The 55539-nt window shown below is 56.3% G+C and carries 62 protein-coding genes and 1 riboswitch (1 of these 63 only partly in view); of the genes, 36 read left to right on the top strand and 26 right to left on the bottom strand.

Translation table 11 applies throughout. From position 1 onward, the window contains the following. The 3 genes in view from rfbA to rfbD are tightly spaced (each overlapping or abutting the next) and all read left to right on the top strand, a layout consistent with a single transcriptional unit that may run on beyond the window. Positions 1-249, top strand: partial view of a glucose-1-phosphate thymidylyltransferase RfbA gene (gene rfbA / locus QOY30_RS00310; RefSeq protein ID WP_283742650.1) — the end only. 627 nt of this gene lie to the left of the window's left edge; 249 of the gene's 876 nt are visible here — the last part of the coding sequence; its start codon lies beyond the left edge, outside the window; its stop codon occupies positions 247-249. After that, on the top strand, positions 249-797 hold the full coding sequence (rfbC, locus tag QOY30_RS00305) for a dTDP-4-dehydrorhamnose 3,5-epimerase (RefSeq protein ID WP_283742649.1): 549 nt from the start codon (positions 249-251) through the stop codon (positions 795-797). Before rfbA ends, rfbC begins: the two co-directional genes overlap by 1 nt. Beyond that, the gene (gene rfbD / locus QOY30_RS00300) at positions 794-1714 is read left to right on the top strand and encodes a dTDP-4-dehydrorhamnose reductase (RefSeq protein WP_283742648.1); all 921 of its coding nucleotides are present in this window, start codon (positions 794-796) and stop codon (positions 1712-1714) included. The genes rfbC and rfbD overlap by 4 nt, the downstream gene beginning before the upstream one ends. Before the next feature lie 14 nt (positions 1715-1728). Here the strand turns inward: rfbD and QOY30_RS00295 are convergent, their stop codons facing one another. Next, entirely contained in the window at positions 1729-3069 is a 1341-nt protein-coding gene (locus QOY30_RS00295; protein ID WP_283742647.1) for a TolC family outer membrane protein, read from the bottom strand. Between the two features lie 92 nt (positions 3070-3161). Further along, the gene (locus QOY30_RS00290) at positions 3162-3815 is read right to left on the bottom strand and encodes a protein-L-isoaspartate O-methyltransferase family protein (RefSeq protein ID WP_283742646.1); all 654 of its coding nucleotides are present in this window, start codon (positions 3813-3815) and stop codon (positions 3162-3164) included. A 110-nt stretch (positions 3816-3925) separates the two neighbouring features. Next, a riboswitch (TPP riboswitch) is annotated at positions 3926-4016 on the top strand. A 22-nt stretch (positions 4017-4038) separates the two neighbouring features. Between QOY30_RS00290 and thiC the strand changes: the two genes are divergently transcribed. Genes thiC through QOY30_RS00270 form a run of 4 tightly spaced genes read left to right on the top strand, consistent with a single transcriptional unit; the run spans position 4039 to position 7244 of the window. Next, positions 4039-5910, top strand: a complete 1872-nt coding sequence (gene thiC / locus QOY30_RS00285; protein WP_283742645.1) for a phosphomethylpyrimidine synthase ThiC — start codon at positions 4039-4041, stop codon at positions 5908-5910. After that, positions 5907-6170, top strand: coding sequence for a YkgJ family cysteine cluster protein (locus QOY30_RS00280; RefSeq protein WP_283742644.1), 264 nt, complete (start codon positions 5907-5909; stop codon positions 6168-6170). The genes thiC and QOY30_RS00280 overlap by 4 nt, the downstream gene beginning before the upstream one ends. Before the next feature lie 7 nt (positions 6171-6177). Then, a complete protein-coding gene (locus QOY30_RS00275; protein WP_283742643.1) occupies positions 6178-6378 on the top strand; it encodes a DUF1289 domain-containing protein in 201 nt (66 codons plus the stop codon). A 41-nt stretch (positions 6379-6419) separates the two neighbouring features. Continuing rightward, complete coding sequence (locus QOY30_RS00270; protein WP_283742642.1) at positions 6420-7244, top strand: undecaprenyl-diphosphate phosphatase; 825 nt, start codon at positions 6420-6422, stop codon at positions 7242-7244. A 48-nt stretch (positions 7245-7292) separates the two neighbouring features. Here the strand turns inward: QOY30_RS00270 and QOY30_RS00265 are convergent, their stop codons facing one another. Continuing rightward, complete coding sequence (locus QOY30_RS00265) at positions 7293-7745, bottom strand: rhodanese-like domain-containing protein (protein ID WP_283742641.1); 453 nt, start codon at positions 7743-7745, stop codon at positions 7293-7295. Positions 7746-7820: 75 nt separating this feature from the next. On the opposite strand from QOY30_RS00265, the gene QOY30_RS00260 reads away from it, so the two are divergent. The 5 genes from QOY30_RS00260 to ntrC all read left to right on the top strand — a co-directional run bounded on the left by QOY30_RS00260 (position 7821) and on the right by ntrC (position 13684). Then, complete coding sequence (locus QOY30_RS00260; RefSeq protein WP_283742640.1) at positions 7821-8996, top strand: cation diffusion facilitator family transporter; 1176 nt, start codon at positions 7821-7823, stop codon at positions 8994-8996. A 184-nt stretch (positions 8997-9180) separates the two neighbouring features. Further along, positions 9181-10596 carry a type I glutamate--ammonia ligase gene (gene glnA, locus QOY30_RS00255; protein ID WP_283742639.1) on the top strand — a complete coding sequence of 472 codons (1416 nt, stop codon included), beginning with the start codon at positions 9181-9183 and terminating at the stop codon, positions 10594-10596. A 115-nt stretch (positions 10597-10711) separates the two neighbouring features. After that, positions 10712-11188 carry a DUF4124 domain-containing protein gene (locus tag QOY30_RS00250; protein WP_283742638.1) on the top strand — a complete coding sequence of 159 codons (477 nt, stop codon included), beginning with the start codon at positions 10712-10714 and terminating at the stop codon, positions 11186-11188. A gap of 37 nt (positions 11189-11225) precedes the next feature. Continuing rightward, on the top strand, positions 11226-12287 hold the full coding sequence (gene glnL / locus QOY30_RS00245) for a nitrogen regulation protein NR(II) (RefSeq protein ID WP_283742637.1): 1062 nt from the start codon (positions 11226-11228) through the stop codon (positions 12285-12287). Then, entirely contained in the window at positions 12284-13684 is a 1401-nt protein-coding gene (gene ntrC, locus QOY30_RS00240; protein ID WP_283742636.1) for a nitrogen regulation protein NR(I), read from the top strand. Before glnL ends, ntrC begins: the two co-directional genes overlap by 4 nt. A gap of 16 nt (positions 13685-13700) precedes the next feature. Here ntrC and QOY30_RS00235 read toward each other — a convergent pair whose 3' ends face one another. From QOY30_RS00235 to QOY30_RS00170, 14 genes are all read right to left on the bottom strand, one after another. Beyond that, positions 13701-14507 (bottom strand): alkaline phosphatase family protein, encoded by an 807-nt coding sequence (locus tag QOY30_RS00235; RefSeq protein WP_283742635.1) that lies wholly within the window; start codon positions 14505-14507, stop codon positions 13701-13703. Then, the gene (xth, locus tag QOY30_RS00230; RefSeq protein ID WP_283742634.1) at positions 14504-15262 is read right to left on the bottom strand and encodes an exodeoxyribonuclease III; all 759 of its coding nucleotides are present in this window, start codon (positions 15260-15262) and stop codon (positions 14504-14506) included. Before xth ends, QOY30_RS00235 begins: the two co-directional genes overlap by 4 nt. Then, entirely contained in the window at positions 15259-15768 is a 510-nt protein-coding gene (locus QOY30_RS00225; RefSeq protein WP_283742633.1) for a glutaredoxin family protein, read from the bottom strand. The genes xth and QOY30_RS00225 overlap by 4 nt, the downstream gene beginning before the upstream one ends. 15 nt (positions 15769-15783) lie before the next feature. Next, the gene (locus QOY30_RS00220) at positions 15784-17826 is read right to left on the bottom strand and encodes a M3 family metallopeptidase (protein WP_283742632.1); all 2043 of its coding nucleotides are present in this window, start codon (positions 17824-17826) and stop codon (positions 15784-15786) included. 10 nt (positions 17827-17836) lie between these two features. Continuing rightward, positions 17837-19111, bottom strand: a complete 1275-nt coding sequence (locus tag QOY30_RS00215) for a dihydroorotase (RefSeq protein ID WP_283742631.1) — start codon at positions 19109-19111, stop codon at positions 17837-17839. Next, complete coding sequence (locus QOY30_RS00210; protein WP_283742630.1) at positions 19108-20061, bottom strand: aspartate carbamoyltransferase catalytic subunit; 954 nt, start codon at positions 20059-20061, stop codon at positions 19108-19110. Before QOY30_RS00210 ends, QOY30_RS00215 begins: the two co-directional genes overlap by 4 nt. Then, a complete protein-coding gene (gene ruvX, locus QOY30_RS00205) occupies positions 20058-20621 on the bottom strand; it encodes a Holliday junction resolvase RuvX (RefSeq protein ID WP_349496667.1) in 564 nt (187 codons plus the stop codon). The genes QOY30_RS00210 and ruvX overlap by 4 nt, the downstream gene beginning before the upstream one ends. After that, the gene (locus QOY30_RS00200; protein ID WP_283742629.1) at positions 20614-21174 is read right to left on the bottom strand and encodes a YqgE/AlgH family protein; all 561 of its coding nucleotides are present in this window, start codon (positions 21172-21174) and stop codon (positions 20614-20616) included. The genes ruvX and QOY30_RS00200 overlap by 8 nt, the downstream gene beginning before the upstream one ends. A gap of 31 nt (positions 21175-21205) precedes the next feature. After that, on the bottom strand, positions 21206-26407 hold the full coding sequence (locus QOY30_RS00195) for an Hpt domain-containing protein (protein WP_283742628.1): 5202 nt from the start codon (positions 26405-26407) through the stop codon (positions 21206-21208). A 9-nt stretch (positions 26408-26416) separates the two neighbouring features. After that, complete coding sequence (locus QOY30_RS00190; protein WP_283742627.1) at positions 26417-28444, bottom strand: methyl-accepting chemotaxis protein; 2028 nt, start codon at positions 28442-28444, stop codon at positions 26417-26419. A 23-nt stretch (positions 28445-28467) separates the two neighbouring features. Continuing rightward, positions 28468-28965, bottom strand: coding sequence for a chemotaxis protein CheW (locus QOY30_RS00185; RefSeq protein ID WP_283742626.1), 498 nt, complete (start codon positions 28963-28965; stop codon positions 28468-28470). Between the two features lie 13 nt (positions 28966-28978). After that, complete coding sequence (locus QOY30_RS00180) at positions 28979-29344, bottom strand: response regulator (protein ID WP_283742625.1); 366 nt, start codon at positions 29342-29344, stop codon at positions 28979-28981. Then, positions 29334-29792 (bottom strand): response regulator, encoded by a 459-nt coding sequence (locus QOY30_RS00175; protein WP_502958674.1) that lies wholly within the window; start codon positions 29790-29792, stop codon positions 29334-29336. Before QOY30_RS00175 ends, QOY30_RS00180 begins: the two co-directional genes overlap by 11 nt. A gap of 98 nt (positions 29793-29890) precedes the next feature. Beyond that, a complete protein-coding gene (locus QOY30_RS00170; protein WP_283742624.1) occupies positions 29891-30448 on the bottom strand; it encodes a thioredoxin family protein in 558 nt (185 codons plus the stop codon). 77 nt (positions 30449-30525) lie between these two features. Between QOY30_RS00170 and QOY30_RS00165 the strand changes: the two genes are divergently transcribed. The 5 genes from QOY30_RS00165 (at position 30526) to ppk1 (ending at position 35494) form a co-directional block, all read left to right on the top strand. Beyond that, complete coding sequence (locus QOY30_RS00165; protein WP_283742623.1) at positions 30526-31263, top strand: 16S rRNA (uracil(1498)-N(3))-methyltransferase; 738 nt, start codon at positions 30526-30528, stop codon at positions 31261-31263. A 16-nt stretch (positions 31264-31279) separates the two neighbouring features. Continuing rightward, positions 31280-31465, top strand: a complete 186-nt coding sequence (locus tag QOY30_RS00160; protein WP_283742622.1) for a tautomerase family protein — start codon at positions 31280-31282, stop codon at positions 31463-31465. A gap of 156 nt (positions 31466-31621) precedes the next feature. Next, a complete protein-coding gene (gene argA, locus QOY30_RS00155) occupies positions 31622-32953 on the top strand; it encodes an amino-acid N-acetyltransferase (protein WP_283742621.1) in 1332 nt (443 codons plus the stop codon). Between the two features lie 141 nt (positions 32954-33094). Next, positions 33095-33367 carry an oxidative damage protection protein gene (locus QOY30_RS00150; protein ID WP_283742620.1) on the top strand — a complete coding sequence of 91 codons (273 nt, stop codon included), beginning with the start codon at positions 33095-33097 and terminating at the stop codon, positions 33365-33367. Positions 33368-33403: 36 nt separating this feature from the next. Then, positions 33404-35494 (top strand): polyphosphate kinase 1, encoded by a 2091-nt coding sequence (gene ppk1, locus QOY30_RS00145; protein WP_283742619.1) that lies wholly within the window; start codon positions 33404-33406, stop codon positions 35492-35494. On the opposite strand, the gene QOY30_RS00140 is transcribed toward ppk1, so the two are convergent. Beyond that, positions 35491-35826 carry a hypothetical protein gene (locus QOY30_RS00140; protein ID WP_283742618.1) on the bottom strand — a complete coding sequence of 112 codons (336 nt, stop codon included), beginning with the start codon at positions 35824-35826 and terminating at the stop codon, positions 35491-35493. The two genes, ppk1 and QOY30_RS00140, sit on opposite strands and share 4 nt — an antisense overlap. A gap of 83 nt (positions 35827-35909) precedes the next feature. Between QOY30_RS00140 and QOY30_RS00135 the strand changes: the two genes are divergently transcribed. From QOY30_RS00135 to QOY30_RS00125, 3 genes are all read left to right on the top strand, one after another. Beyond that, complete coding sequence (locus QOY30_RS00135) at positions 35910-36362, top strand: SixA phosphatase family protein (protein WP_283742617.1); 453 nt, start codon at positions 35910-35912, stop codon at positions 36360-36362. A 17-nt stretch (positions 36363-36379) separates the two neighbouring features. Beyond that, positions 36380-37870 (top strand): polyphosphate:AMP phosphotransferase, encoded by a 1491-nt coding sequence (gene pap / locus QOY30_RS00130; RefSeq protein WP_283742616.1) that lies wholly within the window; start codon positions 36380-36382, stop codon positions 37868-37870. 64 nt (positions 37871-37934) lie between these two features. Next, positions 37935-39302 (top strand): leucine-rich repeat-containing protein kinase family protein, encoded by a 1368-nt coding sequence (locus QOY30_RS00125; protein WP_283742615.1) that lies wholly within the window; start codon positions 37935-37937, stop codon positions 39300-39302. Here the strand turns inward: QOY30_RS00125 and QOY30_RS00120 are convergent. The 6 genes from QOY30_RS00120 to rsmI form a co-directional block, all read right to left on the bottom strand. Then, complete coding sequence (locus tag QOY30_RS00120) at positions 39269-39580, bottom strand: DUF2288 domain-containing protein (protein WP_283742614.1); 312 nt, start codon at positions 39578-39580, stop codon at positions 39269-39271. The genes QOY30_RS00125 and QOY30_RS00120 overlap by 34 nt on opposite strands. 17 nt (positions 39581-39597) lie before the next feature. Beyond that, the gene (locus QOY30_RS00115) at positions 39598-40137 is read right to left on the bottom strand and encodes a gamma carbonic anhydrase family protein (protein WP_283742613.1); all 540 of its coding nucleotides are present in this window, start codon (positions 40135-40137) and stop codon (positions 39598-39600) included. 33 nt (positions 40138-40170) lie between these two features. Further along, a complete protein-coding gene (locus QOY30_RS00110) occupies positions 40171-40527 on the bottom strand; it encodes a hypothetical protein (RefSeq protein ID WP_283742612.1) in 357 nt (118 codons plus the stop codon). A 6-nt stretch (positions 40528-40533) separates the two neighbouring features. After that, positions 40534-41565, bottom strand: coding sequence for a dihydroorotase (gene pyrC, locus QOY30_RS00105; protein ID WP_283742611.1), 1032 nt, complete (start codon positions 41563-41565; stop codon positions 40534-40536). 49 nt (positions 41566-41614) lie between these two features. Further along, the gene (locus QOY30_RS00100; protein WP_283742610.1) at positions 41615-42178 is read right to left on the bottom strand and encodes a flavodoxin family protein; all 564 of its coding nucleotides are present in this window, start codon (positions 42176-42178) and stop codon (positions 41615-41617) included. Between the two features lie 79 nt (positions 42179-42257). Further along, positions 42258-43127 carry a 16S rRNA (cytidine(1402)-2'-O)-methyltransferase gene (rsmI, locus tag QOY30_RS00095; RefSeq protein ID WP_283742609.1) on the bottom strand — a complete coding sequence of 290 codons (870 nt, stop codon included), beginning with the start codon at positions 43125-43127 and terminating at the stop codon, positions 42258-42260. A gap of 12 nt (positions 43128-43139) precedes the next feature. Here rsmI and QOY30_RS00090 point away from each other — a divergent pair, with 12 nt between their 5' ends. The 16 genes from QOY30_RS00090 to ubiB all read left to right on the top strand — a co-directional run bounded on the left by QOY30_RS00090 (position 43140) and on the right by ubiB (position 53355). Continuing rightward, positions 43140-44351, top strand: coding sequence for a penicillin-binding protein activator (locus tag QOY30_RS00090; protein WP_283742608.1), 1212 nt, complete (start codon positions 43140-43142; stop codon positions 44349-44351). Further along, positions 44348-44683, top strand: a complete 336-nt coding sequence (locus QOY30_RS00085) for a YraN family protein (protein ID WP_283742607.1) — start codon at positions 44348-44350, stop codon at positions 44681-44683. Before QOY30_RS00090 ends, QOY30_RS00085 begins: the two co-directional genes overlap by 4 nt. A gap of 40 nt (positions 44684-44723) precedes the next feature. Further along, the gene (locus QOY30_RS00080) at positions 44724-45314 is read left to right on the top strand and encodes a phosphoheptose isomerase (protein ID WP_283742606.1); all 591 of its coding nucleotides are present in this window, start codon (positions 44724-44726) and stop codon (positions 45312-45314) included. After that, complete coding sequence (locus tag QOY30_RS00075) at positions 45311-45886, top strand: BON domain-containing protein (RefSeq protein ID WP_283742605.1); 576 nt, start codon at positions 45311-45313, stop codon at positions 45884-45886. Before QOY30_RS00080 ends, QOY30_RS00075 begins: the two co-directional genes overlap by 4 nt. Next, positions 45886-46374, top strand: coding sequence for a D-glycero-beta-D-manno-heptose 1-phosphate adenylyltransferase (gene rfaE2, locus QOY30_RS00070; protein WP_283742604.1), 489 nt, complete (start codon positions 45886-45888; stop codon positions 46372-46374). The genes QOY30_RS00075 and rfaE2 overlap by 1 nt, the downstream gene beginning before the upstream one ends. Beyond that, positions 46371-46724, top strand: a complete 354-nt coding sequence (locus QOY30_RS00065; protein WP_283742603.1) for a gamma-butyrobetaine hydroxylase family protein — start codon at positions 46371-46373, stop codon at positions 46722-46724. The genes rfaE2 and QOY30_RS00065 overlap by 4 nt, the downstream gene beginning before the upstream one ends. A 184-nt stretch (positions 46725-46908) precedes the next feature. Beyond that, entirely contained in the window at positions 46909-47640 is a 732-nt protein-coding gene (gene ubiE, locus QOY30_RS00060) for a bifunctional demethylmenaquinone methyltransferase/2-methoxy-6-polyprenyl-1,4-benzoquinol methylase UbiE (protein ID WP_283742602.1), read from the top strand. An 18-nt stretch (positions 47641-47658) separates the two neighbouring features. Beyond that, positions 47659-48333, top strand: a complete 675-nt coding sequence (locus tag QOY30_RS00055) for a hypothetical protein (protein WP_283742601.1) — start codon at positions 47659-47661, stop codon at positions 48331-48333. 165 nt (positions 48334-48498) lie between these two features. After that, on the top strand, positions 48499-48774 hold the full coding sequence (locus tag QOY30_RS00050) for a YlcI/YnfO family protein (protein ID WP_283742600.1): 276 nt from the start codon (positions 48499-48501) through the stop codon (positions 48772-48774). Beyond that, entirely contained in the window at positions 48771-49076 is a 306-nt protein-coding gene (locus QOY30_RS00045) for a type II toxin-antitoxin system RelE/ParE family toxin (RefSeq protein ID WP_283742599.1), read from the top strand. Before QOY30_RS00050 ends, QOY30_RS00045 begins: the two co-directional genes overlap by 4 nt. A 32-nt stretch (positions 49077-49108) precedes the next feature. Then, complete coding sequence (locus QOY30_RS00040; RefSeq protein ID WP_283742598.1) at positions 49109-49450, top strand: zinc ribbon domain-containing protein YjdM; 342 nt, start codon at positions 49109-49111, stop codon at positions 49448-49450. Positions 49451-49524: 74 nt separating this feature from the next. Further along, positions 49525-49719: a hypothetical protein gene (locus QOY30_RS00035; RefSeq protein ID WP_283742597.1), complete on the top strand. Its 195-nt coding sequence runs from the start codon at positions 49525-49527 to the stop codon at positions 49717-49719. Next, positions 49706-50386: an RluA family pseudouridine synthase gene (locus tag QOY30_RS00030; RefSeq protein WP_283742596.1), complete on the top strand. Its 681-nt coding sequence runs from the start codon at positions 49706-49708 to the stop codon at positions 50384-50386. Before QOY30_RS00035 ends, QOY30_RS00030 begins: the two co-directional genes overlap by 14 nt. A 63-nt stretch (positions 50387-50449) precedes the next feature. Next, positions 50450-50836 (top strand): DUF8785 domain-containing protein, encoded by a 387-nt coding sequence (locus tag QOY30_RS00025; protein ID WP_502958673.1) that lies wholly within the window; start codon positions 50450-50452, stop codon positions 50834-50836. A gap of 88 nt (positions 50837-50924) precedes the next feature. Then, positions 50925-51761 carry a Tim44 domain-containing protein gene (locus QOY30_RS00020; protein ID WP_283742595.1) on the top strand — a complete coding sequence of 279 codons (837 nt, stop codon included), beginning with the start codon at positions 50925-50927 and terminating at the stop codon, positions 51759-51761. 70 nt (positions 51762-51831) lie between these two features. Beyond that, a complete protein-coding gene (ubiB, locus tag QOY30_RS00015) occupies positions 51832-53355 on the top strand; it encodes a ubiquinone biosynthesis regulatory protein kinase UbiB (protein ID WP_283742594.1) in 1524 nt (507 codons plus the stop codon). Here the strand turns inward: ubiB and QOY30_RS00010 are convergent. Both QOY30_RS00010 and glmS read right to left on the bottom strand, forming a co-directional pair. Next, positions 53352-54116 (bottom strand): ParA family protein, encoded by a 765-nt coding sequence (locus QOY30_RS00010; RefSeq protein ID WP_283742593.1) that lies wholly within the window; start codon positions 54114-54116, stop codon positions 53352-53354. The two genes, ubiB and QOY30_RS00010, sit on opposite strands and share 4 nt — an antisense overlap. Positions 54117-54293: 177 nt before the next feature. Further along, a partial coding sequence (gene glmS, locus QOY30_RS00005) for a glutamine--fructose-6-phosphate transaminase (isomerizing) (protein ID WP_283742592.1) occupies positions 54294-55539 on the bottom strand: 1246 nt, incomplete at its 5' end.

The raw sequence follows: 55539 nt of genomic DNA, 5'->3' as shown, positions 1-55539 counted from the left end.
CTTGACGTCCAGGTGATGGGGCGCGGCTATGCATGGCTGGACACCGGCACGCACGAATCCCTGCTGGAAGCCTCCATGTTCATCCAGACGCTGGAAAAGCGCCAAGGCCTGAAGATTGCCTGCCCTGAAGAGATCGCCTATCGCAGGGGCTATATCGATACTGCCCAATTGCAAAAATTGATTGCTCCGCTCGCAAAGAATGGCTATGGGCAATATCTGCAGCGCCTGTTGCTTGAAGAGTCGCGCTGATGCAAGTCGTCCCTACCGCTATTCCCGATTTGCTCGTCATCGAACCCAAGGTTTTCGGCGATGACCGCGGTTTTTTCTATGAGAGCTTCAATCAGCGCCGTTTCACTGAATTGACCGGTGTGGCAGACGCCTTTGTTCAGGACAACCATTCCAAATCCGCCCGCAATGTATTGCGCGGCCTGCATTACCAGATACGCCAGCCACAAGGTAAGCTGGTGCGTGTCATTGCAGGCGAGGTTTTGGATATCGCTGTCGACATTCGTAAGAGTTCGCCCTCCTTCGGAAAATCGGTAGGCGTAACTCTGTCTGCCGAAAACAAGAAGATGCTGTGGATACCAAAGGGATTTGCCCATGGATTTGTGGTGTTAAGCGAATCTGCCGAGTTCTTGTATAAGACTACCGATTATTGGGCACCCGAGCATGAGCGCTGCATCGTCTGGAACGATGCCGATTTGGCTATCGACTGGCATTTGGCCGGGGCCAGCCCCTTGCTTTCCGCCAAGGACCAGGCCGGCAAACGCTTGCGCGAAGCAGAGACTTTTGCATGACAAAAATTCTGCTCACCGGTAAAAACGGGCAGCTTGGTTGGGAATTGCAACGTTCACTGGCTACTTTCGGTCAGGTCGTTGCAACGGATTCGAAGGAATTGGATCTGGCCGATCCTGATGCAATCAGGCGCACCATTCGTCGCATTGCTCCCGACATCATCATCAATCCCGCTGCCTATACCGCCGTCGATAAGGCTGAAAGCGATACCGAGCTGGCAATGGCTGTAAATGGCTTTGCGCCCGGAGTGCTTGCTGAAGAATCACTGCGTCTCGGCGCGTTACTGGTACATTACTCCACTGACTATGTATTCGACGGAAGCAAGGCTGCGCCTTATATCGAGGCCGATGCGCCCAACCCGCAAAGTGTCTATGGGCGAACAAAATTGGCTGGAGAACAGGCGATCCGTGCCTCCGGTTGCAAGCACCTCATACTGCGCACCAGCTGGGTGTATGGAGTACACGGCGGGAATTTTGTGAAGACGATATTGCGACTGGCGAAAGAGCGCAACGAGCTCCGCATCGTCGCCGATCAGTTCGGTGCGCCAACTTGGGCGAGGAATCTTGCGCAAGCCACGGCTTCGGCGCTGTCCTGCTGGCAGAGTAAAAATTGGGATGGTGATTTGAGCGGGCTTTATCATCTCACTGCGGCAGGGCGCACTAACTGGCATGAATATGCCGAAGAGATTGTTCGCTTGGCCCGCAAATGCGATCCTGCAATCGCAGCTAAACTACTCGATATCCGGCCCATCGCTACTCAGGAATATCCCGTCCTCGCAAAGCGGCCAGCCAATTCGGTCCTGTCCAACGGCAAGATTCACGCTGCCTTCGGGATCGTATTGCCGGAATGGCGCGACAGCCTTGCGGAGTGTGTGCGGGAGATATATGAGCCGACTGACATGGCAGCCCTGCGGCAATAGTCAGTTGACTAATTCTAGTGCAACGCCTGGTTGACCTTGCTCAAATCTTCTTCGCTTAACTCGCCAACTGCTGCTTTCAGATTTAGCTGACTGACCAGATAGTTGTATTCTGCCTGATACAGATCGCGGCGCGTCGAGAAGAGTTGCTGCTGGGCATTCAGGACATCCAGATTGGTGCGCACTCCGACATCGTGTCCCAGTTTGCTTGCATCCAGCAGACTTTCGCTCGACTTCAAGGCCTGCTGCAACGCCTGCACCTGTGCTATGCCGCTGACCACGCCCAGGTACGCCTGCCGGGTTTGCAGCTCGACAGCACGGCGGGTGTATTCCAGATCCTGCTTTGCGCGTTCGCGGTTGGCCTCAGCCTCGCGCCACTTAGACTGGATTGCGCCGCCTTGGAAGAGCGGCATATTCATTTGCACGCCCACTGTGGTTGCGGTGGTATCACTGCCGATGCCGTAGATACTGCCGTTTGCCGAGTTCTTTGAATAGTTCGCCACCAGATCTACCGTCGGCATATGCCCGCCCCGGTTGCGATCCACTTCCTTTTCGGCTATTTCCGCTGCCGCTTGCGCGCTGGCGATCTGGTAATTGTGTTGCTGGGCGCCCTCCACCCATTTGTCCAGATTGGCAGGCTGCGGCTGTTCCATCTGGAACGATTTGCCCAAGGGCGCCAACTCTTGGGGAGCCGCATTGATCAGCTGCTGCAGGGTACGCCTCTTCACTTCCAGGTCGCTTTGCGCTGCGATCTCTTGCGCAACGATCAGGTCATAGCGTGCCTGTGCCTCATGCGTATCCGTGATGGTGGCCGTGCCGACCTCGAAATTCCGTTTGGCCTGCTCAAGCTGTTCGGAAATGGCGGTCTTTTGCGCTGCAGCCAGCTGCACGGTGTCCTGCGCGATCAGCACGTCAAAATACGTCTGCGCCACACGCAGTATCAGGCTCTGTTCGGCAAGTTTGTATTGCGCCTCTGTCTGTAGCACCTGCAATTCGGATTCGGAATAAGACGCCCAGTTCTGTTCGCGAAACAAGGGCTGCACCAGCGTTACGCCGTAGCCGTGGTTGTTGAAGCGCTGATCACCGGAAGGGAATGGAAACAGTGCTGCCGAGGCGCCCGTGTATTGGGTATTGACGTTGTTGTACGTGCTGTTCGCGTTGAGATTGACGCTGGGCAACAATTGCGAGCGGCCTTGAGTCAGTTTCTCCTGCCCGGCTTGCCTTGTCGCGCGTGCCGACGCAAACACCGCATCCTGACTCTGCGCCTGATGATAGAAATCCAGCAGATCCGCCGCGCCAGCCATTGGACTCACGGCCATGGCCAGCGCAACGCTTAATGCAATTTTCGAGAATTTCATTGCCCGATCCAAATATTAGAATCTGCTAATATTACCTGCTGCGCCTGCACAATTCAAGTTGGCATGATTCTTTCCACCATGCCGGAAAGCGATCAGAACGAGAAACGTTGCGGTTGCGGAGCATTGGTCAGCAGCGCTACGCTGGTTTCAAACAGTACTGTTGTCTCGAAAACTCCGGGAGCCACACAGCTTACCAGCGTTGCATGCATCGCCGGCGCGTCGCCCACTATTGCAAACAGGCGTCCGCCTGTATTCAGCATCTGGTAGAACGATTCCGGCGGCAGCGGCACGGAACCCGTCAATACAATGGCATCGTACTTCTCGTTGCCCCAGCCCCTGGAGGCATCCCCGACTTCCAGCGTCACGTTATCGTAATGATGTGCGGCCAAGGTGCGTGCCGCACGGGCGCTCAGCTCCTGAACCAGCTCCACGCTGGTGACATGTTGAGCCATGCGCGACATCAGTGCGGTCAGGTAACCACTGCCCGTGCCTATTTCCAGTACGCGATCACTCGCTTTGAGTTTCAGCGCCTGCAATACCCGCGCCTCCACTTTGGGAAACCACATCTTCACACCATGCCCGAGCGGAATTTCCACATCCATAAAGGCCATCGACTGCTTATCAACCGGCACAAAATGTTCGCGTTTGACTTTCCTGAGCAGGTCGAGCACGTTCCCATCCAATACGTCCCAGGGACGTATCTGCTGTTCCACCATATTGAAGCGAGCGAGTTCCATATTGTTCATCTCCCTGTCCCCTTGCTGCGTAGTTATATGTCACGGCGCAGTATAGCAAGCACACCCCACCTGCTCAACGCTTTATAAACTTGCCTTTAGCTTGGCTTTCCAGTACCTTGCTGGCTCGCTAGGGGTCTTCATTTTGAAGTGAGAAACACCCTTTGAACCTGTACGGGTAATGCCGTCGTAGGGAAGCATCCACAGATGCTTTCCAGTTAATCCGGAGCATCGCATGAACGCCAATCCCCAATTCTTAGCCACCACAGCCCATGTCGATGAGGCCGCGGTCAAACCGCTGCCGAATTCGCGCAAGATCTATGTCGAGGGCAGCAGACCCGATATCCGTGTGCCGATGCGCGAGATCACGCTGACCGATACCCACCTGAATAACGGCGTCGAGAAGAATCCGCCCATGCACGTCTATGACTGCTCCGGCCCCTACACTGACCCCGCCGTCAAGATCGACATCCGCTCCGGTCTGGCAGAAATGCGCGCGCCATGGATTATCGAGCGCAACGACACCGAGGCGCTGCCGCAACTCACTTCCGAATATGGCCAGCAGCGCCTGCACGACCCTGCTTTGTCCGACATGCGTTTCAACCTCACACATACGCCGCGCAAAGCCAAACCAGGCAAGAACGTGACGCAGATGCACTACGCTCGTCAGGGCATCATCACGCCGGAGATGGAATACATCGCCATCCGCGAGAACCAGAAGATCGATGGGCTTTCCGAGATGCTGCTGAAGCAACACCCGGGCGAAAACTTCGGCAAGGCCATGCCCAAGAAAATCACACCCGAGTTCGTGCGCGCCGAAGTCGCCGCCGGGCGCGCCGTGATCACCACCAACATCAACCATCCCGAAGTCGAGCCAATGATCATCGGCCGCAACTTCCTCGTGAAGATCAACGCCAACATCGGCAACTCCGCGCTCGGTTCGAGCATCCAGGAAGAAGTCGAAAAAATGACTTGGGCCATCCGCTGGGGCGGCGACACTGTGATGGACCTCTCCACCGGCAAGAACATCCACGAGACGCGCGAATGGATCATCCGCAACTCGCCCGTGCCCATCGGCACCGTGCCCATCTATCAGGCGCTGGAAAAGGTGAATGGCAAGGCCGAAGACCTGACCTGGGAGATATTCAAGGACACGCTGATCGAGCAGGCCGAACAGGGTGTGGACTATTTCACCATCCACGCCGGCGTGCTGCTGCGCTATATCCCGATGACCGCGAACCGCATGACTGGCATCGTCTCGCGCGGCGGCTCCATCATGGCGAAATGGTGCCTGGCGCACCACAAGGAAAACTTCCTCTACACGCATTTTGAAGACATCTGCGAGATCATGAAGGCCTACGACGTGACCTTCTCGCTCGGCGACGGCCTGCGCCCCGGCTCCATCTACGATGCCAACGACGAAGCGCAACTGGGCGAACTCAAGACGCTGGGCGAACTGACACAGATCGCCTGGAAGCACGACGTGCAGGTGATGATCGAAGGCCCCGGCCATGTGCCCATGCACATGATCAAGGAGAACATGGAACTACAGTTGAAGTGGTGCCACGAAGCGCCGTTCTACACGCTAGGCCCGCTCACGCAGGACATCGCGCCCGGCTACGACCACATCACCAGTGCCATCGGCGCGGCCATGATCGGTTGGTTCGGCACCGCCATGCTGTGCTACGTCACGCCCAAGGAACACCTCGGCCTACCCAACAAGGCCGACGTCAAGGAAGGCATCATCACCTACAAGATCGCCGCCCACGCCGCCGACCTCGCCAAGGGACACCCCGGTGCCCAGGTTCGCGACAACGCGATGAGCAAGGCACGTTTCGAATTCCGCTGGGAAGACCAGTTCAACCTCGGCCTCGACCCCGACCGCGCCCGCGAATACCACGATGAAACCCTGCCCAAGGAGTCCGCCAAGGTCGCCCATTTCTGCTCCATGTGCGGCCCGCACTTCTGCTCCATGAAGATCTCTCAGGACGTGCGTGACTTTGCGGCGAAGGAAGGGCTGTCCGAGCAGGCCGCGTTGGAAAAAGGCATGGAAGTGAAATCCATCGAATTCGTGAAGCAAGGCGCCGAGGTGTATCACAAGGCATGACACAGCGCTGTCGCGAGGATTGCGGAGCTTGCTGCATCGCGCCTTCCATCACCTCGCCCCTGCCCGGTATGCCACAAGGCAAACCCGCCGGAGTGCCGTGCATACAGTTGGATGACGAGTTGCGCTGCAAGGTATTCGGTTCGCCCCAGCGCCCGGCCTTTTGTGGGGGGCTACAGCCTTCCGACGAGATGTGCGGCACCTCGCGCGAGGAGGCCATGTTGTGGTTATCGCGGCTGGAACAGGCCACGCGGCCGGTATAATTGCGCCATGCAAGTTTCCGACTCCCTTGAGATCACTTCCGCCTCGCCTTGCATTGGCCATTGCACCACGGTGCTGGGCGACGAAGTCTGCCGCGGTTGCCTGCGTACTTTCGACGAGGTGACGCGCTGGCTGGAGATGAGCGAGGACGAGCGGTGCGCGGTCAATCGCCGCATCGCATTGTTGCAGCGTAAACAATCTGACTTGTGAGGCGGGTATAATTCGCGCCTTTCACGAAACTCCGCCACTCCATGGATACCCTATTACTGTTGAAAGCCGCCATTCTCGGCGTTGTCGAAGGCCTCACCGAATTCCTGCCCATCTCCAGCACCGGCCACCTGATCCTGGCCGGCGACCTGCTGAACTTCAACGACGAAAAGGGCAAGGTGTTCGAGATTGTGATCCAGTTTGCGGCAATCCTGGCAGTGTGCTGGGAATACCGGGCAAAGATCCTGACCGTGGTAAGCGGGCTGCCTAATGATCGGACCGCGCAGCGCTTCGCAACCAACCTCGTCATGGCGTTCCTGCCTGCGGCTGTATTGGGGGTGATGTTCGCCAGCAAGATTAAACAGTACTTGTTTGCGCCTGTGCCAGTTGCGCTGGCATTCATTATCGGTGGTGTAATCATCCTGTGGGCGGAAAAGCGCCAGCACCGGATTGCGTTTGAGACCGTGGACGATATGACTTGGCAGGAGGCGCTGAAGGTCGGCTGTGCGCAGACGCTGGCGCTGATTCCCGGTACGTCGCGCTCGGGTGCAACCATCATCGGTGGTTTGTTTTTCGGTTTGTCGCGCAAGGCGGCAACAGAGTTTTCGTTTTTCCTCGCTATCCCTACCCTGTTCGGCGCAACGGTCTACGAGGTGGTCAAATACCGCGATCTGTTCCACTCGGGCGATCTTGGCATGTTCGTGGTGGGCAGTATCTTTTCGTTCGTCAGCGCCTTCTTTTGCGTGCGCTGGCTGCTGCGCTATATCAGTCGGCACGACTTCACAGCATTCGCCTGGTATCGCATCGCCTTTGGCCTGATTGTGATTGCGACCCATTACAGCGGCATGGTGAACTGGTCGGCCTCGTAAAAAAGCCCGCTATGCGGGCTTTCTTTAATCTGTCGACCGGTTTACCGGTCAACTTTGCTCCCATGGCAGGCCGGAGACTCGCCATCCGTTAAGTACATTGCGCTGGTTGCTTGGACTTTTGTCTCCCTCAAAGCCTTCCAGGACGTTATAGCAATCGCCGTATCCGGCCTGAGTGGCGATCATGGCCGCGCCCTGTGAACGATGACCGCTTCGACAGATGAACATGACCAACGCTTCTTTGCTGACCTGCTGTTCCAGCGCTGCAAGGAAGTTCGGATTCTGTTTCATGCCGGGATAGGTCGCCCATTCGATCTCCACCGCACCGGGAACGCGCCCGACCCAATCGATCTCTGCACGACTGCGCACATCGACCAGCTTTGCTCCGGGAGCGGAACGCATCAACTCATATGCCTCTTCCGGTGTCAGGGCACCTGCGTACGGCAGGTTAAGGTCCTTCCCGCGTTGTTGGGCAGCATTTAAAATCTCGGTGATCTTTCCCATTTCGTTTACCCGTATTTATCCTTTAACATGCAAGTGCTATCCTGCACTGCACGGTTGCATACTATCCCAACAGCCATGAAAAATCACACAGCATCTCATTCCCACGACAAGTCCGCTGCTTTCGAGCCTGCCCATCCTGTTCGTTTTGCCGCCGCCCGTAAAAGCACCTGGATGAGCATCTTCATCAATCTGGGATTGACCATTACTCAAATGCTTGCCGGTTTCTTCGGCAAGTCGCAATCACTGATGGCCGACGGCCTGCATTCGCTTGCCGATCTGCTTTCCGATGTACTGGTATTGTTTGCCAACCGGCACGGCAACAAACACGCCGATGCGGAACACCCCTATGGGCATGCACGCATCGAGACTGCCGCTTCGTTGATTCTGGGCGCCAGCCTTGCGGCGCTGGGCATCGGCTTGCTGATTGCCGCGGGGATGCGCCTGCAACATCCGGAACAGGTTCAATCTGTGCATCCGGTGACTTTGTGGGTGGCCATTGTCGCGCTGGCGGCAAAGGAAGGCATGTTCCGATATATGCTCGCGATTGCTCAGCGCGTTCGTTCGCAGATGCTGGTTGCGAATGCTTGGCATGCCCGTTCCGATGCTGCTTCTTCGCTGGTTGTCATCATTGGCATCATCGGTAACCTGCTGGGCTATACCTTTCTCGATCTGGTTGCGGCAGCGGTGGTCGGTGTGATGATCGCTTATATGGGCATCCAGTTTGCACGGGATGCCCTGGCTGAATTGATCGATACAGGTTTGGACGAAGTTGAAGTTCGTGCAATCCGTAATACTTTGAAGGCAGTGCCCGGTGTGATTGGACTGCATGACCTGCGCACACGCAAGATGGCAGACAACGCCCTGGTAGATGCGCACATCATCGTCGAACCCAAAATCAGTGTTTCGGAAGGGCATTACATTGCCGAGGCTGCGCGTGCGGCTGTCCTGAAGAGCCACCATGTAATGGATGTGATGGTACATATCGACTCGGAGGATGACGTACAAGCCAAACCCAATGCCCATTTGCCGCAACGTCATCTGTTGCTGGCGCACCTTACCAACCGTTTAGGAGAATCGTTGCCACCCTCCACGCGTATCGTTCTGCATTATTTGGCTGGCAAAGTGGAAGCGGAACTTTTAATCGATACCCAGGCACCCCTCGATACGTTGCGCAATAAATGCCTCGCCATCACCGCAAACGACCCCTATTTCCGCAGCATCCACCTTTATCAATCCGGCGCACCATTCTAGTGCATAGCGGCTGGGATGCGCCCCATTCGTGGGCGCGAGTTGCATGCCCATCCCTCAGGCAAATATGGCACAATGTGCCTCTTGCAGTATTTTGCTAATGGCACGGTTTCTGCTGCTTTCTGTTCCGTCGTACCAACCTTTTTGTTTCAAAAGTATCGTTTAATTTTTCTTGGGAGATTCGAGTATGTCTAAAACAGCCGCCGACGTTCTGAAGCTAGTCAAAGAACAAGGCATCAAATTCGTGGATTTTCGTTTCACTGACACCCGTGGTAAGGAACAGCACGTTGGTGTGCCAATCAGCGCTTTCGGTATGGAAAAATTTGAAGAAGGCCACGCGTTTGATGGTTCTTCCATCGCCGGCTGGAAAGGCATTCAGGCTTCCGACATGCTGTTGATGCCGGATCCCGACTCTGTCTACGTTGATCCGTTTTTCGACGAACCCACCATCGTGCTGTCTTGCGACGTGATCGAACCATCGGACGGCAAGGGCTATGACCGTGACCCGCGCTCTATCGCCAAACGCGCAGAAGCGTACCTGAAGTCTTCCGGACTCGGCGATGCCGCTTACTTCGGCCCTGAACCCGAGTTCTTCATATTCGACTCCGTACAATGGAAAGTCGACATGTCCGGCTGTTCCGTCAAGATCAATTCCGAAGAAGCTGCATGGTCAAGCGGTCACGATTTTGATGGCGGCAACACCGGCCACCGTCCTACAGTCAAAGGCGGTTATTTCCCTGTCCCGCCTGTAGACAGCCTGAACGACATCCGCGCTGCCATGGTTATTGCGCTGGAAGAAATCGGCATCCCGGTCGAAGTTCATCACCACGAAGTGGCTACTGCCGGACAATGTGAAATTGGTACCATGTTCAGCACGCTGGTAAAACGTGCCGACTGGACGCAAACTTTGAAGTACGTTGTGCAAAACGTCGCGCACCAATACGGCAAGACAGCGACCTTCATGCCTAAGCCCATCGTCGGCGACAACGGTTCCGGCATGCATGTGCACCAATCGATCTGGAAAGACGGCAAGAACCTGTTTGCCGGCAATGGTTACGCCGGCCTGTCCGAGTTTGCGTTGTACTACATTGGCGGCATCATCAAACACGCCCGTGCACTGAACGCAATCACCAACCCCGGCACCAACTCCTACAAGCGCTTGGTTCCCGGTTTTGAAGCTCCGGTGAAGTTGGCCTACTCAGCACGTAACCGTTCTGCTTCGATCCGTATTCCTTACGTGCAAAGCGACAAGGCACGCCGTATCGAAACACGCTTCCCGGATCCGACTGCAAACCCATACCTGGCTTTCACCGCTCTGATGATGGCCGGCCTGGATGGCGTTCAGAACAAGATCCACCCCGGCGATCCGGCAGACAAGAACCTGTACGATTTGCCGCCGGAAGAGGACGCAAAGATCCCAACCGTGTGTTCCAGCCTCGAGCAAGCCCTGGAATACCTGGACAAGGATCGCGAGTTCCTGACCCGTGGCGGAGTTTTCTCCAATGACTTTATCGATGCCTACATCGATTTGAAGATGGAAGAAGTCACCCGCTTCCGCATGACGACTCACCCTGTCGAATTCGACATGTACTACAGCCTGTAAGTTTATGGTTGTGGTATAAAGAACGGGGCCTTCATGGCCCCGTTTCTTTTTATGGCAGTCTTCTCAGCGCGCGAACCTTAACCTATACTCTCTTCATCGCAACTCGGGTACAACCATGAAACTACGTCATCTGTTCGTTTTGTGTTGCTCGGCGACATTTGCTATTGGCGCCCATGCAGATATTTACAAGCGTGTGGATGAAGATGGTCATGTTACTTATTCGAGCGTTCCCATCAAGGGTGCAAAGAAACTCCACCTCGAACCACTGCCAACCATGGCCCCGCCGCCGAAACAGCGCAACAGTGAAGGTTCATCCGATTTCCGCGTAAATTCTGAAACGCAGAACCGTCGCGACAACACCCGCCGAAAAATACTGGAAGACGAATTGGCGACCGAAGAGAAGGCGCTTGAGGAGGCTCGCGCCAAACAGAAAGAAGGCCAGAACTTTCCCGAAATGTTCAAAGATGCGAACGGGCAGCCGACCCCCGATGTCGCCAAATATCAAGAGAAAGTGAATAACTTGCAGGAAGACGTAACCTCGCACGAGAAAAATATCGAAGCGCTTAAAACCGAACTTTCCCACCTCAATTAGCAAATTGCATGGCATGTTTTCTGCTTTGTAGTTAGTCATGTCAACCGCTAACCTTCCCTCGCTAGAACATCTCTCCACTGCAGTCATCCTGCTGGACGATCAGTCGCGTATCGCCTATATCAACCCTGCTGCCGAACATCTGTTCGGACTGAGCAACACCAACCTGATCGGTCATCCGCTGCAATATGCTTTTACATCCACCGAACAACTGTTCGGAACAATCCAGTACGCACTTGCCACCCACGCCAGCCACATCGAGCATGAACTTACACTCAGCACGCATGCTACCGGGAACAAACTGCACCTGAGCTGTACCGCCACTCCGCTGCAGCTCAGCCCTTACGCATTGTTGCTGGAATTTCACACTATCGACCGCCCGCTGAAATTGGCGCGCGAAGAACAGATGCTGGATCAGACCCAGGCCAACCGGCTGTTGTTGCGCAATCTGGCGCACGAGATCAAGAACCCGCTGGGAGGTATACGCGGCGCGGCGCAGCTACTGGAACAGGAACTGGAAAAGCCAGCCTTGCGCGAATATACCCAGGTGGTCATCCAGGAAGCCGATCGTTTGCGTTCCCTGATGGAAAAATTGCTCACTCCGCAACACGCGCCCCATTTTAGTGCGCTCAATATCCATGAAGTTCTGGAACGCGTACGCAGTGTAGTGCTGGCCGAATTGCCCGAAGGGCTGCTTATCCAGCGCGATTATGACCTGAGCCTGCCGGAACTGCATGGTGACAAGGAACAACTCATTCAGGTTGTACTCAACATCGTGCGTAACGCGGCACAGGCCATGCATGGAAAAGGGCAGATCCTGTTGCGCACACGTATCACCCGCCAAGTCACCCTGATGAAGAAACTGCATCGCCTCGCTGTGATGGTGCAGATCATCGATAACGGCCCCGGCATCCCCACTCATTTGCGCGACAAGATATTCTACCCGCTGGTATCAGGCCGCGCCGACGGCCACGGGCTTGGCCTTACCCTGGCCCAGGATTTTGTCAGCCAGCACCAGGGCAGTATTGAATTTGAAAGCGAACCCGGACGTACCTGCTTCACCGTGATACTGCCGCTCACACATTTAGGGAAACAAACATGACCAAACCTGTCTGGATCATCGACGACGACCGCTCAATCCGCTGGGTGCTGGAAAAGGCGCTTGCGCGCGAAGAGATCGAATACAAGAGTTTTGCTTCCGCCGACGAGGCACTGGCAGAACTTCCCGGCAACCTGCCGCAGATGGTGATCAGCGACATCCGCATGCCCGGCAGCTCGGGACTGGAATTGCTGCAGAAACTTCGCAACGATTTTCCGAATTTGCCCGTCATCATCATGACCGCCTATTCCGACCTGGAAAGTGCGGTGTCGGCTTTTCAGGGCGGCGCATTCGAATATCTGCCCAAACCTTTCGATGTGAATCACGCGGTCGAGCTGATACGGCGCGCATTGGAGCAAAGCCTGCGCAAGAGCACCCAATCGGACGACGCACAGGCTGCTCCGGACATCCTCGGCCATGCCCCCGCCATGCAGGAAGTGTTTCGTGCCATTGGGCGCCTGGCCCAATCCAATGCCACCGTGCTCATCAACGGCGAATCGGGCACCGGCAAGGAACTGGTCGCACAAGCTTTGCACCGCCACAGCCCGCGCGCGGACAAACCTTTCGTCGCGATCAATACCGCCGCCATTCCCAAGGACCTGCTGGAATCCGAACTGTTCGGGCACGAGCGCGGCGCATTCACCGGTGCAACCACCACGCGGCACGGACGTTTCGAACAGGCCGAAGGCGGCACGCTGTTTCTCGATGAGATCGGCGATATGCCGGCCGAGCTGCAAACCCGCTTGTTACGTGTTTTGTCGGACGGGAATTTTTATCGCGTCGGTGGACATCAGCCGATCAAGGCCAACGTGCGCATCATCGCCGCCACGCACCAGAATCTGGACGAGCGCGTGAAGCAGGGCCTGTTCCGCGAGGACTTATTCCATCGCCTGAATGTCATCCGCCTGCGCCTTCCCCCTCTGCGCGAACGGCGCGAGGACATCCCCTTGCTGGCAAAATATTTCCTGCAGAAGAGTGCGAAAGAACTGGGTGTGGAACAAAAGACCCTGAGCGAAGCCGCGCTGAACTACCTCGCTGCCCAGGATATCCCGGGCAATGTGCGCCAGCTGGAAAACCTGTGTCACTGGCTCACCGTCATGACACCCACTCGTACGGTGGAAATCGCCGACCTTCCCGCGGAATGGCGTGACACGCACGCCAGCACCACGCTCAATCAGGACTGGCGCACTGCGCTTGCACAGCAAGTTGCGCTGGCCCTGCAACGCAACGAGCCCAATATCCTTGATAACCTCACCAAGCAATTCGAAAGCACGCTCATTACCCAGGCTTTGCAACATACCGGCGGGCGCCGTATCGACGCGTCGACATTGCTCGGCATGGGGCGCAATACATTGACGCGCAAGATTCAGGAATTGGGACTGGACAGCGCAAACGAATAGAACAACGATTTAGCCGTTATTGCCACACTCCGATGATCGGCTGGACATGGGCACTTTCATTCAGGCTTGGCAGGCTGTACATCTCTGAAATCGTGCGCAGGATGTTGTAGTGGTTGATGCGCTGAGCGTTGCTGCCGCGCCTGACCATGGGACCGATCATGATGGTTACGATATGGTTGTTGGCAGTGCCGTCGTCTTCGTCCCAAGTCAGGATCATCAGGCTGTTGTGCGCCATCGCCCATTGCAGATAGGGTTCGATGTGTTGTTTCAGCCAGTCGTCGCCCTGCGCGATGCTGCCATCGTGCATGTCGTTGCGCTGATCCGGAATCACCAGCGAAACCGTAGCAAGATTCTCGAAATGTTGTGGAAACGCGCTGTAGGGCTGATTGAGATGCTTCAGCTCTTTCCAGTTGGCAAGCGGATTGTGTTTTCGCATGTACGCACCGTACATGCAACCTTCGTAACCGGTTTCCGGCATCGACTCCGCATAACTGGCAAAGCTGGATCCTTTAGCCTGCAACGCAGCGGCCAAATTGTCGCCGCCGAGTTCAAGCGGGCAGACATCGCTGGCAATATCGCGGGTCGAACCGGTGAACAAGGCCAGGTAATTAGGCTGACTCGGGTGCGTCACACCGTAGGACTGCGTGAACAACATCCCGCGCTGGGCCAGCGCGTTGATATAGGGCGCTTCCCGGTTGCCGATGATCTGCGTAAACGATTTATTTTCTTCGATCACAATGACGATGTGATCCGGGCGCGGCAGCTCTCCTGCTATGACAGGATGCGCAAGCAACAGCAGCGACAGCAGCCAGTAATTTTTCACGCGACTTCCGCTACCACAGGTGTGTGATCGGACGGACGTTCCAATTTTCGCGGTGCCTTGTCGATATGACATCCCTTGCACTGCAGACCTGAGCTGACAAGGATATGGTCGATGCGCAGTCCCATGTTGCGACGAAACGCCATCATGCGGTAATCCCACCATGAATAGCTTTTTTCTTCCTGCTCGAACATGCGGAAAGTATCGACAAGGCCCAATTGCAGCATGCCCTGGAACGCCGCACGTTCCGGTTCGCTGACCAGCACATTGCCTTTCCAGGCGACCGGATCGTACACATCGCGGTCTTCCGGCGCGATATTGTAGTCGCCCAGCAAGGCGAGTTTGGGGTACCTGACTAATTCGACTTTCAGCCAGGCTGTCAGCGCACCCAGCCATTTGAGCTTGTATTGGTACTTGTCGGAGCCGACCTCCTGGCCGTTTGGGATATACACGCACACCACGCGTATGCCACCGACGGTCGCTGCAATAACGCGCTTCTGCTCATCCTCGAAATCCGGAATGCCATACTGCACATCGCTGATCTGTTCGCGGCTCAAAATCGCCACACCGTTATAGGTCTTCTGCCCGCTGAAAACGCTGTGATAGCCTGCTTCCTGCAACTCGGCATGCGGGAAATCCGCATCCTGTTGCTTGGTCTCCTGCAAGCAGACTACGTCGACCGGATTCACCGCCAGCCATTCCAGCAGGTGCGGCAAACGCACCTTGAGCGAGTTGACGTTCCAGGTTGCCAGTTTCATTGCGCAGGTTGAACTGCCGACGCGGCAGGACGAGGACGGTAGGTCGGTGGCGCGCTTTTGGGATAACCCGCAATATCCAGTTCATTGTTCCATTGTTCGGCAAGAAAGCCTTTAAGCCAGGTCTTGCCTATGGTCGCTGCGGGCAACAGGCTGTTTCCGGATGCGAGGTGGAACGCGTCAATGTCCTCCTTCTTTACCAGGCTCTTTTCCGTAAACGGGATGCCGCGCTTGTTCAGCAGATCGCGCGCTTCTGCGCAAATCGAGCCGCAATCGGGGAAGGAATATAGCGTGACCGGGAAATTCTGCATGGCGATCCTTGTCTCATAAGGCAGGCTTTCATCGGGTACCGGTTCACTGTCCAGCTTCAGCTTTTCCACATCCTCCGAGCCCATTAACGGACTGTCGCTGTAATGCACTTTCCCATCCTTGTCGATCGACCGGTAAAGGTCAGCGGCCTGGACGTTCGCCAACATCGCGAGACAGATCAATAGAAATGCATTTCTCATCATCCCCTCCTTGACTTAAGCACTTGCCAGGCCATTATGCCGCAACAGCGCGTCAATCCTGGGTTCGCGTCCGCGGAATGCGATGAATGAGTCCATCGCGTCGCGGCTGCCGCCCACCGCCAGTATCTGTTCGCGGAAGTGACTGCCTGTAGCCGCATCCAGTACTCCGTTCTCTTCAAACAGGCTGTATGCATCTGCCGACAATACTTCCGCCCACTTGTAACTGTAATAGCCCGCCGCATAACCACCGGAAAATATATGTGCAAAGCTATTCTGGAAGCGGTTGAATGGGGGCGGTATGAGTACGGCGACCTCCTTCCGTATTTCATCCAGTAACTGCTGCACAGTCTGCTTCCCATTCGCATCGTAGTCGCTGTGCATGCGCAGATCGAACAGCGAGAACTCTATCTGGCGCAGCATCTGCAGACCACTCTGGAAATTCTTCGCAGCGATCATCTTGTCGAACAAGTCCCTCGGCAATTTTTCTTTCGTTTCGCCGTGCCGGGTCATGCCTTGCAGCACATCCCACTCCCAGCAGAAATTCTCCATGAACTGGCTGGGCAGTTCGACCGCATCCCACTCCACACCGTTGATACCGGACACGCCCAGTTCTTCCACTTGCGTCAGCAAATGGTGCAGACCGTGACCGAACTCATGGAACAGGGTGATGACTTCGTCGTGTGTGAACAGCGCAGGCTTGCCCCCGAGCGGCGAAGCAAAGTTGCAATTGAGGTAGGCCACCGGAGTCTGGATGCCCCTGGCGGTGCGTCGCCTTGTGATGGCATCGTCCATCCACGCGCCGCCGCGTTTGCTGGCACGCGCATACAAGTCGAGATAGAACTGGCCGACCAGTTTGCCTTGGTTGTCACAGATATCGAAGAAACGCACGGTCTCGTGCCATGTTGGTGCCGTAGATGGTTTGATGTCGAGCCCGAACAAGGTCTCCACCAGGCCGAAGAGCCCTGTCAGCACGGCGTCCTCGGGGAAGTACTGTTTCACTTCCTGTTCGGAAAACGCATAGCGCAGCTGGCGCAATTTCTCGCTCGCGTAACCGACATCCCAGGCCTGCAATTCTTCCAGTCCGAGCCGGGCTGCGGCGAATTCACGCAATTCTTTCAGGTCATTTTGCGCAAACGGCTTCGCGCGTTGTGCCAATTCGAGCAGGAACTCGGACACTTGAGCCGACGTATCGGCCATCTTGCTTGCCAGTGAAAACTCCGCGTAGTTGTCGAAACCCAGCATCTGCGCCAACTCCGCACGCAGCTTCAATATCTGCGACATCAGCGGCGTGTTGTCCCAACCTAAATTGCTTCCCTCCGACAATTGCTCGCTGGCACGCGTGGTATATGCACGGTACAAGCGTTCACGCAAAGAACGGTTGTCGGCATACTGCATCACCGGGCCGTAGGAAGGCGCTTTCAGCGTGAACAACCAGCCGCTCTTGCCGGCCTCTTGCGCGGCTTCAGCGGCCACCCGGCATTCGTCTGCCGGAATGCCCGAGATTTCTTTTTCGTCGGCGATCACGCAGGTGTATGCATTGGTCGCATCCAGCAGGTTGTCGGAGAATTTCGAGGTCAACTCGGAAAGTTCTTCCTGTATCGCCATGAAGCGTGCCTTCTTCTCTTCCGGCAGCTCCGCTCCTCCCAGGCGGAAATCGCGCAGTTCGTTCTCGATGACTTTCCGCTGCTCCGCGTTCAATGCCGCGTAGGCGTCGCCGTTGCGGATGGCTTTATATTTTTGATAGAGGGCAAGATTCTGCGACAGCTCGGCATAATACTGGGTGACCTTGGGCAGGTTCGCGTTGTAAACCTCGCGCAATTCCGGGCCGTTCATCACCATGTTGAGATGCCCGACCTGCCCCCAGGCGCGGGACAAATGCTCGTTGGCATCCTCGAACGGCTGTATGAAATTCTCCCAAGTTGGCTGAGTACCATCAGCCAGCAATTTTGCTGTCAGCGCGCGGTTACGCGTCAGCAGTTCATCGACAGCGGGAGTGACATGTTCGGGTTTGATCTCCGCAAAACGCGGCAGACCGGAGATATCAAGCAATGGATTCATTAATGACGACCTAGATTGAATATGCAAGGTGACCTTCGACAATACTGTGTCGCACGCGGCCTTGCATGGTGTAACCGTTGAACGGCGTGTTCTTGCCCTGGCTCTTCAGTGCAGATGGTTCTACCTTCCACGCGGCCGCGGGATCGAATATGCACACGTCTGCATGCGCCCCGACCGAAAGATGTCCCACTTTTACGCCGAGCAATTGTGCCGGATTGGTGGTGACGCGCGCCAGCGCATCGGACAACGATACCTTGTCTTCTTCTGCCCACTTCAGTACCAGCGGCAGCAACAACTCCATGCCGGTTGCCCCCGCCTCTGCTTCGGCGAAGGGCAATAGTTTGGCATCTTCATCCACCGGCGAGTGGTTTGAGCAAATAGCGTCTATCGTTCCGTCGAGCAGGCCTTGGCGCAAAGCTGCCTTGTCGCGCAGGCTGCGCAGCGGCGGCATCAGATGGCAGTTGGAGTCGAAGAAACCGATATCCATTTCCGTCAGGTGCACGTGATTCATGGATACATCGCATGTCACCGCCAGTCCCTGGCTTTTGGCGACCCGGACCATCTCCACGCCCTCGGCACTTGAGATGCGGCAGACATGAAGCTTGACGCCGGTTTCCCGCGCCAATTGCAGCATGGTTGAAAGTGCAATGGTTTCGGCCACCACCGGGATCGCGGGCAAACCAAAACGCGTTGCCACTTCACCGTCGTGCGCCACGCCGTCTTTGGCGAGGAAGGCATCTTGCGGACGCAGCCACACGCGGTACCCGAAAGTTGCCGCGTATTGCATGGCACGCATCAGCACGCGCGTATCGGTGAGCAGCGCATCGGCCTGGCTGAAAGCCTTGCATCCCGCTTCCGTCAACTCGATCATCTCGGTCAGTTCTTCGCCTTTCAAACCGTACGTCAGCGCACCGACCGGAAACACGCGCGCCTGATTGAGAGAACGGGCGCGATGTTTCAGCATCTCCACTAAGCCCGGCTCGTCCAGCGGCGGGTCGGTATCAGGCGGGCAGGCCAGCGAGGTCACGCCACCCGCCATCGCCGCATCCATCTCCGATTCCAGGGTGGCTTTGTATTCGTAGCCGGGTTCACGCAAACGTGCGGCGACATCCACCAGACCGGGGATTACGATCAAGCCGTCGGCATCAATTACCTGACCAGCGACAAATCCTTGCGGAGCCTTGCCGATCGCGGCGACATGTTTGTCGGCGATGAACACGTCCAGCTGTGCGTCGATCTGGTTTCTGGGGTCAATCAGGCGACCGTTTTTGATATGAATGTTCATTTGGCCCCCGCCAGAGTACTCATGACTGCCATGCGTACCGCGATCCCGAACGTGACTTGCGGCAGGATGACGGACTGCGTACCGTCCGCCACGCTGGAGTCGATCTCCACGCCGCGATTCATGGGTCCAGGGTGCATCACGATTGCATCGCTCCTGGCCTCTGCCAGTCGCTCCTGAGTCAGTCCGTAATATTTGAAATATTCCTGTGCCGAGGGCAGCAACGCTCCCTGCATGCGCTCGTTCTGCAGGCGCAACATCATCACCACATCGACGTCTTTGAGGCCTTGCTTCATGTTGTGATAAACCTGCACGCCGAGCTTTTCGACATGCGTAGGCAGCAGCGTCTTCGGCGCTACCACGCGCACTTCGGGTACGCCCAAGGTTGTGAGTGCGTGGATCTGCGAACGCGCCACGCGCGAGTGCAACACGTCGCCGACAATAGCGACACGCAGGTTGTGGAATTCTTTTTTGTAGTGGCGGATGGTAAACATGTCGAGCAACGCTTGCGTGGGGTGCGCATGACGCCCGTCGCCGGCATTGATGACGTGGATTTCCGGCGCGACATGCTGGGCGATGAGGTGTACCGCTCCGCTGGATGAATGCCGCACCACGAACATGTCTGCATGCATCGCGCACAGGTTATCCACCGTATCCAGCAGGGTCTCCCCCTTGCTGGTACTGGACGAACCGATGTTGAGATTCACTACATCGGCGGACAAACGCTTGGCAGCAATCTCGAAGGTGGTGCGCGTTCGCGTGCTGTTCTCAAAGAAGATGTTGAACACCGATTTGCCGTGCAACAACGGGATTTTTTTGATTTCGCGACCCTCGGCGACATTCACGAAATCGGTTGCCCGATCCAGAAGATAGCGGAGGATGCTCGCCGGCAGGCCGTCGGTGGTCAGCAGGTGCTGCAGCTCGCCGTTCTTGTTTAACTGAGGGTTTTTCATGCGTAGATTCCTGCGCCGGGTTCTTCGAAATATGCCTGCAGTATCTGTTGCGCGGCATACTGGTCGATGAGGGGTTTCTGTTTTCTGCCGTGTATTCCCGCTTCATCCAGCACTGAACTCGCGGCAGCGGAAGTATAGCGCTCATCAACCAATAAAGTAGGCAAATTGAAGCGTCCTTTCAGACGGTTGGCGAAGCGGCGGCACAATGCGGTCATTTCGTGCGGCGTTCCGTCGTCGTTGCGCGGCAGGCCAACCACCAGCGCTGCCGGTTGCCATTCCTCCAGGAGCCTGGCAATGACGGCAAAGCGCACATCATTTTTCTCGTCATTGATAGTGGTGAGCGGTTGAGCCGTGTGCGATACGGTATTTCCCACCGCGATACCGATGCGCTTTGTGCCGAAATCGAATGCGAGCAACGTGCCGGATAAAATCGGAGATTGTGGATTGTGGATTGGGGAACTGGCAGTGGCACTATGTGTTGGTGTTATTGCTGGTTTCTCAATTTCCTGCGCCTTGCTCAATCCTGAATTCTCAATCCTGATTCCAGCCTTGTCAGGCATGTCCGGCCTCGTCGGAAAGGGACGCGAAATCGATGCCGAGCAATGCCATCGCCGCCGGCAGTCTTTCTTCGGCAGGCAGTTCGAACAGGATATGCTCGGACGCAAGGACGCTAAGCCAGGCGTTGTCCGCAAGTTCCTGCTCCAGCTGGCCTTCGGACCACCCGGCATAACCCAGCGTCACCAGCAGATGCTGCGGGCCCTGTCCTTCGCCAACCGCCTGAAGTATGTCCCTGGAGGTTGTCAGGCCGATCTTGTCGTTGACTTGCAGGGTCGATTGCCACGGCCCGCCCGTATCGTGCAGAACGAATCCCCTGTCGGTCTGCACCGGCCCGCCGAAATGCACCAGTACATCTTCAAGCTCGACCGGTTTCAATGGCATATTTATCTGGGCAAACAATTCGCTCAAGGTCAGGCTGATCGGGCGGTTCACCACGATACCCATCGCACCCTGCTCGTTGTGTTCGCACACATAGGTAAGGGACTTGGCAAAAAAGGGATCTGTCATCGCCGGCATGGCGATCAGAAAGTGATTGGTGAGGTTCAGCTCGGACATGGGTGCATTGTAATCTGCCTGCGCCCTAATCTCAATTTGGCTTCGGTCCGGCAGCAACGAAGCGGGCGATGTTTGCCAGCAATTCTTCTTCCTGATAGGGTTTGCCCATATATTCGTTCACGCCCAGCTCCATTGCATAGCGATGGTGCTTGTCGGCAGTGCGCGAGGTGATCATGATGATCGGCAAGTCCTGGGTACGGACATCCTGGCGCAAGCGCTTGGTCAGTTCGAATCCGTCCATACGCGGCATCTCCACATCCAGCAGCATCACATCCGGCAACACATCGATGAGCTGTTCCAGCGCATCGACGCCATCTTTGGCCGTAATGACCTGGTAACCCGAACGCGCCAGCAAGCGGCTTGTGATCTTGCGTACTGTGAGCGAATCATCCACGACCATGATTGTCGGCAAACTGCGTACTGCCGGCTTGGCCGCTTTGGCGATCTTGCGCGTCACGACGATGCGCTGAGTGAAAGCAATCGGGTTGAGGATAAGGATGACCGTACCGCTACCGGACACCGTTGCTCCCGCTATCCCGGGCAAACGGGCCAATTGCGGACCAATGTTCTTTACCACCGCTTCCTGATTGCCGAGCAGTTCGTCGACATGGACTGCGATGCGGTTTTCGCCGGAACGCAGCAGCAGAACCGGATTGTGCGGCTGATTTACGATCTCCGCCTCGTCGTCGCCCAACAGGCGCGCCAGGAAGTACAGAGGATAGCGGGCACCTTGCCAATCTATGTATTGCTGTTTATATGAAGCTTCCAACGCGGCCGGTTTGAGTTGCTGTACGTTCTCGACCATGTTCGAAGGCAGGGCGTAAATGGACTGCCCGACGCGCACCATCAAGGTTTGAGTCACTGCCAGCGTCAACGGCAAATGGATGGTAAATTGCACGCCATGCCCGGGGACGGATGCGACATCGACTCGTCCGCCCAGCGCGGTAATCTCGCTGCGCACTACATCCAGACCCACTCCGCGACCGGAGATTTCGGTCACTTCCTCTGCGGTTGAAAGCCCCGGCGTGAAGATCAGTTGCATCGCCTGTTCATCGCTGATTTCCTCGTTTTCCTGCAACACGCCCGTCTCTACTGCTTTTTGGCGCACACGCGCGATATCCAAACCTGCGCCGTCATCGCTGAAATCAAACACGACTTCGTTGCTTTCCTGACGCAGGGACAGGCGAATCTCGCCTATCGGCTCTTTGTTTGCTTTTACACGCTGCTCCGATGTTTCCAGGCCGTGCGCAACGGCATTGCGCAGCAAATGTTCGAACGGGGCAGTCATCTTTTCGAGCACACTGCGATCCAGCTCGACCTCTGTGCCGGATAGTTCGAGGTTGGCGCGCTTGCCCAGTTCTTTGCCGGTCTGGCGCACGATGCGATAGAGACGTTCGCTGATGCTGGCAAAAGGCACCATGCGAATTGCCATCAGGCCTTGTTGGAGGTCGCGGTTGAGATGAGCCTGCGCACTGAGTGCCGCTTCGGTCTCCGCCAGGTTCTTCAGCAGCGACTGTTGCACTGTCTGAACGTCGTGCACGCTTTCGTTCATGAAGCGCGTCACTTCCTGGAATCGGGTAAAGCGGTCGAATTCGAGCGGATCGAATTTTTCCGCGCTTTCGCCGCTGACCGATATGCGTGCCTGCATCTGCCCTTCGGCATGGATCTCGATTTCGCGCAGTTGTTTGCGCAGCCGGTTCACACTGTCGGTCAGGTCCAGCACGCTGTTCTTGAATTCCCGCAACTCCAGCTCGGCACGCGAACGCGCCACGCTGATCTCGCCCGCTTCATTCACCAGCCTGTCTACCGTATCGGATCGTACGCGCAGTAAGGCCGCCTGCATGGCGCGCTCGGCGCCGACCTCCAATGCCTGGGCCGGTACAATCTGGGTAACTTCGAATTGTTGCTGCTTTGCTTTCTCGGCAGACTGTTGTGTAACGCCAGCTTCTACAGCCGCTTGCGGAGTTTGCAGTTGTTCGATGGCGTTACCGATACGGTCCAGATAGTTATCCAGTTCACCCCATAGGTCAGCGTCATAGCCACCTTCGGCCATCGTTCTTTCCACACGGTCTTCTACTCGGTGTGTCAGCTCGCCCAGACGCATCGCACCGGCCATGCGGGCGCTGCCTTTGAGCGTATGCAAGCTGCGTTGCAGGTTGCGGCCCAATTGTGCGTCGTTCGGCTGCTCGCGCCATGCGCGCAAAGTGCTGCCTATCTGCGGATACAATTCGTGGGCTTCTTCCAGGAAGATAGGCAATAACTGCTCGTCCACCTCGTCGTGTACGCCGCGTTCGACATGAGCAGACGATTGCTCCACTTCCTTCGTTACTGCAAGCCTCTCATTTGCGGTTTCCGGAACCGGCGCGATTTCCGGCTGTGTTTCAGGCTGCAATTCGATGGCCGGTCCGGTCTGGAGTCGATATTCAGAAGTAACTGTCTCCACTTCGGGTTCGGGCATTTCCCATGTCTGCAGTTCTTCGGTAGTCTTCGACGGAGCTTCCGCCGTGAACCCAAAGTCCGACACGGCTTCGGGCGTCGTTTCAGCTTCCGTGATATTTTCAGCTGCTGCAGTTAAGAGTTGAATTTCCGGTTCTGGAAGAGCCTCCTGTTCCTGTGCGTCTGATTCTTTCTCCGCAATTTCCTTGTTCGCCAGCAGTTGGGCAATCAGTTCCGGTTCCGGTGCGGGTTCCAGACGGTGTTCACGCACCATGACACACATTTCGTCCAGTTTTTGCACCACCTGATCGATCAGCATCATCTGCTGCTCGTTCACTATATTCGGCTTGTCGATACGTTCTTCCAGCCACTGTTCCAACGCGTATGCAAGTTCGGCGACCTGCGGGAAACCCATGGTGCGATTCACGCCTGCCAATGTATGGGCTGCGCGCATGAACTCATAGGTGACGATATGCGATGCAGTCTCATGCAGTAGCGCAAGCTGCTCGTACAGCGCATGCACGTGACCGGCCGCTTCATCGGTGGCGATATTGAACAATGCCAGAGACAGACTGACCGATCCGATCTCGACGGGACCTTCCTCTGTATTTTGGATTGTTTCGTTCTGCGCTTCCGCTGTCGGCTGTTCGAGCCTAGACTGCGGTAAAGGCTTGCCGTTTTCAATGCAGTCGGCCACATTGAGCAAATACGAGGTGTCGATGATGGCACTCGTGCTGCCGCTGCTCAACATGTCCACCCAGTGCTGAAACAAAACCTCGGCATCGCCGATCATGTCAAGCAACGCAGGCGTGGCAGGTTTGTTCTCCTGCAGCCATTTGTTCATCGCACGTTCCACCGCCCAGGCGACTTCGCCCAGTTCGGTGAGCCCGACCATGCGGCCGCTGCCTTTGAGCGTATGGAACCCGCGGCGCATGGTCACCAGCGGTTCTCGGCTGTCCATATGCAAACGGCTGATCTCCAGATTGTTGCGCAAGGTCTCCATGACTTCGCGCGCTTCTTCCAGGAAAACCTCCAGCAACTCTTCGTCTTCGCCGCCCGTCCGAATCGAGACACCGGTCGGAACGGCCTCTTCCTGTTTCACAGTTGTTTCTTCATGTCCCTCTGCTGTGCGCATTTCGGCGATATCTTGCAAAACATTGTTCAGCGACGAGGGATCCGGCTTGTGACCGAGCACGAGACTATGCACATACTCTTCCAGGGTACTGACAGCAGCGGCTACCTTGCGCATCTCGGAAGCTGAGGGGGTTCCACCCTGTACGTAACCCTCGGCCACTTGGCGCAACAGGCCAATCAGCTGCACCGCCGCGTCCAGCGAAAGAATGTGCAATCCTCCTTGCACCTGGCTCAGCATCCGCCCGATCTGAGACAATTCGGTCCGTTTCGCGGCATTATTGAAAAAGGCGTTCAGATTTTGCTCGATGTTTTGCAGATTGCCCTGCATTTCGACAGCCAACGGCACCATGACTTCCTGCTGCTCCATCTGGCAGTAAAGCGAGATCAGGCTGGACAGCTTGTTCGCGTCTTCCGGCATACGCATCATGCCGGCCTGCAAACGCGAACTCAGAATGCGTGCCTGTTCCTGAAAACCGCTGCCCAGATGCTGGTAATGCTCGATCCCGCTGCCCAGCAGCAACAAAGCCATCGCCATGTCCATGGAGATGCGTTGCGCCCGCTCCGGTTCATCGGCTTGCAGTGCGGTGGCATGGATTTGTTTGCTCAAAAACTGCAGGGTATTGCGGTCAAGCTGCTCGGACAGGCCGTGCACCTTTTCCATGTCAGAGGCAAATTTCTGGCAAGCACCGGCGGCTTCGGCTATGCATTGTTCCCATGATGCTTCGGCCACGTTCAGTTCCGCGCGCATGTTATCGAGCAGGGCTGCCGTCTCGCTTGGCGGCATGGGCTGGTCTTCGGGCAGGTAGTCATTCAATGCATAGACTTTTTTGATCTGCTCGACCGTATCGCTTACGGAATGGCTGCGTGCAATGAGATACAGTGCTTCGCTGATGGAAACCTCTTCGTCGAAAGCGTTCCCGTCAATCAGCGCTTTCATTTTAAGGTCGATGCGACTAAGCGATTTTTTGACGCTTAGTTCCGGCGGAATGCCTTCATGGAGAATGCAATCCAGCAAACCGAACGATACCCACCAATAAGCCCGTTGCAGATTCTGCGGCACGCAAACGATGACGTTGCGCACAGACGCCATCATCGCGTGCAAAGCTTCCGCTGTGCCGTCATGGCGCAACCATTTCAACAGCGCCTGCTGGTACTGCATGCGGGCAGACTTGATGTGCACCAGTGCGTCGCTCACTTGGGGTTGCTGCAACAGGGTCTCGGGTAACTCTACCTGCAAAGAAGGGAAAAACAGATCCACTTCGAAGGCCATTTCCTGTCCGCGCGCCTGAAGCAGCTCCTGATACTCGTGGAACAGGCGCAGGGTAGCGTTGCTTGCACCGTCAGCGAGGGCATCCAGATAATGCGTCAATCCAAACAATGCACGGCGGATGGCCTCGCGACGCAAGGCGCTAACGTTCTCCGTCTGTTCGAGTTCCTGCAGAAGTTTTTCCAGCTCAGCACAGAATACTGACAGTCCTGTGAGCGTCAGCATGCGCAATACACCGCTGGTGCGGTGCAGCTCTTCCCGGGCATTTTTCAGCGCCTGCCGATTGGCTCCTGCGGACGAAAAATAACTCTCCAGATCCCGGCTGATGTTCGCCAACGAACTGTCCAGCCCGGGCTTGACTGACAACAACGGCAAGGGATTGAATTGCTCCTGCACGTTCGACCTTTACAGCTTGAAACCGGATACTGAACTGTTCAATTCTGTCGCCATGCTTTCTATCTGAGCAACCGATGCGTTCGTGCGTTGCGTACTGTGCGACGTCTGTTCCGTGATCTTCAGAATGTCGTTCATGAAGCCCGCCACTTCGCGCGCCATATCCGTCTGTACCTGCGTGGAGACCGAGATACTGTTCACCAGGTCGGCCAGTTCGTGCGTGGATTTCTCAATCTCGCGCAGTGCCTGACCGGCAGCATTGGACAACTGGGCTCCTTCGACCACGCCCTGAGTACTCTTTTCCATGGCCGTCACGGCATCCTGCGTGTCGCCCTGAATGGTCTTCACCAGCATACCAATCTGCTTGGTCGCCTCGCCTGAACGTTCCGCGAGGCGCTGCACTTCTTCCGCCACCACCGCAAAACCTCGCCCCGCTTCGCCTGCAGACGCGGCCTGGATCGCCGCGTTCAGCGCCAGTACGTTGGTCTGTTCGGTAATGTCCGAGATCAGGTCCACGATCTCGCCGATCTCCTGCGAACTCTCGCCCAGACGTTTGATGCGCTTGGAAGTATCCTGGATCTGCTCGCGGATGCTGTCCATACTGGATACCGAATTCTGCACCGCACGGGCGCCTTGTTCGGTCACTGCCAGGGTCCGGCGTGCCACTTCGGATGATTGAGCAGCACTGCTGTCCACCTCCTGAATGGATTTCGTCATGAGCTCGACCGCGCCGCCCGCGTCGCGGATCTCTGCCGCCTGTTTCAGCGTCGCGTTCAGCAGCTCCTTGGTGACCGCACCGGCTTCGCCCGTTGCTCGTTCCACTTGCTTCGAAGCCGCAGTCACACGCAAGACCAGTTTTCGCAACTCGTCTGTCGTGTAGTTGACCGAGTCTGCGATCGCGCCGGTGATGTCTTCCGACACTGTTGCGCGAATAGTCAGATCGCCGTCGGCCAGATCCGACAGTTCGTTCATCAGGCGCAAAATAGCCTGTTGGTTGTTGCGGTTGGTTTGCCCAGCCTCGCGTTCGCGGCGCTTGGATTCGTCCAGATATATTTTGGAAAGCATCAACAACAACAGCAGAACCATGCCGCCGGAGAAGAACACCGCAAAGCTGGACAAACGACCGGTCGTTGAACCTTCATAACTGTTCACCAGGTTTTGCGTTGCCGAAAGCAATTGGTCGCCTTCTTCCTGGACTCGCCGCCCCGCCAGACGCGAAGTCAACACATCGCCCGCATTGGCGGCAATGAAACCTACCACCGACTGATAGCCTTCGAAGTCGTCCTTCAGCAACATTACTGTCGCATCGCTCTGCGGCAATTCGTTGATCAGTGTTTGCGCTTCGTTCATCTTCGCGTCCAGCCCCGGCAAATCTTCCGTCGAGGCCGAAGTCAACACCATCTGCACGGCGCCGGTTATCTGCTCCACCAGCAGGTTCAGGCGGTCCGCTTTCTGCTTATAAGCGGGTGCGGCTCTTTCGGCAACCTGATTGGCCAGGTTGATCATGTCGCGTTGCCCTGCGGCACCGCGTTGCAACGTCACCAGCAGCGGACGTCCTTTTTCCAGCTCGTCCATCAAGGTGCTCATGCGCTTCCAGTGAGCCAACAGGTCATTCAGCGGGTCACGTGCAGCACCTTCAGTAGGGGGAAATTTTTCGCTGCCCTTGTCCAGCGATTCAAGGATGGCTGAAAATTCGGTGCGGGTATCGCCCAATTCTTCGAATGCCGCCGAGTCACCCGAGAAACTGGCTGCCGCATCTTTCGCAAGCCGTTGCGACAACATCAGCAATTTGGAAGATTTCGCTACATAGTGCGATCCGTAGGATGTGTCGCGCGTGTCGATATAGGTAAATGCGGCCGCGATGAACAGAAAAAGCAGCAGCAAAGCACCCAGGACGCGCAGTTGCTTGTCGAAAGACTGTTGACTGAACCATGGAATTTGTATCGTCTTGACCTCTTTCGCCTTGATTTCGCTTTTGTTCTTATTGGCGAAATTCGGCGATTTTTTATTCGACCATTTGAACGGTAACTTAAATGCCATATCTTTCTCCTTCTGGGCGTAACTTACGCCCCGATCTGTAAAAATTCCGGTTGTTGCAGCAGCTTGGCCATTTCCAGTTTGTGCCACACTTGTCCGCTGCCGTCCTTCAGGCGAACCTCACCATCATCCTCGCTACGCTCCCAGTTTGTGGCGTTGCGAAGTCCCAGTACGCGCGACACCAGCAATCCCGCATTGAAGGAGAACTTCTGGCCAGCCAGCAGCACGCGGCTTTGCCCTTCGTGCGGAATCACCGCCCCGCCTGTGTAGACGCCGAAATCGACGATACTGTAAAGATTGCCGCGCACATTGGAGACGCCGCAATACCATGGCTTGGTCAAAGGCACGCGTGTCAATGGTGGTGGAGCCAGAACTTCGTTGATGTCCGACATATCGACCAGCCAGAAATCTTCGCCTACCTGCACCCCCAGGGTAGAGACACTTTTGTTGCCGCCAGCCACTTGGGCTTGCAGCCGGTCCAGCACATTCTGTTGGAACTCGCGCAGGTTGAAACGTTTTGACATGTCGGCCCGGTACCTAGCCTAAAGCCGCGATTTTGCCGAGCAGTTCTTCCGCACCGATCGGCTTGGTGATGTAGTCTTTTGCACCCTGGCGCATGCCCCATATCTTGTCGGTTTCCTGCCCCTTGGTAGTGCAGATGATGACCGGTATGTGTTTTGTTGCCGGGTCTTGCGTAATCGCGCGGGTAGCCTGAAAACCGTTCAGTCCGGGCATGACCACATCCATCAGGATCAGGTCTGGCAATTCTGTCCTGGAATTCTCTACCGCCTTCTCACCACTCTCGGCATACACCACCAAATAACCCTTTTTGCCCAGGATATCCCCCAGCACGTGGCGCTCCGTTGCGGAATCATCCACGACCATCACCTTGTTAATTGCCATATTCCATCCCCCCGCTGTGTTTGGTTGTATGCATAGTCACTGCTTCAATTAAGCTTTTTTTACTGAACGGCTTGGTCAAATACTGATCGGCACCGACCAGCTTGCCGCGCGCACGGTCAAACAGGCTGTCCTTGCTGGTCAGCATGACTACCGGCGTATTTTTGAATTCGAGATGGTTCTTGATGAGCGCACAAGTCTGGTATCCATCCAGACGAGGCATCATGACATCAACAAAGATAATGTCGGGTTTGTTGTCGACCACCTTGGAAAGGCCGTCGAAACCGTCTTCGGCAAGTACAACCTTGCAACCGGCCTGCGACAGGAATATCTCGCCGCTACGGCGTATGGTGTTGCTGTCGTCAATGAGCACCACACGGATTCCAGCCAGACCTTCACCCACGTCGTCACCTTTTCCCTGATTGATTTGTTTCCATCTTGCGATGGACACCCCCATACCCCAGATGCTACCGCATTTGTCCTCGTGCGTTCAATGTTTCCGCGCCTCTTGGTGCGTTAGCGCCTCCATAGACACAGGATCAAGCATCTTCACTCGGCATGCTTCCATTTTATCGAGCAGCCCATGCTGGCGATCTGCTCGCGCGGGCCCTGTCCGGTCTTTGCGACTTGCAGCATGGCGTTGAACAGGTCGCGTTGCGCATCAGGCACCGCCTCCTTGCGCGACGCGTCCAGGCGGCCGCGGTATTGCAGCTCCAGATTGGCATTGAAACCGAAGAAATCCGGCGTGCACACGGCACCGTAATCCTTGGCGATCTGCTGCGTCTCGTCCCACACGTAGGGGAACGGGTAGCTGTACTGCCGCGCAACGAGCTTCATGTTGTCGAACGAATCCTCGGCATAGTCGGCCGGATCGTTGGACATGATGGCGATACTGTTGATGCCGTGCTGCTGCAGTTCGAGCACGTCACGGATGATGCGATCGCGAATGGATTTGACGTAAGGGCAATGGTTGCAGATAAACATCACCAGCAGGCCGTTTTTGCCACGCGCGCTTTCCAGCGTATGGCGTTTGCCATCCACGCCGGGAAGGTCGAACGGACGGGCTTTCCAGCCGAAATCACAAAGCGGGGGTTGCAGACTGGCCATGATTATTCCTCCCTAAAGACCTGCGTTTTTGTTCTGGGCATTATATTATCATGCCCGTCCCGACGCCCTTACCGACCATGTCTGCGCCAAGATTCTACTGCCCGCCCCCGCTTCCCCCTGGCACCGACTGCGAGTTGCCGCCTGAAGCCGCCCACCATGCCAGCCGTGTGTTGCGGTTGCGCGCGGGCGATGCGGTGCAGATTTTTGATGGGTTGGGCAATGCGCTCGATGCCACCATCAATTCCATCCAGGGCAAGCAGGTCATGCTCGGAAACCTGAAGACCTTGATGCAACAACAGGAACCCGGTTTGCATATCGTGCTGGCGCAGGCTATGAGTACAAGCGAGAAAATGGACTGGGTAGTTCAGAAGGCCACCGAGCTCGGCGCAGCCGAGATCGTACCGGTGCAGACGCAACGCAGTGTGGCAAAACTCACCGGTCCCCGTGCCGAGAAACGCACAGAGCATTGGCGCAATGTCGCTGTCTCCGCCTGCGAACAATGTGGCCGTAACACGCTACCGCAGCTGCATCAGCCACAGGAACTGGGTACATGGCTGAACGAGATGCGCCACGCGCCCGGCAGTAAATTCATCCTGTTACCCGGGGGTACAGGCAATCTGCAATCCCAGGCCAAACCGCTAGGCCGCGTGATTCTGCTCATCGGACCGGAAGGCGGCTTCACGGCAGATGAAGCCAACCTTGCGCAACAAGCCGGCTTCGTCCCCGTCCTGCTCGGACCGCGCATATTGCGCACCGAGACCGCGGCCATCGCCGGCATCGCAGCGTTGCAGACGCTGTGGGGTGATTTCAACTAACCGAAAGGAAGCTGCCATGCCTTATGTCAATATACGTATTGCGGGGATACTCAGCCGCGAACAAAAAGCCAAAATTGCCGAAGAGATCACCGATACCCTGGAACGCATTGCGCACAAACCCAAGTCGTACACTCACATCGTTTTCGATGAACTACCGGACGAGAACTGGGCGATCGCCGGCAAGCTGCTCGATGGTGAGTAGCGGTAATTGCATCACTTTCGGCGAATTGCCGGACAAGGAATATCTGAAGCCAGAAACGCCAAAGTACACGTCCCGCCACCCGCAGGGATTTGAAATATAATCCCTCTGCTTAAATTTTGTGCTTCTTCACCGACTTTAAGGAATTAACCGATCTCTATGTCCACCGCCCCCGCCAGTTCTCCCCCCGATTTCGTCGCGTGGTTCCGTTCTGTTGCGCCTTATGTCAATGCGTTTCGCGGCAAGACGTTTGTCATCGCGTTCGGCGGTGAAGTGGTGGCGGATGGCAAGTTCCTCGAATTGACCCATGACTTCAATTTGCTGGCAGCGCTGGGCATACGGCTGGTGCTGGTGCACGGTGCACGGCCGCAAATCGAACAAAGACTGGCGCAGAACAATATCGAAGGCAGTTATCACCATGGCATCCGCCTCACCGATGCCGAGACCATGCAGTGCGTGAAGGAAGCCGTGGGCCGTGTGCGTGTGGAGATCGAGGCCCTGCTGTCGATGGGTCTGGCGAATTCACCCATGGCCAATGCCGATATACGCGTGGCGGGCGGCAACTTTATTACTGCACAGCCCATTGGAGTCATCAATGGCGTGGATCTGATGCACACCGGTTGCGTACGCAAGGTGGATGTCGCTGCACTGCAAGATCGCATGGAATTCGGAGAAGTAGTGCTGCTGTCGCCGCTGGGTTATTCGCCTACGGGAGAGGTCTTCAACCTGACGCTGGAAGACGTTGCCACTGCCACTGCCGTCGCACTCGACGCGGACAAGCTGATTTTCCTGACGGATACGGATGGCGTGCACGGGAAGGACGGCGTACTTCTGAAGGAGCTGACCATCGCCGAGGCAAACAAGTTGCTTTCCGGCAAGCGCAAGCTTCCGGACGATGTCGGCCTGTTCCTGCCCTGTGCCGTGCGCGCCTGCGAAGCGGGGGTGGCAAGGACGCATCTGGTCAGCCGCCACACCGATGGTGCGCTGTTGCAGGAGTTGTTCAGCGACGAGGGCATAGGCACAATGGTGGTGGAAAGCACGCTCAACACCCTGCGCGACGCGACCATCAAGGATGTCGGCGGAATCCTGCAGCTGTTGCAACCCCTAGAAGCGGAAGGCATTCTGGTGAGAAGGTCGCGCGAATTGCTGGAGCGCGAGATCAGTCGTTTCGTGGTGCTGGAACACGGCCATCGCATCATCGGTTGCGCGGCGCTTTATCCTTTTGCAGATGAAAAGGCAGGCGAACTTGCCTGCCTTGCGGTGCAGCCTGCCGCCCGCGATCACGGCTACGGCGATGTCCTGCTCAAGCATATCGCAGCGCGGGCAAAGTCGATGCGCTTGCAGAAACTGTTCGTGCTGACCACGCGCACCGCACACTGGTTCATCGAGCGCGGCTTCAAGGAAGTCGACGTGGAGCAGCTCCCGGCGCAGAAGAAGACACTCTACAACTACCAGCGGCGTTCCAAGGTTTTCGTTCTTGCCTTGCGGTAAAGCACGTTTTAGAGAATTTTCCCCTCCGTCGTCAAAATTCCCTGCAGGTTGAACTCTTCCCGAGTTCGTTGCCGCTGGATTTAGGCGCGCATTCACGGTAATGTCACACTCCTCAAGCACAATTTCGGAGTGAACCTCATCATGGCAAGAACAGTACAGTGTGTAAAACTCGGGCGCGAATCGGAAGGACTGGATCGCCCTCCCTATCCCGGCGCACTCGGCCAGCGCATCTTTGAAAGCGTGTCCAAGGAAGCCTGGCAGGGCTGGATCAAGTTCCAGACCATGCTGGTGAACGAAAATCGCCTCAATCTCGCCGATGCCAAGGCGCGTAAATACCTTGCCGAGCAAATGGAGAATTATTTCTTCGGTGCCGGTACCCAGATGCCCACAGGTTACGTTCCGCCGAAAAACTGAATTACCGCATTTAAGCAGTAAGCTGACACCCCGCTCATGGCAAAAACCTTTCCATCGCAAAATTTCCTGAACCGCGAACTCGGCCTGCTCGAATTCAACCGTCGCGTCCTGGCGCAGGCGGAAGATGCATCCGTCCCCCTGCTGGAACGGCTGAAATATCTTTGCATCGTCAGCAGCAATCTGGACGAGTTTTTTGAGATTCGCGTTGCCGGCTTGAAGGAACAGGCCAAGCTGGGCGGCCTCGCGGCCGGGCCGGACGGTCTGGAGGCCACGCAGATCCTCAAGCGACTGTACGCGCCTACGCACCAGCTCATCGCCCGGCAATACCAGTTGTTCAATGAAGAACTCGTTCCTGCCCTGGCGCAACAGGGCATCAAATTCCTGCGCCGCACGCACTGGAATGAAGCGCAAAAGGCCTGGGTCAAGGATTTCTTCCTGCGCGAGGTGATGCCGGTATTGACTCCTATCGGGCTCGATCCGGCGCATCCTTTCCCGCGCGTGCTCAACAAGAGCCTGAACTTTACCGTCGAGCTGCAGGGCAAGGATGCCTTCGGGCGCAACTCGGCCAGGGCCATCGTGCAGGCACCGCGCGTGTTGCCGCGCGCCATCCTGATGCCGCCGGAGGTCTCGGGATGTCCTTACGGCTTCGTCTTCCTCTCTTCCATCCTGCATGCGCATGTCGGTGAACTGTTTGCCGGCATGGAAGTGCTTGGCTGTTACCAGTTCCGCGTGACGCGCAACAGTGATTTGTTCGTGGACGAGGAAGAAGTAAAGAACCTGCGCATCAGCCTGCAAGGCGAATTGCCGCAGCGCCACTTCGGCGATGCGGTGCGTCTGGAGGTCGCCGACAACTGTCCGCCTGCCATGTCGGAATTCCTGCTGCAACAGTTCGAATTGAAGCCGGAAGATCTTTTCAGGGTCAAGGGCCCGGTAAATCTGGTGCGCCTGATGCGCATCCCGGACCAGGTCGCGCGTGACGATCTCAAGTTTGCCCCCTTTGCACCCGGCATGCCTGCCTTGCTGCAAAAGAAAGGCGCAGACATGTTCAAGGTGCTGCGCAAAAACGATGTGCTGCTGCACCACCCCTACCAATCCTTCAAATCGGTAATCGATTTCATACAACAGGCCGCCGCAGATCCAAGCGTGGTCGCCATCAAACAGACGGTATACCGCACCGGCGTCGACTCGGAGCTGATGGAAGCGCTCATCACTGCCGCCCGCAACGGCAAGGAAGTCACTGTGGTTGTGGAACTGCTGGCGCGCTTTGATGAAGAAGCCAATATCAACTGGGCCAGCCGCCTGGAAGAGGTCGGTGCACATGTGGTGTACGGCGTGGTCGGGCACAAGACGCACGCCAAGATGCTGATGGTCGTGCGGCGCGAGGACAACAAATTGCGCCGCTATGTGCATCTGGGTACCGGCAACTATCATCCGCGTACCGCAAAACTTTATACCGACTTTGGCTTGTTCACGAGCAACGAAGAGATGTGCGCCGACGTGAACCAGGTTTTCATGCAGCTCACCGGCTTGGGCAAGGCGAGCAAGCTGCGCCATCTGTGGCAATCTCCGTTCACCCTGCATACAAATGTGCTGGCAGCCATCCGCAACGAAACCAGGCTCGCCAAGGAAGGCAAGCGCGGGCACGTCATCGCCAAGATGAATTCGCTGCTGGAGCCGGAGATCATCACGGCGCTGTATGAAGCATCACAAGCGGGAGTCAAGATCGAATTGATCGTACGCGGGGTTTGCGCCCTGCGCCCCGGCGTCGCCGGTCTGTCCGAGAACATACGCGTGCTTTCCATCATCGGGCGCTTCCTGGAACACACGCGTATTTTCTACTTCCGCAACGATCTGGCGCACGATGTCTATCTGGCCAGTGCCGACTGGATGGATCGCAATTTTTTCCGCCGCATCGAAGTCTGCTTCCCCGTGCTCGATGAAAAACTCAAAAAGCGCGTGCTGGACGAAGGCTTGAAGATCTATCTGAAGGATAATTGCCAGGCATGGGAAATGGACTGCAATGGCTTTTGGCATCGCAAATCACCAGCCCGCGGTGCCGCGAACTGCGCGCAAGCTACCTTGCTGCAGGAGCTTGCGCAGCCGCTTGCGGCGACAGATACGGATTAGTCCTTCTTTGGACGTCCGGTTTTGATCTTTTCGAGACGTGTAATCGCAAGTTTCAGTTGGGCAGGACTCAATTTGGAGAAAGTCTGCAGGCTGGCTCGCAGCAATTCACTTTTCTTTACATGCAGTCCTGCTTTAAGCGCTTTCTGCTTGAGTGCTGCAATCAAGTCGTAATCTGTTTGCGGCATGGTGAAACTGTCGCGCACTACTTTGACCTTGGTATCAGCCTTCTTTTTCTGTTTCTTTTCCGGTTTGGCTGCTACCTTTGCCGAAGCAGGCTTGCGTACTACAGGCGATTTCTTGACAGCGGGTTTGCGTGGGGAAACATTGCTCATGTCGAACTCCTTGGTTTGAGTGTAGCCTGAACAGTATATACGGTATATTCTGGCGACTGATAGTGTAATAAACGGGGAAATTGATGGAGCTCATACTTTGGCGACATGCCGAAGCAGCCGAGGGGCAACCTGATCTTGGTCGCGCGCTCACTGAAAAAGGCAGGCGGCAAGCCGAACACATGGCGAGCTATCTCTCGGGACGCTTGCCGGAAAATACCAGAGTGCTGGTCAGCCCTGCATTACGCGCCCAACAAACTGCCGCCGCACTCACTCCCCATTTCATCACTGCCCCCAACATCGGTGTGCACGCCACCCCGCAGACCGCCATTGCTGCCGCTGGCTGGCCGATGGCAGGCGGTGCGGTCCTGCTGGTCGGTCACCAGCCGTGGATGGGCGAATTGGCTGCACTGCTCATGACAGGCCATGCGGATTTCTGGAGCATCAAGAAGGGTTCTGTCTGGTGGTTCAGTCGCCGCGAACGCGAGGGTGATTTCCAGACCGTGCTGCGTCTCGTCATTGCGCCGGATCAACTGTAATTCAGTCAGGGGGTTTCATGTTTGAATCTGCCGAACTCGGACACAAGATAGACAAAGCAACCTATGACAAGGAAGTACCCAAGCTGCGCGAAGCGTTGCTGGATGCTCAATTTGATCTGGCAGAAAAGGCAAGATTCCCGGTCATCATCCTGGTGGGCGGCGTCGATGGTGCGGGGCGCGGGGAAACCGTGAACCTGCTCAACGAATGGATGGATCCGCGTTTCATCCAGACTCACGGCATGGGCGAGCCCTCCGACGAGGAAATGGAACGGCCCATGATGTGGCGCTTCTGGCGCGCCCTTCCGCCCAAGGGAAAGATCGGCTTGTTCCTGGGATCCTGGTATACCTGGCCCATCCTGAATCGTGTGATGGGCTTGACCAAGCCCGCCGAGCTCGACCAGAGTCTCGAACGCGCGAAACGCCTTGAGAAAATGCTGACGGACGAGGGCGCGCTGATCATCAAATTTTGGCTGCACCTGTCCAAAGAGATGCAGGAAAAGCGCCTCAAGCTGCTGGAAAGCAACCCCAAGACCCGTTGGCGCGTGAACAAGCGCGATTGGGAACATTACAAACGGTACGACAAGTTCCTGACCGTCAACGAAAGCGTCATCCGCCATACCAGCACGGCCGAAGCCCCGTGGATCATCATAGAGGGATCGGACGCCCGCTATCGCAGCCTGACCGTGGGCAAAGTCGTTCTCGAAGCCTTGCGCAAGCGCCTGACAGAGTCTGAAAAGAAGAAGGAGCCAAATGTCCGGGCCGCGCCGCTTCTGCCCTCGATCGACAGATTGAATATCCTCCAGACACTCGATCTCGGGCAAAAGCTGGAGAAAAGGAAATTCGACAAGGAGCTGGAAAAATACCAGGGCAAACTGGCCCAGCTGATACTCGATCCGCGATTCAAGGACATCACTGTGGTGGCAGTCTTCGAGGGTAACGATGCGGCGGGAAAGGGCGGCGCCATCCGCCGCGTTACCAGTGCAGTCGATGCACGCCAGTACCAGGTCGTACCGATCGCCGCCCCGACTGAAGAAGAACGCGCGCAGCCTTATCTGTGGCGTTTCTGGCGTCATATACCGCGCAAAGGCCGGATCACGATCTTTGACCGTTCCTGGTACGGGCGCGTACTGGTCGAACGGGTGGAAAAATATTGCTCCGAATTCGACTGGATGCGCGCCTACCACGAGATCAACGATTTCGAGGCGCAACTCGTGCGCCACCAGACTGTTGTCGTTAAATTCTGGCTGACCATCAGCAAGGAAGAGCAACTGCGCCGTTTCAAGGAACGCGAGAAGATCGGTTTCAAACGCTTCAAGATCACCGACGAGGATTGGCGCAACCGCGACAAGTGGGACGCTTACGAGCAGGCCATCGGCGACATGGTGGACCGGACCAGCACCGAGGCTGCACCGTGGACGCTGGTCGAAGCCAACGACAAGAACTTCGCACGCATCAAAGTCCTGAAGACACTATGCCGACGCATTGAAGCGGCGATGAAGAAAAAATAGGCTGTCACAGGGAATGCCCGCTTTAGACTTTTGAGCTGGCCTGCATGTTCGGTATAGTTGCGCCATGCACACTCTCTCATCGCTACAATCCGGCAAACTGGTCGGCAGCAAGCGTCTCGACCTTTCATGCGGACTGACTCGCTTCCCCGAAGAAATATACGAGCTTGCCGATACCCTGGAAATCCTCAATCTGTCCAGCAATGCGCTGTCCAGCCTGCCTGACGACTTGCCGAAGCTGCAGAAGCTGCGCGTTATTTTTTGCTCGGACAACCGTTTCACCGGGGTGCCGGAAGTTTTGGGGCAATGCCCCCGGTTGGAGATGATCGGCTTCAAAGCCAATCAGATTCGCCATCTGCCTGCAGTCGCCTTGCCGGATAAACTGCGTTGGTTGATTCTGACCGACAATCAGCTGGGTGAACTGCCCGCTCAGATCGGTCGTTGTGCGCGTTTGCAAAAGCTCATGCTGTCCGGCAATCAGTTAATGCACCTGCCCGAAGAGATGGCTGCTTGCACCCGGCTTGAATTGGTGCGCATCGCCGCGAACCGTTTCACGCAGCTTCCCGGCTGGTTGTTGCATTTGCCCCGTCTGGCTTGGCTGGCCTATGCGGGAAATCCATGCAGCGATAGCGGCGAAGCCGCTGCGATGACAAAGCAACCGATCACGCATATCGATTGGTATACGCTCGAATTGCAGGAAAAATTAGGCGAAGGTGCATCGGGAGTCATCTATCGTGCCAAACCTAAATTGGCCACAGCGCCTCAGGTGGCGGTCAAAGTCTTCAAAGGAGCGCTGACCAGCGACGGATTGCCGCGTAGTGAAAAGGCCGCTTGCATTGCTGCGGGTGCGCACCCGGGACTTATTCCGCTGACAGGCAAGATCAGCGGTCATCCGGAAGGCACGCCGGGACTGGTGATGTCGCTGATAGACCCCACTTTCCGCAACCTCGCAGGTCCGCCCAGCCTTGAGTCCTGCACCCGCGACATCTATCCGGCAGAAGCCGGATTTTCACTGGCGGCTGTATTGAACATTGCACTCGGTATTGCAGCCGTCGCAGAACATCTGCATGCGCAAGGCGTAATGCACGGTGATTTGTATGCACATAACATTCTGTGGAATGAGCAAGGCGATTGCTTGCTCGGTGATTTCGGCGCGGCGTCTTTTATTCCGCAACAGGATGAGCAACTCGCCGCCAGCCTGCAACGCATCGAAGTGCGCGCGTTTGCCTGTTTACTGGAAGAACTGACCGAGCGTTGCAGTGTGCCCATCGAAGCGCAGCCCGTCGTTGATGCGCTGCGAGATTTACAGCGGAGATGCGATCAGCCCGAGGTCAATGCGCGGCCTTTGTTTGCCGAGATACAACGAGAGTTGGCAGTGTTGCAAAATACCCATCCTGCCTCTCAAGATAATGTGCTGGATTGCACCAGCACATAAGGCCTGACCACCACCGCCCAGACATCGGCATCCGCCTCGAACCAGGCCAATGCCTGGGCATCGGAAACGCGGGCGACCTGCCCCGTTTCCAGCCACTGCGCCACTTGCGCCTTGTTGTCTTCCGAAATCTGGCACGCCACCTCGATCAGGTCCAGATCGGCACTTACAGCAAATGCAGCGCCGCTGGCAAAGAATCGCTGCAGTTCTTTCCAGGCGATGCGTGCAGTTTCCAGATTGACGCTGGCACGTTTGAAATCTTGCGGGCTAAGGGTGGCCATGCGAAAAAGCTTTCCGGTTACGATTTGGATCCGTTCAGGTAATTGTCCTTCACCAGCATGTATTGCTCTGCCGAATAGCGCAGATAGGCGATCTCTTCCCCGGTCAATGCACGCACGGCCTTGGCTGGCCGTCCCATGTAGAGCATGCCGCTCTCCAGCACTTTTCCCGGCGAGATCAGGCTGCCCGCACCGACCATCACCCGGTCGGGAATCACCACATCGTCCATCACGATGGAACCCATACCGATCAGGCATTCGTTGCCGATGGTGCAACCGTGGACAATCACCGAATGGCCGACGGTCACGTAGTCCCCGATCTGCAAAGGCGAGCCTTCCGGCCTGCTGGAAGATTTGTGCGAAACATGACCCATGGTCAGGTCCTGCAGGTTCGTTCCGCGCCCGATCACGATGCGGTTCACGTCCCCGCGCAATACCGTGTTGCACCAGACTGAACTGTCGTCACCGATCTTTACATCGCCGATGACCTGGCACGAGGAATGCAGAAAAACGCGCTCGCCCAGCAGCGGGGTGATTTTCAGGTAAGAGGATAGCGGCATGATCAGCTTTGCAGGATGAATTTCTTGAACATTTTACTCGTTATCCAGATTGCGGCTCTCCAGCTCGCTCCACATCGCCTTGGCGAATGCCACCCAGGCCGATTCCTGTTTTGCCAGCACGTTAATGTTCGCAATATATTCCGGACCGAAAGCCTTGACGTTCGCCCTGTGCATCAATACCACCATTCCGAACAACTCAACCTTGGCTCTCGCCGTACGGTCGCCTTTGCCGGCAGCTTCCTTGAGACGTTCCATGTTCTGCAGCATTTCGCCGATGAACTGGTGAACTTGATATTCGTCGGTGCTATCCAGCTTCAATCCCACACAATGGCGTTCGATTTCCAACTCCAGCCCGTGTGTGTCTTTCAGCAGGAAATCGTCGCCATGCATGATTTTCTACACCAGCTTCCAGCTCATTTTTTCGCCCGCCCGCAGCGGCACGAGGCGATGTTCGCCGAAACCCACCGTTGCGGGCACTTGCCACTCTTCCTTGCGCAGGGTGATAGTCCCGGTGTTGCGCGGCAAGCCGTAATAATCCGCACCGTAAAAACTGGCGAAGCCTTCCAGCTTGTCCAGCGCTCCCGCCGCTTCAAAAGCTTCGGCATACAGTTCGATGGCGGCATGCGCGGTGTAGCAACCGGCGCAGCCGCAGGCATTTTCCTTGGTATGCTGTGCGTGCGGGGCGCTGTCGGTACCGAGGAAGAACTTCTTGCTGCCGCTGATGGCCGCTTTGACCAAGGCTTCGCGGTGCGTCTCGCGCTTCAACACCGGCAGGCAGTAATAGTGCGGGCGAATACCGCCGACCAGCATGTCGTTGCGGTTGTATAGCAGGTGATGGGCGGTGATGGTGGCGGCGATGTTGTCCGCCGCGCCCGCCACGAATTGCGCCGCATCCCTGGTGGTGATGTGCTCGAACACTACACGCAGGTTCGGCAGGTCTTTCAGCAACGGTTGCAGCACGCGTTCGATGAACACTGCCTCACGGTCGAAGATGTCGATGTCGGCGCTTGTCACTTCACCATGCACCAACAACGGCATGCCGCAGCGCTGCATCTCTTCCAGTGCTGCATAGGTTTTGCGCAAGTCTGTCACGCCAGCGTCGGAGTTGGTGGTGGCACCGGCCGGATACAGCTTCACCGCATGGACTGTGCCGCTCTGTTTGGCTTTGCGTATCTCTTCCGCACTGGTGTTGTCGGTCAGGTACAACGTCATCAACGGCTCGAACACGGCATCCGCAGGCAAGGCCGCGAGGATGCGCTGGCGATATTGCAATGCCAGTACCGTGGTGGTCGCCGGGGGACGCAGATTGGGCATCACGATAGCCCGGGCGAACTGGCGCGCTGTATCGGGCAGCACCGAATGCATCAGCGCGCCATCGCGCAGGTGCAGGTGCCAATCGTCTGGACGGACAAGGGTAAACGTTTTCATGCCCTGCATTCTAACAGTTAGCAGGACTTGAGATCAGTACCGGCATTTTCTACTTGCGGCCTGCAACCCACTGCGCGGCCACTTCCGCCACGCGCTTGCCGAATTGTTTGGCAGTCTCCAGATCGCCCGGCAGCATTTCGTCCGGCGAGGCATCGGACGGGGAGACTGACATCGCACCGCTGAAAGAACCGACGTAGTTCACATCGTTGCGCTGTGCGGCTTTGCTGTTGGACGGCATCAGGCCCGTGCCCGCCCAGATCATGCTGTGCTGCATGGCGAGCGTGAAGAGGTAATGCAAAGTGGAAAGTTTGTCACCGTTCATGGTGGCGGAGTTGGTGAAACCAGCCGCGATCTTGTTCTTCCATTTTTGCGAAAACCACTGTTTGGATGAAGCATCGGCGAACTTCTTGAACTGCCAGCTGACCATTCCCATATAGGTGGGCGAGCCCATGATGATGGCGTCGGCCGCATCCAGCGTTGCCCATTCGGCTTCGCTCAGATTGCCTTCGTTGCTGATTGCCATGAGTATCGCGTTCGCACCCGTTGCCACGGCTTGTGCCTGTCTTGCCGTATGTCCGTATCCGCTGTGATATACCACGACGACGCTCACCATATCTTGTTCCCGTAAAAGTTGATCCTGATTTCAAAGCGTATCACTTCGGTTGCGAATGGCAACCTCGCCGCGAAGTCGATTATTCCGCTTCGGCTTTGAGCGCCAGCGCACGTTGATACAGCTCGTTCTTGTTCGCCCCGGTGATCTTCACCGCCAGTTGTACCGCCTGTTTCAGAGGCAGTTCTTCCAGCAGCAAGACTAGCGTGCGCTCAATCCCGGCATCCAGACCCTCCGTTCGTTCCGGTGCGCCGGATATCAGCAGCACGAATTCTCCGCGCTGATTGTTCGGGTCACTGTTCAGCCAATCCATTGCCTCGCCAAGTCTGCAGCGGTGGATGCTTTCGAACAGCTTGGTGATCTCGCGTGCGAACACGATCTCCCGCTCAGCGCCGAACACCGCATGCAGGTCTTCCGTGCATTCCAGGATACGGTGCGGCGCTTCGTAGAACACCAGGGTGTAGGGATGTTCGGCCAACGCCTGCAGCACAGTCCGCCGTGCGGCGGATTTGTTCGGCAGGAATCCGTAGAACAGGAAATGCGGCGAACACAGGCCCGACGCTGAGAGTGCTGTGACAGCCGCACTGGCGCCGGGAACAGGAATGACGCGAAATCCTGCTTCACGTACGGCTTCGACCAGCACCGCACCGGGATCACTCACCGCCGGGGTGCCGGCGTCGGTCACCAGTGCAACGTTCTGGCCCTGCTGCAGCAAGGTGATGACCTTTTCTGCCGCCCCCCGTTCGTTGTGCTGGTGCAGTGCCAGCAGCCGTACATCGCTGATTCCGTGGTGCTGCAGCAAATGCCGCGTGTTGCGGGTATCTTCCGCCGCGATTGTGTCGGCGGCACCCAGTACCTCCAAGGCGCGCAGGGTAATGTCACTTAGATTTCCAATCGGTGTGGCGACTACATATAATGCGCATTCTAAATTTTGCTTGGGCTTGTTATGCAAACTGTCGCCTCTGTGTCTGGTTGGTTACGCGGGATTCTTGTCGCCGCACTATACGTGAGCGTTTTTGGCTGCGCCACTCCGGCGCCGACCGCCCCCAAGGCAGCTGCACCTGCGCCTGTCACGCAACCATCCGCTGTTCAGGCACCACCCGCCGCCCCCGTAACGGCCAACCCTTCTACACAACCACCCGTGGTTACGGAGGCGGTCCCCGCACCGGCTCCGCTGGTGTCGGCACCCTTGCCCGCAATTGGCACTGAACCGGCCGTCCCTCACATCGCGCTGTTGTTGCCATTGAATTCGCCCGTTTTTGCCAAGGCTGCCGATGCGGTACAACAAGGTTTCCTTGCTGCTGCCGGCAAGGAAGTGAACGGTTTACCCATTCACGTCTATCCTTGCAATGACGAAGGCACCGAGGTCGTCGCGCTCTATCATAAGGCACTGCGGGCTGGTGCCGTTGCCGTAGCCGGTCCGCTCACCCGCAACGGCGTCGCCGCACTGGCGGCGACAGGTCCGATTACAACACCGACTCTGGCGCTCAACCTGGTGGATGACACGCGTACCGACCAGCTTTATTTCTTCGGTCTCCCGCCTGAAACAGAGGCACGCCAAGCTGCGGAACGCGCCACGACGGCCGGATTGCTCAGCGCCACCGTCGTTTCCACGAATTCCCCGCTTTCCAAACGCCTGGCGCAGGCATTCTCCGACGAATGGCAGCGTGAGGGCGGCATCCTTCTAGCCGGGATCATATATGACGGCGATCCCACACCTTTGAAAGACCTGTCGCAGGAACCCGGCACTTCTGTATTCCTCGCCGCCGAACCTGACAAGGCCCGGTTGATACGTCCCTATATCAATTCCGCGATACCGGTCTATGCCACCTCGCAGGTTTTCTCGGGAAATACCAACACGCTGACCAACTATGACCTGGCCGATGTGCGTTTCTTTGATATGCCTTGGCTGCTGCAGCCCGACCATCCGGCTGTGATGATCTATCCGCACGTTGTCCCTCCCATGACGCCAGACATGGAGCGCCTGTATGCGCTGGGCATCGACTCCTATCGCTTGCTCCAGGTCATGTATCAACATAATCCGGCCAATGTTTTGCCGCTGGACGGTGTCACCGGCAAGATTTCACGAAATGGGCACGTGTTCCAGCGCGAGGGCATCCTTGCCGTCATGCGCCAGGGATTGGGAGTGCCTGTGGAAGGCAAATCGCGCCAATGAAACCCGGCGCTCAGGCCGAACAAGTTGCAGCGCAATTTCTGCAAAAGAACGGCCTGAGACTGATACAGCGCAATTTCCGCTGCCGTTTCGGGGAGATCGACCTGATCCTGCGCGATGGAGAAACCCTGATCTTCGCCGAGGTACGCCAGCGCAGTCGCGGCGATTTCGGCGGGGCCGCCGCCAGCATCGACGCGCATAAACAGCGACGCCTCATCCTCACCGCACAACATTACCTCGCTTCTTTGCCGCGCATCCCGCCCTGCCGTTTCGACGCTGTCCTGCTGGATGCCGCCGATAACGTCGAGTGGGTTAAAAACGCTTTCGAGGTTTAAGGTAAAATCGGCACCCTGTCATCCACTTATTTTCCAGACCATGACCCTGACTACTCGCATCGGCAAACATTTCGACGACAGCGCGCAACTTAAGCTGCAAAGCAAGAAAGTGCTCGCTCAACCCATAGCGGACGCGGCTCAGGCCATGGTCGCCTGCCTGATGAACGACGGCAAGATACTGGCTTGCGGCAACGGTGGTTCGGCTGCCGACTCGCAACACTTCGCCGCCGAGCTGGTCAACCGCTTTGAAGTCGAACGTCCCGGACTGGCCGCCATCGCATTGACCACTGACAGTTCGGTGCTCACCTCGATCGCCAACGATTACGATTACCTCCAGATCTTTTCCAAACAGGTTCGGGCGCTGGGTATGGACGGCGATGTGTTGCTTGCCATCTCCACCAGCGGCAATTCGCCCAATGTCATTGAAGCCATCCATGCTGCGCATGAGCGCAACATGCCGGTTGTCGCACTGACCGGTCGCGACGGGGGCAAGATGACTTCTATCCTGAAGTCGACAGATTTTCATATCTGCGTCCCCGCGAAAAGCACCGCGCGCATCCAGGAAGTCCATCTGCTCGTATTGCACTGCATTTGCGATGCCATCGATCACCTGATTCTGGGAGGAGAATGATGCGTTATGCGTTTGTTATTTTGGCCTCGGCATTGGCCTTGTTACAGGGATGTGTCGCGCCGGTCGTTGCCGCCGGAGTCGGCGCCGGTATCTCCGTGACCGCTACGGATCGCCGTACCCAGGGCACGATGGTCGAAGACGACACCATCGAAAGCAAGGCGCATAAACGCATCAATGAAAAGTACAAAGACACCGCGCAAGTGAACGTCACTGCCTACAACCGTTTTGCGCTTATCACGGGGACGGCGGCAACCGAAGAAGCCAAGATGGATATTGAACGCATCGTCGGCAGCATTCCCAACGTCAAGGGCATCGCCAACGAACTGGTCGTGGCCAACCTTTCCACCACCAGCAGTACCTCCAGTAGCGATTCCCGCATCACCAGCAACGTCAGGATTCGTTTTGTCAAAAGCGCCGCTCTCAAGGCAGACCAGATCAAGGTCGTCACCGATAATAGCGTGGTGTATTTGATGGGCTTGGTCACCCGTGCCGAGGCTGATGCCGCTTCCGATATCGCCAGTACCACTTCAGGTGTGCAGAAGGTGGTACGCGTTTTTGAATACATAGACTAGTGAACTACCCGACTCCCAGTTTCGAGAACAAAATCTGCGCGGCTGACCAGTTGGCAGCGCGAGTCGCCACCTTGCCGCGGCCGCTGGTATTCACCAACGGTTGTTTCGACGTGCTGCATCGGGGCCATGTCACCTATCTGGCCCAGGCCCGTGCACTAGGCTTTTCGCTCATCGTCGGCGTGAACAGCGATGCTTCGGTAAAACGCCAGGGCAAAGGCGACGATCGCCCGATCAATTCCGAACTGGACCGCATGGCCGTGCTGGCCGCGCTCGAATCGGTGAGCCTGGTAGTAAAGTTCGAAGAGGACACGCCACTCAATCTTATCCTTGCCTGCAAACCCGATGTGCTGGTGAAGGGGGGCGACTGGAAGCCGGAGAACATCGTCGGCAGCAAAGAAGTGAAGATCTGGGGCGGCACAGTACACAGCATCCCCTTCCTGCATGAACGCTCCACCACCGCATTACTTAAAAAGATACGCTCACTATGACCCCAACCGAAATCACCCTGCATCAACAATCCAGAATGCTGGAAATCGCCTTCGACGACGGCGCCCGCTTCAAGCTGCCTTTCGAGTTCCTGCGCGTGTATTCGCCTTCCGCCGAGGTGCGCGGCCACGGTCCGGGACAGGAGACGCTGCAAGTCGGCAAACGCAACGTGATGATCACCGAGGTCGAGCCTGCTGGCAGTTATGCCGTCAAACTGACGTTCGACGATGGCCACGACACGGGACTCTATACCTGGGAATACCTGCACGAGCTGGGCAAATATCACGATGCCATGTGGCACGATTACCTGACCAAGCTGGAAGCTGCTGGTGAGAGCCGCGACGCAAAATAATCAACGGTAAATTTGTTTCGCGGGATGAAACGCAAGGAGCCGCGCAACGAAGAACGATACATACCTTGCAGGTAGGCGAGAACTGAATGACAACAAAGTTGCGGTGTAGACTTACCTTCAGGTTAGTCGAAACCAACACGCGACACAGCGGTTCGCCCGCCAAACGAATTTAAGGAGCATCATCATGGCAAACACCCATTTCGGTTTCCAGACCGTAGACGAGAAAGAAAAGGCCAAGAAGGTTGCGGGCGTCTTCACTTCCGTCGCCAGCAAATACGACATCATGAACGACCTCATGTCGGTCGGCCTGCACCGCATCTGGAAGCCCTTTGCAGTGGGCCTGGCGAACGTGCACAAAGGCCAGCGCGTGCTGGACGTGGCGGGCGGCTCCGGCGACATGTCGAAATTGTTCCTGAAGAAAGTCGGCAGCCGCGGCCAGGTAGTACTCACCGACATCAACAACGCCATGCTGCGTGTGGGCCGCGACCGCCTGCTGGACGAAGCCATCGCCACGCCCACCGCGCAATGCGATGCCGAACACCTTCCCTTCCCCGACAACTATTTCGACTGCGTCAGCATCGCCTTCGGCCTGCGCAACGTGACACACAAGGACGCCGCCTTGCGCGAGATGCACCGCGTGCTCAAGCCCGGCGGCCGCGTCATCGTGCTGGAATTCTCCAAGGTCGCCAAGCCGCTGGAGAAAGTCTACGACCTTTACTCATTCAAACTTCTACCCAAGATGGGCGAGCTCATCGCCAACGATGCCGACAGCTATCGCTACCTGGCCGAATCCATCCGCATGCATCCGGGACAGGAAGAGCTGAAACAAATGATGGTAGATGCGGGGCTGGAGCGGGTTGAGTATTTCAATATGACGGGCGGGGTGGTGGCGGTGCATCGAGGGTATAAACTGTAATATCCCTATCCCACCGCAATGATATCTTCCTGCTTATATTGCGGTGCGGAATCTAATACTGTTGAACACGTGCCTCCACGAAGTTTCTTAGAAAAACCATTCCCTAACAATTTAGTTACTGTTGACGCTTGCTTATCTTGTAATCAAGGGTTTTCAAAAGACGAAGAGTACGCCATTGCTCTACTTGCTCAAATTGGGACATCTGAATATCTGCAAGCCAAAATTGAACCTAATGGCGTAGTTGACAGAGCATTTTCCAGATCACCAGGGTTTGAGCAACGATTCATTGATCGACTTAAAACAGATGAAAATGGGCGCGTGTATATTGAGCCGGAATTGGACCGCTTAGAAAGGATATTGATTAAAATTGTTTGCGGCCTATTTTGGCTTCAATACAAAAGGGTCGCTAGACCAGCTGTGCTAGGTCCAATAGGTTTCTGGCCATTCAATATTGAAGATAGCCGCCCTGTTAAAGCATTTCTCCCCGCATTCACTGAACGATTCACATTAAAACGTTGGACAATTGTTCAAGATGCTGTTTTTGAGTATATGTTTGCAAAACTGGTCAACGGTCAACTTTGTTGCATTATTAATTGGCATAGAACTCTTTGGATAACTTGTATTGTTCCTAGCCCTTTATCTTGCCCTTCGCATACAGGGCAACAAGAAATCAATCTTACGGATGCCAAATAGCCTCGTAGGTCGTGTTAGGCCGCAGGCCGTAACCCGACATCGCGGCGTTCCGGAAACGTCGGGCTACGCTGTGCTAACCCGACCTACCTTCTACAAACCCGCCCTTGCATCTTCCTTGAACTTCGACGATGATATGCATCACATTTGTAATGCACGAGGTGTCCCATGAAAACCGCCACTATGCCCGCCCTGCGCGTTCAGCCCGAATTGAGAGAAGCCGCGGAAGAGATTTTGCGTCCTGGCGAGACGCTCTCTGCTTTCGTCGAGGACTCATTGCGCCGCAATGTTGCGCTGCGCCGTAATCAGCAGGAATTCATTGCGCGGGGCCTTGCTTCGCTGAATGCAGCACAGGAGAGCGGAGAGTATGTCTCTGCAAAGAAGGTGCTGAATCAACTCAGTGCGAAATTGGAAAAAGCCCGTAACAAGAAATCTGCAAAATGAGTTATCGCATCCGCTTCACGCTTGAGGCTGAAGATGATTTGATGAGTTTGTTTGATTTTTTGCTGGAACAGGATGTTGGCACTGCCGCAAAGGCTGAGACAGCCATTTACAAAGCGATTGAGTTCCTCGAGTTCTTTCCCTTCTCATGCCGGAAGGCAGACAGTGAAGGAAGTAATTCACTTCTACGTGAGTTGTTGATTCCTTTTGGCAGTACAGGTTATGTCGCGCTGTTCAAGATAGAAAACAATGAGACGGTAACTATCATTGCCGTACGTCATCAACGCGAAGACGATTACCACTAGCTATTTTTTGTTTTATTTATTGGAGTTTTGTAATGACCGCTTTGCCCAAATGCCCCAAATGCAGTTCCGAGTACACTTATGAAGACGGCAGCAACTACGTCTGCCCCGAATGCGCCCATGAGTGGCCGAAGGATGCGCCCGCCGCGGCTGGCGAACAGGCAAAAGTATTCAAGGACGCCTTCGGCAATGTGCTGGTCGACGGCGATTCGGTCACGGTGATCAAGGATCTGAAGGTCAAGGGTTCGTCTTCGGTGGTGAAGGTCGGCACCAAGGTAAAGAACATCCGCCTGGTGGAGGGCGACCATGACATCGACTGCAAAATCGACGGCATCGGTGCAATGCAGTTGAAGACGGAATTCGTGAAGAAGGCTTAAACGTCTTGCCGTGCGTTCACCCTTCGACAGGCTCAGGGCGAACGGCATTTTTGTTTCGTTGATGGAGTTTCAAAATGGGTGGCTGGGGTTGTCCGCATGAGGTTGAAGGCAAGTGCCAGAAGGTGCTGAATAAGCCCTGCGACATAGGCATGAAGGGTTGCGTGCTGGCAGGTCGTTTTCGTTTTGCCGACCCCAGCAAGAACCGCCCCAAAAAAGCGCCGCCCAATCAGGCTCCCGAGAAGCCTTCTGCAGGTGATGACCAGCAATAGCTCCCTTGATTTGGTTTACCAGGATGATTGCTTACTGGTGGTGAACAAGCCCGCCGGTTTGCTGGCTGTGCCAGGACGCGGTGTGGACAAGCAGGATTGTCTTTCCTCCAGGCTCCAGCAGGTCTTTCCCGACGCTTTGATTGTGCACAGGCTGGATATGTCGACGTCCGGGTTGATGTTGTTTGCGCGCGGAGCCGAGATGCAGCGCAGGCTGTCGCACATGTTTCACGAGCGTGAGGTGAAGAAGCGCTATGTGGCTATCGTCTCAGGCAAGCTGGAACCGGAAACGGGCGAGGTGAACCTGCCCATCGTCGCAGATTGGCCGAACCGCCCCTTGCGCAAGATCGATGCTGAACTGGGCAAGCCCTCACTAACCCGCTACCGCGCTGTGCGTGCCGAAGCCCGCGGAATTTCCGAACATTCGCCCTTCGACGGGCTTAGGGCGAACGGTTTTTTTGAGACCACCCGAGTTGAACTGGAACCCGTGACCGGCCGCACTCATCAGTTGCGTTTGCACATGTCCGCAATCGGCCATCCTATCCTTGGCGATGCGCTCTACGGTGATGATGCCGCCGCACCACGCTTGATGTTGCACGCTACCGAGCTGGATTTGTTGCATCCGCTTACCGGTTCGCCCTTGCATTTTGTCAGCTCACCCCCATTTTGAGTGGGAGGCATAAGGGCTGCTTAATTTTGTCTGATTTATAATTGACTGAGACTTTTCACTTTCTTGGACTTCAACATGGCGTTGCCAAAAAGTTTTTTGACTGCAATTCTTGCTTTTATCGTTGTCGTATCGGCTATTTTTGCCGCGTACACATGGGCCGCTTTGCACTGGAGCTATTCGGAAGGCGAGCGTGCCGGGTTTATGCAAAAGCTGTCGAAAAAGGGCTGGATCTGCAAGAGTTGGGAAGGCGAACTATCTTTGGTTGCTTTGCCGGGGGCTGCGCCCGAGAAATTTCTGTTCTCTGTGCGCGATGATGAAGTGGCCGCCAAAATTAACCAGCAAGTGGGACAGCGCGTCGCGCTGACTTACGAACAGCACATCGGCTTGCCCACGACATGTTTTGGCGACACCGAGTATTTTGTCACTGCCGTGAAGCTCGTATCTCTATGATAATATTAATGTAATCAATTATCTTTAGCATCTCCGGCCGGTGCTATACTCCGCGCCGCTTTGAATTTGTCCACTCATGAGGAATCACATGAAACGTTTTGTACTCCTGTTGACCATTGTTCTGACCAGTATTTCTTTGCTCGCCACCAGCGCTGAAGCCAAGCGCTTCGGCGGCGGCGGCAGCTTCGGAAAACAGCGCACCATGAGCGCTCCCGCGCAGAATGCACCTTCAGCAGCTCCCGCCGCAATTCCTTCGCAACCCGGCGTTGCGCCTCAGCCAGCCGGCAACAGATGGCTAGGCCCTCTGGCGGGCTTGGCGATCGGCGCCGGTCTGGGCGCGATGTTCGCCGGTGGCGGCATGGGTGGGGGCATGGGCTCTATCCTGATAATCATCATGGCCGGTGTTGCCGTGATGTTCCTGGTCTCGTTGTTCCGTCGCAAGCAGGAACCCGCGATGCAATATGCCGGAACCAGCGCACCTTATGGCGGCGCGCAGGATCCAGTCCTGCAGCCTTATAGTGGTAGCGTCGTAACACCGGTTGCTGCAGCCAATATTCCGGCCGACTTCCCCGTTGAGAGTTTCCTGCGCAGCGCCAAGACTTCATTTATCCGCCTGCAGGCCGCCAATGACCGCAAGGACCTGGACGATATTCGCGAATACACGACGCCGGAGATGTTTGCCGAGGTATCGATGCAGTTGCAGGAACGCGGTGATGCTCCGCAGAAAACCGATGTGGTTACCCTGAACGCAGATCTGCTTGAGGTCGTCACTGAGAACGACCACGCGATCGCCAGTGTGCGCATGAGCGGCCAGTTGCGCGAGAACAACGGAGTGCCGGAAAGCGTCGACGAGATCTGGCATGTACAGAAGAACCTGAAGGACAGCAAGGCGGTCTGGCTGTTGGCCGGAATACAGCAGGTTTGATTCCAAAGTAAAGTAAACTAGAGGGCATGGCGGCATCCGCTGTGCCCTTTTTTTTTTGAACTCTTGGTAAATGCGATTTTTCCGCTTACTCACGATCATTTTCGTCGTTCTCCGATTCGGCCTGGACGAGTTCCTGCTGGCTCATGACCGTACGAGCTGGCTGCTCCGCCCGCTCAACGTACTCTTGTTCTTTCGCAACACATCGCGACCGCGCGCCGTGCGTTTACGTCTGGCGCTGGAGGCATTGGGCCCCATCTTCGTCAAATTCGGCCAGCTGCTTTCCACGCGCCGCGATCTGATCCCCACCGATATCGCCGATGAACTGGCCAAGCTGCAAGACCGGGTTCCGCCTTTCCCTTCGGATCAGGCTGTGGCTTTGCTCGAACAGGCCTACGGCAAACGACTGAGTGAAGTTTTTGCCGAATTCGATGAGACGCCCGAGGCCAGCGCTTCTGTTGCGCAAGTGCATTTCGCCATGTTGCCAGATGGGCGCGAGGTGGCGGTCAAGATCTTGCGCCCCGGCATTTTGGACGTCATCGAACATGACATCGCCCTGCTGCAGATCTGCGCCGGGCTGATCGAACGCTGGTCGGAAGATGGCAGGCGACTGAAGCCGAAGCTGGTCGTTGTCGAGTTCGACAAGTACCTGCATGACGAACTCGACATGATGCGCGAGTCGGCCAATGCCAGCCAGTTGCGCCGCAATTTTGCCGACGCAAAATTGCTGCTCGTGCCAGAAGTGCATTGGGATTGGTGTTCCGCCCAGGTGATGGTGATGGAGCGCATGCACGGCATCCCGATCAGCCAGATCGGTGCGTTGCGCGAAGCGGGGATCGATCTGTCCACTCTGGCTGCCAACGGTGTGGAGATTTTCTATACGCAGGTGTTCCGTGACGGCTTTTTCCATGCCGACATGCATCCCGGCAACATCCTAGTTGCGCACGATGGCCGTTATGTGGCGCTGGATTTTGGCATCATGGGCACGCTGACAGTCACCGACAAGAATTACCTTGCACAGAATTTCATCGCGTTCTTCAATCGCGATTACAAGCGTGTCGCCGAATTGCATATCGAATCGGGCTGGGCTCCGGCCGAGACGCGCGTGGACGAATTCGAGGCCGCCATCCGCTCGGTATGCGAACCCATCTTCGACAAGCCATTGCGCGAGGTTTCGTTCGGAAAGATCCTGTTGCGGTTGTTCCAGACCTCGCGCCGTTTCGGTATCGAGATACAGCCGCAACTGGTATTGCTGCAAAAGACCCTGCTCAATATCGAAGGCCTGGGCTTGCAACTCGATCCCGAACTCGATCTGTGGAAGACTGCGAAACCCTGGCTGGAACGCTGGATGAGCGAACAAGTCGGCTGGCGCGGCTTCATCAAGGCCTTGCGCGCTGAAGCACCGCGCTATGCAACCTTGCTGCCCCAACTGCCACGCCTGCTGCATCAGCGCCTGAACCAGGACCTTGCTGCCCAGACAACACCGCTGCTGCGGGAGATGCTGCTACAACAAAAAAAACGCAATGCCCGGTTATCGGCCATTGCGCTTTTGCTGGGTGCCTCCTTGCTTTTCGCTGTTTACACCTGGTTCGCCTAGACGAATCCGCTTTCCATCAGTTCTGCCGCCAGCATTTTGTAGTCTGCCGCGCCCGGGCTTTGCGGCGCGTAGGCAAACACATCCAGCCCGTGCATCGGGCTGGTTGCCAGTGCCACCGTTTCACCGATGCGGGTTTTGCACACCAGACCACCGTAGCGCTGTTTGAGTTTGTCGTAAATGTCATAGGACAGTTTGCGGCGGGAATCGAAGCGCGTTACGACGATGCGGCGCTCGAAAGTGCGTTGCAGTTTCTTTTCCAGCACATTGAGTGCCGAATCCAGCCGATGCACCCCGTGTTCCGAAAGAAAATCCGCCGATACGGGAATCAACACCTTGTCTGCCGCCAGCAGGGCATTCAAGGTGAGTACGCCCAGCATCGGGCAACAGTCGATAATGATCGGCGCACCGGTCAAGGCTAGCTCCTCCGCCAAGCCCTGTTTCAGCATCTTTGCGGCTTGTGGGTCGCTGCCGTATAGCGCGTCGATCTTGGATAACTCCAGTGTGGCCGGGATGAGCTGCCAGCCAGCCGGAGTATCGTGCAGCAAGTTTGCAAGCGGGGCCTTGTCTTTGAAGAAGGCCGCCATGCTTCTGGACTGGACTGTGCCGTTCTTCAGACCGGACGAAAGGCTCAGGTGCCCTTGCGGGTCCATGTCCAGCGCGATGGGATGCCGTTGCGCTATCGAAAGCGCCGCAGAAAGATTCAGGCAGGTGGTGGTTTTACCCACTCCGCCCTTTTGGTTGAATACGGCGACGACCGCCATGTTCTCTCCTAGATGAAACAACAACCCACTCCACAAAACCTCCAAAAAATGGGAGTCAAGCGGCTGGGATTGGAAAACAGGACGGATACATTTGCGGGGTTTGTGGCTTCGGCCACCCCTTCGGGGTTTAACATGCTCCGCACGTTAGCCTTCGCCGCAAGTCCCGCGCAAAGCCGGTCACTCTACAGTGACCGATTTTGCAAGATTGCGTGGCTTGTCCACATCCGTTCCCTTTTGCAATGCTACGTAATATGCCAACAGTTGCAGGGGGATGGTATGCAGAATAGGGCTGAGAAAACCCGCGTGTTCGGGCATTTGCAGGATGTGCACGCCTTCGGCTTGCTTGATATGGGTGTTCGCGTCGGCGAAGACATATAGCTCGCCGCCGCGCGCACGGACTTCCTGCAGGTTGGATTTCAATTTTTCCAGCAGGAGATCGTTGGGGGCAACCGAAACGACCGGCATATCCTTGTCCACCAGTGCCAGCGGGCCGTGCTTTAATTCTCCTGCCGGGTAGGCCTCTGCATGGATGTATGAAATTTCCTTGAGCTTGAGCGCACCTTCCAGGGCGATCGGATAATGCATGCCGCGGCCGAGGAACAGTGCATGCTGTTTATCCACGAAGTTTTTGGACAGTTCCGCGATCTGCGGTTCCAGCGCCAATACCTTTTGAACCGCGCTCGGCAAGTGACGCAATTCCTGCAGGAACTGCTGTTCACCCTCCGGAGTGATGCGTCCGCGCAATTTGGCCAATACCAGAGTCAGCAGGAATAATGAGGCAAGCTGGGTGGTGAATGCCTTGGTTGACGCAACGCCGATTTCGGGACCCGCACGTGTCAGGAAGCGCAATTTCGATTGACGGATGATGGCGCTTTCCGGTACGTTGCAGATCGCCAGCGTGAAGAGATGACCCGTCACCTTGGCATGATTCAGCGCGGCCAGAGTATCGGCCGTTTCCCCGGACTGCGAGATGGTCACGACCAGGGTCTTGGGATTGGTCACGCTGACGCGGTAACGATATTCGCTGGCAATCTCTACCGTACACTGGATACCGGCGATCTCTTCCAGCCAGTAACGTGCCACCATGCCCGCATGGTGGCTGGTGCCGCAAGCGAGGATGAGAATGCTGTCGACCTGTGGGAATATGGTTGTCGCTTCTGCCCCGAAGATGCCGGGCACCATCGATTGGCTGTTGCATACCGATTCCAGCGTATCTGCCAGTGCCTGCGGTTGCTCGTGGATCTCTTTTTGCATGTAGTGCTGGTAATCGCCCAGTTCCACGCTATCGTTATTGAGTTGGCTCACGTTCACCGGGCGTTGCACAGCATTTCCTTGCGCATCGAAGATGCGGTAGTTGGCGAGATTGATCTCGACCACGTCTCCTTCTTCCAGGTACACCACATTTTTTGTGACCTGCAGCAAT

Origin of the sequence: Sideroxydans sp. CL21, assembly GCF_902459525.1 — a bacterium.
In the GTDB taxonomy this organism is placed as follows: Bacteria; Pseudomonadota; Gammaproteobacteria; order Burkholderiales; family Gallionellaceae; genus Sideroxyarcus.
This window is presented reverse-complemented; position numbering and strand designations above follow the sequence as displayed.

Excerpts from the sequence above, each read along its gene's own strand:
- QOY30_RS00010 (WP_283742593.1), bottom strand. The coding sequence starts at position 54,116 with ATGGCGGTCGTCGCCGTATTCAACCAAAAGGGCGGAGTGGGTAAAACC.
- QOY30_RS00190 (WP_283742627.1), bottom strand. The coding sequence starts at position 28,444 with ATGGCATTTAAGTTACCGTTCAAATGGTCGAATAAAAAATCGCCGAAT.
- QOY30_RS00085 (WP_283742607.1), top strand. The coding sequence starts at position 44,348 with ATGAAACCCGGCGCTCAGGCCGAACAAGTTGCAGCGCAATTTCTGCAA.
- QOY30_RS00220 (WP_283742632.1), bottom strand. The coding sequence starts at position 17,826 with ATGAATCCATTGCTTGATATCTCCGGTCTGCCGCGTTTTGCGGAGATC.
- QOY30_RS00295 (WP_283742647.1), bottom strand. The coding sequence starts at position 3,069 with ATGAAATTCTCGAAAATTGCATTAAGCGTTGCGCTGGCCATGGCCGTG.
- ubiB (WP_283742594.1), top strand. The coding sequence starts at position 51,832 with ATGCGATTTTTCCGCTTACTCACGATCATTTTCGTCGTTCTCCGATTC.
- QOY30_RS00165 (WP_283742623.1), top strand. The coding sequence starts at position 30,526 with ATGTCTGCGCCAAGATTCTACTGCCCGCCCCCGCTTCCCCCTGGCACC.
- rfbC (WP_283742649.1), top strand. The coding sequence starts at position 249 with ATGCAAGTCGTCCCTACCGCTATTCCCGATTTGCTCGTCATCGAACCC.
- QOY30_RS00150 (WP_283742620.1), top strand. The coding sequence starts at position 33,095 with ATGGCAAGAACAGTACAGTGTGTAAAACTCGGGCGCGAATCGGAAGGA.
- QOY30_RS00170 (WP_283742624.1), bottom strand. The coding sequence starts at position 30,448 with ATGGCCAGTCTGCAACCCCCGCTTTGTGATTTCGGCTGGAAAGCCCGT.
- QOY30_RS00055 (WP_283742601.1), top strand. The coding sequence starts at position 47,659 with ATGATATCTTCCTGCTTATATTGCGGTGCGGAATCTAATACTGTTGAA.
- thiC (WP_283742645.1), top strand. The coding sequence starts at position 4,039 with ATGAACGCCAATCCCCAATTCTTAGCCACCACAGCCCATGTCGATGAG.
- ubiE (WP_283742602.1), top strand. The coding sequence starts at position 46,909 with ATGGCAAACACCCATTTCGGTTTCCAGACCGTAGACGAGAAAGAAAAG.
- ppk1 (WP_283742619.1), top strand. The coding sequence starts at position 33,404 with ATGGCAAAAACCTTTCCATCGCAAAATTTCCTGAACCGCGAACTCGGC.
- ntrC (WP_283742636.1), top strand. The coding sequence starts at position 12,284 with ATGACCAAACCTGTCTGGATCATCGACGACGACCGCTCAATCCGCTGG.
- QOY30_RS00185 (WP_283742626.1), bottom strand. The coding sequence starts at position 28,965 with ATGTCAAAACGTTTCAACCTGCGCGAGTTCCAACAGAATGTGCTGGAC.
- QOY30_RS00110 (WP_283742612.1), bottom strand. The coding sequence starts at position 40,527 with ATGCATGGCGACGATTTCCTGCTGAAAGACACACACGGGCTGGAGTTG.
- QOY30_RS00100 (WP_283742610.1), bottom strand. The coding sequence starts at position 42,178 with ATGGTGAGCGTCGTCGTGGTATATCACAGCGGATACGGACATACGGCA.
- QOY30_RS00200 (WP_283742629.1), bottom strand. The coding sequence starts at position 21,174 with ATGTCCGAGCTGAACCTCACCAATCACTTTCTGATCGCCATGCCGGCG.
- QOY30_RS00125 (WP_283742615.1), top strand. The coding sequence starts at position 37,935 with ATGCACACTCTCTCATCGCTACAATCCGGCAAACTGGTCGGCAGCAAG.
- QOY30_RS00030 (WP_283742596.1), top strand. The coding sequence starts at position 49,706 with ATGACCAGCAATAGCTCCCTTGATTTGGTTTACCAGGATGATTGCTTA.
- glnL (WP_283742637.1), top strand. The coding sequence starts at position 11,226 with ATGTCAACCGCTAACCTTCCCTCGCTAGAACATCTCTCCACTGCAGTC.
- QOY30_RS00140 (WP_283742618.1), bottom strand. The coding sequence starts at position 35,826 with ATGAGCAATGTTTCCCCACGCAAACCCGCTGTCAAGAAATCGCCTGTA.
- QOY30_RS00210 (WP_283742630.1), bottom strand. The coding sequence starts at position 20,061 with ATGAAAAACCCTCAGTTAAACAAGAACGGCGAGCTGCAGCACCTGCTG.
- argA (WP_283742621.1), top strand. The coding sequence starts at position 31,622 with ATGTCCACCGCCCCCGCCAGTTCTCCCCCCGATTTCGTCGCGTGGTTC.
- QOY30_RS00250 (WP_283742638.1), top strand. The coding sequence starts at position 10,712 with ATGAAACTACGTCATCTGTTCGTTTTGTGTTGCTCGGCGACATTTGCT.
- QOY30_RS00035 (WP_283742597.1), top strand. The coding sequence starts at position 49,525 with ATGGGTGGCTGGGGTTGTCCGCATGAGGTTGAAGGCAAGTGCCAGAAG.
- QOY30_RS00280 (WP_283742644.1), top strand. The coding sequence starts at position 5,907 with ATGACACAGCGCTGTCGCGAGGATTGCGGAGCTTGCTGCATCGCGCCT.
- QOY30_RS00045 (WP_283742599.1), top strand. The coding sequence starts at position 48,771 with ATGAGTTATCGCATCCGCTTCACGCTTGAGGCTGAAGATGATTTGATG.
- rfbD (WP_283742648.1), top strand. The coding sequence starts at position 794 with ATGACAAAAATTCTGCTCACCGGTAAAAACGGGCAGCTTGGTTGGGAA.
- QOY30_RS00075 (WP_283742605.1), top strand. The coding sequence starts at position 45,311 with ATGATGCGTTATGCGTTTGTTATTTTGGCCTCGGCATTGGCCTTGTTA.
- QOY30_RS00265 (WP_283742641.1), bottom strand. The coding sequence starts at position 7,745 with ATGGGAAAGATCACCGAGATTTTAAATGCTGCCCAACAACGCGGGAAG.
- QOY30_RS00050 (WP_283742600.1), top strand. The coding sequence starts at position 48,499 with ATGAAAACCGCCACTATGCCCGCCCTGCGCGTTCAGCCCGAATTGAGA.
- QOY30_RS00080 (WP_283742606.1), top strand. The coding sequence starts at position 44,724 with ATGACCCTGACTACTCGCATCGGCAAACATTTCGACGACAGCGCGCAA.
- QOY30_RS00225 (WP_283742633.1), bottom strand. The coding sequence starts at position 15,768 with ATGAGAAATGCATTTCTATTGATCTGTCTCGCGATGTTGGCGAACGTC.
- QOY30_RS00275 (WP_283742643.1), top strand. The coding sequence starts at position 6,178 with ATGCAAGTTTCCGACTCCCTTGAGATCACTTCCGCCTCGCCTTGCATT.
- QOY30_RS00215 (WP_283742631.1), bottom strand. The coding sequence starts at position 19,111 with ATGAACATTCATATCAAAAACGGTCGCCTGATTGACCCCAGAAACCAG.
- QOY30_RS00260 (WP_283742640.1), top strand. The coding sequence starts at position 7,821 with ATGAAAAATCACACAGCATCTCATTCCCACGACAAGTCCGCTGCTTTC.
- QOY30_RS00020 (WP_283742595.1), top strand. The coding sequence starts at position 50,925 with ATGAAACGTTTTGTACTCCTGTTGACCATTGTTCTGACCAGTATTTCT.
- QOY30_RS00065 (WP_283742603.1), top strand. The coding sequence starts at position 46,371 with ATGACCCCAACCGAAATCACCCTGCATCAACAATCCAGAATGCTGGAA.
- QOY30_RS00120 (WP_283742614.1), bottom strand. The coding sequence starts at position 39,580 with ATGGCCACCCTTAGCCCGCAAGATTTCAAACGTGCCAGCGTCAATCTG.
- QOY30_RS00040 (WP_283742598.1), top strand. The coding sequence starts at position 49,109 with ATGACCGCTTTGCCCAAATGCCCCAAATGCAGTTCCGAGTACACTTAT.
- pyrC (WP_283742611.1), bottom strand. The coding sequence starts at position 41,565 with ATGAAAACGTTTACCCTTGTCCGTCCAGACGATTGGCACCTGCACCTG.
- xth (WP_283742634.1), bottom strand. The coding sequence starts at position 15,262 with ATGAAACTGGCAACCTGGAACGTCAACTCGCTCAAGGTGCGTTTGCCG.
- QOY30_RS00270 (WP_283742642.1), top strand. The coding sequence starts at position 6,420 with ATGGATACCCTATTACTGTTGAAAGCCGCCATTCTCGGCGTTGTCGAA.
- QOY30_RS00290 (WP_283742646.1), bottom strand. The coding sequence starts at position 3,815 with ATGAACAATATGGAACTCGCTCGCTTCAATATGGTGGAACAGCAGATA.
- QOY30_RS00160 (WP_283742622.1), top strand. The coding sequence starts at position 31,280 with ATGCCTTATGTCAATATACGTATTGCGGGGATACTCAGCCGCGAACAA.
- QOY30_RS00135 (WP_283742617.1), top strand. The coding sequence starts at position 35,910 with ATGGAGCTCATACTTTGGCGACATGCCGAAGCAGCCGAGGGGCAACCT.
- ruvX (WP_349496667.1), bottom strand. The coding sequence starts at position 20,621 with ATGCCTGACAAGGCTGGAATCAGGATTGAGAATTCAGGATTGAGCAAG.
- pap (WP_283742616.1), top strand. The coding sequence starts at position 36,380 with ATGTTTGAATCTGCCGAACTCGGACACAAGATAGACAAAGCAACCTAT.
- glnA (WP_283742639.1), top strand. The coding sequence starts at position 9,181 with ATGTCTAAAACAGCCGCCGACGTTCTGAAGCTAGTCAAAGAACAAGGC.
- QOY30_RS00180 (WP_283742625.1), bottom strand. The coding sequence starts at position 29,344 with ATGGCAATTAACAAGGTGATGGTCGTGGATGATTCCGCAACGGAGCGC.
- QOY30_RS00115 (WP_283742613.1), bottom strand. The coding sequence starts at position 40,137 with ATGCCGCTATCCTCTTACCTGAAAATCACCCCGCTGCTGGGCGAGCGC.